Raw genomic sequence first — 49,773 nt, 5'->3', positions numbered from 1 at the left:
GCAAAGTTAACTACAACTTTTCATTCTTACAATACCAATGCCAAAAATTATTCCCGTGCAGGTTCAAGTATCAAGCGCAAATTTTAAGGTAACAGACTGAAGAAAACTTGAGCCGGGGACTTAAATTCAGTTTTTTTTCTTGGTCCGGCGTTAATCAACGTACAGAATTTATCGATTTGTTTCTAAGAGATGAGATCAAAATTTGCAGTTTTCGGGATATATTGCCTGAGCAATTTGCTTGCGTGTTCTATCGCTCCTTTTTGCCAAGAAGAATAAGGATCGGTGAAGAAAACAGGCGGACCAAGGCGTCCCGTGATCTGTCGATATCCTGAAAACTCGCTTCCATTATAGGTCACAATGATCTTGATTACAGCCTTATAGGGGACGAACAATGCCCACAGTTTTCAATTCTCCTCTTGAGCGGATTTGTCCTTGAGCCTTATCTTCTCTTACCCAACGGTATATGCTTTCATGAGAGACCTTCTCTACTTGAAGTGAGAGATAACCGGAAATTTGTTTTGGAGACCATTGCTTTTCTTCCAAGAGTTTCAGGGATTTCCTTTTGACACTCTCGGATATGCGCCTGTTTCTACGCACCCGTTTTTTGCGAATGTCCGCATATTTCTGAGCGGTCTCGGGATTATAACTCTTTCGCTTTTCTGTGCTGTTACGGGCAATATCTCGAGAAATAGGACTCGGAGAGCCTTCAAGTTGGCAAACGATTTCTGATCGTCTCAGACCTGCTCGAAGAAATGCTGAGATTTCGTACCTTTTCCGGCAGTTCAGTTATTTGTTCTTCATGATTCAAAGATAATCGAACTATTGGAGAGGCACTTCCGGGCCTCTCCTTTTATTTTATCTTGAACCTGCAAATACAGGGGGAAACGTCCCCCTGTAACCCCTCGGTGGTTTAGGCGGCACCACATTCCAATTCAGCTATTTTGCACTTCCAATGTGAACTTAGGCAGAACAATGCAAGAAAAATCCTACAACAAACAAAATATTCACCAAGCTAATACAGTCCGTCCCAAAAGAATGATCCAAAGAAAAATTTTGGAGAAGGTGCGATTAACAGACCTTAAATTTCACCTCTAGAGGAGGCGCTAAGTTTTAATTCCTTCAAGGTGCGATTAATAGATTCAGACCTTGTCTCGCTACAAGATAGCAACGTAGTTTTAATTCCTTCAAGGTACATTTTCAGTGTCAATTAGATGAAAATTATTTATAAGCGTGGATTTATACATGACCTCAAGCTGCCGATTGGCAGAGTGTAATTCATTGACTTTTGTGAGAAAAGATTTGTGTCGGGTATGACCTGACACATTACAGTTACTTTTAAATTATTATTATCATGAGCTGCAAAAAATTATTGAAGAAAATCCTTTTGCTCTAGAAACTGAAGCTGCTACAAAAGGTGTCAATTTGGGTGGAACAAGCGGCACTTATTTTGGGTTTGGTTGGGCTTGAGTCGTGAGGGGGATCAAGGGTGGAGATTGAGGCGAAGCATGATTCCATAAGCATGAGACTCATAAGGATAGGTGCGCACAGAGACCAGAGGTGTACGCTTGTCCATGTCATAAAACCCTCTTACTGCAATGTTTTTGGTGATGGCATAGTCTATGGCTATTCTGCTCGTCAGGGTGTGCATCCCTTGTGTGGATTGGGAGATGTCCCTTGCGAGATCTCGGGATAGGACATAGTTGTGCCCCAGAGTCACTGAGTATTGGAGGGTGAGCAAAGACTTATCCACCTTCTCTTTTTTGAAAACTTGGAGCAGCGATGGTATGGATGTGCGGTAGCGCAGGGTAGATAGTATTTCGTTGCGGTAGTTTTCGAGGAGTCGAGCCGACTGGAGGAGCAGTGAGAGCTCGCGTATTTTGTTGTATCTCAAATCTATGCTCAGCCCATGCTTGAGCCCGATCTCAAAGCCGAATAGGGGGGAGAGTTCGTCCCTCTGCGTGATCGAAAGGGCCTCAAACAATCCCCCGGGGCGGAGGGTGGAATTTCCCTCTTGACTATACCCGAGATGATCATCAGCGGACAGACTGTGCCAGCCGGAGCGCACCTGATAACTATTGATCTCCATGCGACCTCGATAATGGTGCCGGAGAGAGAGCTTTGGTAGTTTCTTCTTGATACCGGGGAAGAGGGCTGTGAGATCAAGGCGGATGTCCCAATTGGGCATCAAAGAAGCGAACGAAGGCAGTATCCCCTTACCTCGATGGCTGAGGGATGATGTATAGGTGTCGATAAATGCTCCGGCAAGGATATCCGTATGGGTGGGGGTGATGAGTCCGGAGAGTGTGGGTGCATGTGGCGAAGGGGCTGCAGAGTATTCGCCCTGCAATCTCTTTTGGTGATCAAGGATAGCTTCTTGGTACTTTCTGAAGATGACAGAGTAGTACCCTTTCTCTCTCAGAGGCTTACCAGAGAAGCCCTTCAACCCTATCGTGCTGTAAGATATAAGTCCCGTCTGTCGAGGTCTGTCATCGGGTTGAGAGGGTAGGAGTTCCGAGCGTTGGTGGTGGGTACGTGCCAAGAGGATTGAGAGGCGCAGGCCGGAAAGTGGTTCGACAGTGATTTCGCTCTCAAAATCTGCATTGTGGTACCATGATAGGGGGCGTTGGCGATTTTGATCGGAGATGACCCATGAGGCATCTATGATGTGCCTGATGTGTCTTTCGTCATTGCCCATCCCAAACATATAGCCTATCCCCGGAGCTACCTTTCCCCGTGATACGGAGATACCGAAGAAGTCTCCTGCTTCGGGCCGGAAGCCGGGCAGATGACTGCCCCACGTGTCTCTCAACCGCATGGTGAGCTGACTCAACCACGGCATGAAATGATAGGAGACGAAGGCATCACGAGTCGTTGTCTGACGGACATTGTGCCCCGTCGTGTTGTTCCGTAGAGAGAGAGGTCCTCGATCCCAGCGGTAGATACTGTGAAGTGTCAGAGAACCGGACAACCCTTTCAGCCCTTTGCGTTCAAAGGTTGGTAGGTGTAGAGATACGCTGCCACGTCCGTTATAACTATTGGTTGTGCCGAGGTGGAGGAGTGAGTGCACGATGGTATCGGAGAGTATTCTGAACGATACATCGTTGTGTCTCGCGAGATCGTCATCGAAAGGCTCATCAATGAGGGCACTTGTGGTACTGTCCCACGAGAGTTGGAGTACCTCAAACATACGCCAGCCTATGCGCAGATTGCGTTCCCAGTCAAATCTGTGATAGAGATAGTGTGATACGGCTTCGGAGTCCTCCATGATGGCTTTGTCCCTCTGCTTCCGGTGATCAAAGGAGCGTCTCCATCGGGATGAGAGATACCACTCTTGAGGATAAGGAAAGAGATGAAGGTTGTCAAGGAGGGTAATGCCTTTAGGTCGTGCCGTAAATCCGTAGGTGAGATGGGCATATGCTTCTCTGCGGTAACTGCCCAAGAGTTGGGGCGAAGAGCCCGAGGACTTTTCTTGACGATAAGCCAGACGGAGGTGTGAGGGATTCCAAAACTTGGGTACGGAGTCTTTGATGTCAAAGTGTATGTCCTCCACACTCAGGAGACTGTGTCTCTCTATCTGTGAAACCTTGAGTTCGTATGCTCGCCTATCTGCCGAGGGGAGCGCAGATGCCTTTTCGTCAAAGAGTATATCATCTGCTATGGGATCGTATTTGGGGGAAAGACGACGGTACGAATGGGCGTACTTGACAGGGATAGAGGCTTTCCATGAGGTTGGGAAGAACTTATCGAGCTTGAGCTCCGCACTGACATCAAAGGTGCGCCTGTCATCCATGTTGAGATGACGGATGTTGCTATCTATCGCTCCGAAGCCTAAACCGTGTCGGGTACCGCTCACTTCGATGCGTGCCAAGTCTGAAAGCCTCAGGTCTGCGAGTGCAGTGAGGGCATATCCCCCTTTGTCCTGAGCTCCGGAAACACGTAGTTCGTTGATCCACACTTCGCCTCTCAGGGTGTGATCTACCACAGAACGCACCCCTATCATCACGGCAGTGACATCGCCAAGTGAGGGATGTCCCTTGACAGATATTGTGGCGGCGGTATGTTGGGAAGAGTGTGACTCAAACGGGATAGAGATGTCATGCCCGATGGCGACGTCTCTTTGCTTTTTCAGATCACTAAGCTCTTTGAGGGAAATGTCTATGTTGTTTTCGCTCGGCCATATATCATAGATGCTGAGGTGAATGCCTCCGTCTTTGCCAAAGTGCGTGACTTTCAGCGGCTGTCGGTACTCATAGTAGTTTTCGGTGTAGTCCCTGCCAAGGCGGATAAATAGTTCGAGCGAATTGTCCTGAAGTAGTTTGGGATCATCGATGGGGGACTCTGCATGGGCAAACATCTTGAGCTTCTCGTAGTGTCGGAGATCATGTCCGAAGGGCTTGTAGATAGCCACGGACTGACGAGCCTCGAGGTTGTCGATCTTGAGACTTAGTGAGCGTTCGTCCCGGAGGACGGGACCGGTGGGTTGACGGTCGCGTCGGCGTTCGATCCCGGGAGGGAGTACATAGGGAATGGGTTGCCGACCGCTGTCCTCTTCGATACTGAGTACTCCCAAAGCCACCGAACTGTTAAGTTTGTCGTTGATATCCAGAGGAGTATCAAAGACAGTCCAGTCGCTACGCACAAGTCTGAGGGCAGCCCAGCGCAAGTGTACCGTCTCATCAAAACCCTTGACAAAGAGTCTCATCCCCCTTATGTCCCTGAGTGTGGGATTAGTCCCGATGCGTTCGGCGTACCGGGCGAGGGGTATGCGGATCTTGTACCATGTCACATCTTTTGTCGCACCATCGGTGGTTTGGGATTTGACGACTTGTTGGGAGACGATGTGATTGTGTCCTACCTTGAGTGCACCCTTGTTTATCAAGACTTTGTAACGGAAGAAGTCCTCCGTACGATCCATCTGCATATCTCCGTCCAAGTCTTCGGCATCGGGTGTCCATGTGCGTGCAGCCTGTTGCCCTTGTATCGTGATCGAAGTAGAGTTCCCTTCGACACCGTTGATGTACTTGTAGCGTGTGAGGATGTCAGCTTTGTCTTCGTCCCAAAATCGACCGAGATAGAATACATAATCGTCCCCTGCAGGGTCTCTTTTCGGGTGATAAGGGGCATATTCATTCGGTCTTTTCCAACGAGCGGACTCTGAATAACTGCTCATCTTGTCGAGAAAGTCAGCATAAGCCTGATGCTTTCTTTCTCTGTCCGAAGATATCCCATTGAACCCTACATCCTGGCGACTCTCTTCTCCCGAAGAGGAAGGCGCAAAAGCATATACCTGTCCCTGACCGGTAGGGGCAATGCCAAGAGGGATGTCGTAGACCTTGTTCTCCGGGTGTAGGGATGATGGCAGACCACTTTCGTACACATTGGCTCCGTCGCTCAGGATGTCCTCCGAGATACGCCCGAGGTCTATGAAGAGTTCGCCACTCTGTGCCGGACTCCCATCTGCAAAAGGATCCATGAACCAACCCTCGATGTACTCGATTCGTGCAGCTTCAAAATCCCGGACAGGCAACGCCCGCATCATTCCTCCCCACATCTTGGACGGATGAGTGAAATACGCCTCGGCATCGAGTCCCTCCGTGGATAGGTTGTAGGGGCCTCTTTCTTTCGGATAGAAAGAGAGGTTGACGGTATTCAGATAACTATCGGACAGTGGGGAGTGATCCCCTGTGGGAAAGAGTTCATGGTGCTGGATCTCTCTCACAAAAGGATTGTTTCGCATCGCTTTATCCTGCCGTATATGTTCGGGCATGATGTTGCCGAGACCTTCTCTCACCAACCGAGGGTCTATGCTGTACCATGACAGTAATGCCCGATTGTCGGCATCGAGAGGTGATATCGTCCCTGTCGGAGGAGAAGCCAAACTCCATGCCAAAGGGTCAAGGAGATCATAGGCAGTTGTATTTTGCTCAAAGTCTTCGATGACCACATCCTGATTCTCGTTGTCCACGGTCTCAAACTTGGCATAAGCCGCTCGCAGGCAGAGGGATGAGGGTTCGTTGAGTTCCAAAAGAGGCAGGGTGTTGAGCCACTCTGTCCAACGCGCGGAGGTCTTCCGATAGTCCAAATGTACACCCCACATTCTGTTGTGCACGGGCTCTTCGCCCCATCGGATGCGTTCATGCAATCCTCGCTCTCTGTAGTCGAGAGCCGTAGCTCCTACAGAGAGATTGGGCGAAAATGCATAGTTGGCTTCGACACCCAGGAGGGTCTTGTCTTTTCGAGAGGATCTGTCTCTTTCTTCGATGATCACTTCGATATCCTCCGAGGATAGAGTGCCCGAAGTCAGAAGGGTCAGTTCGCCGGAGGCATAATTGATGGAAAAGTCGCTTCCCTCCTGCAGTTGTCTTCCCTGAGTCGTCAGAGATACACTTCCCGGAGCTATATCTCCACTGCCGAGGTATATTGTCGTCTGTGTCTCTGACGAGTATTCTCCTCTGATGCTGAAGATATCAAGGTCAGTAAGTCTCTGAGCTACTGCCTGTGTAGCGTCGTATAGCCGAGAGTATACGGGATAGTACGAGTCCGTGCCATTGACTGTCTTGGGGACACTCTCCAATGGGCGACGAGAAGGTAGGAACAAGACCCCGAGTTCACTATCCACCGTCGCTCCCTCCAAGAAGTCAAACTGTCCGTCAGGTGTGCCTCCGCCTTGGCTGTCACTTTTGTCCCAACCAAAGACCTCTGACCAGGAGCGACCTGCAGAGGTTCCTTCTGTGATGTTTCTTCGCTCGGTGTTGCTTGCAAAGTCCTTATAGACTATCTCTGCCTTGAGGTCTTCACGTCTGAGTCTCCGACCGCCTCCCGGTATGGCATAGGCATTTTTCATCATGAGGTTCCACACGAGAGATGATGGCTCTTTGGACTTCGTCGATATGAGTGCTGCAACGATGAGATCCGACCCCGAGTCATTTTCTGCAAAGTCTCCCACACGATAGCGCCGTCCTCCATAAGTGTACTCATAACTCACTGCAAGGGCTTCGTTGTCGGCAAGGGGGATATTCAGAGATATGTAGCCGAGTTGTCTGTTGATCTTGTAAGCCTCTTCGGGCAGTCGCTTTGCGCCCTCCATCATCTCTATCTCACGCGACGAAGACATCCTGCTCCTCCATGCCGAGAGGTCTTGTTGTGCCAAGGTCAGGTAGAGTCCGTCCTCTTCGTTGTTGGGCGGGCTGTCCGACGAAGTACTCAGTGATGCCAATGCGCCGACCTGCTCGATCACACGAGGTATACGCTCGTGAGCTCTTGCTGTCACCCAGACCTGTACTCGTTCTATATATAATTCCGAGTGCATCACAGGGAGGTCTCTCAGCGCCTCATCGTATCTGCGGGCAAAGAATTCGGATAAAAAGAAGTGTCTCGAATGCTCGTATGAGGAGCCTCTCAGTACAAATGGACGCACCTGTCTGCCTCCACGTACCGTCATGCGTCGCGATGCCCCCTCTCGCTTGGCTACAAATGTCTTGATGTTGAGCCCCCCGAGATTTACCTCTCCTTTGATCCCGAATAGCGGAGAGAGTCCTTTTATCAAAGGGTTGGCAGAGACGAAGGATATGTCTCCCACTTCGAGGCTTTTGATCGCTTCATGCGGCGCACCATTGTAGGACAGGTTGAGGCGTCGGGCTTCCCCCCAAAGAGTCGTCTCTGTATTGTATCCTACATCCAGTTTGAGATGATCTCCGTAGGTCGCAGTGGCACGCACATTGATACTCTGTTTGAAGTCTACATGACTCCTCTTGCGGAGGGCTTCGGGCACAGAGGGATTGTCCTCCGATACTTCCTTTCCCCCGAGAGAGAGCATGATGTCTCCGATGAGGTCAAACTTCATCTTAGGTTTGCCTTTGTCGGCCAAAGTATCTTTCAGGAAAGTTGGCAGAGCGACACTGTCTACCTTGAGTCCCAAGGCATATCGCCTGTTCAGTTCCGTCTTCCGCCACTCTACATACTCTTTGGGGGTAAATACCTGCCTCAGGCGCATAGCCTCTCCCTCTGTCATCCTCACATATCGCAGATACAGACCTCCGCGAGGATTATAGACGACAGAGTCTTGGATCGCAACGTCCTGTGCCCATATCAATAAAGGACAAAGGGTCGATGCAAAGAAAAGTAGTAGTAGCCGTCGCATGCTGTCGGTGTAGCAGGGGCTCCAAAAGGAGGATCAAAACATCCTCAACCCCATGCGTATCATATCATTGATCGAAACGCCCGGATTGGCTTTGGCTATCTTCACTGCCACCTTGCGAGCAGCAGCGGCAGGGTATCCCAGTGCAACGAAAGCCTTGGTAGCCTCTTCGATAAGTTCCTTATCTGCCACGATGCCTTCGCCCAAAGCCTCTTGAGGGTCGGCATGGAGTTGTTCGAACATCTCTTTGGCCACCTTCTTTTTGAGATCGACGATGATGCGTTGGGCGGTCTTCACACCTATGCCCTTGACAGCCTTGAGCGACTCCTCATCACCGTTGGCAATCTTCTTGGCCAAGTCTGTCGGAGTAAAGGTCGAAAGCATCATCTGTGCCGTGCTTGCCCCCACACTGTTGACCGTGATGAGCATGCGGAAGAGTCGACGCTCGATCTCCTCTGCAAATCCGTAGAGATCGTGCGTGTCCTCACGTATGATCTCATGGATGAGGAGTTTGGTATCCTCCTGCCCTTCATTGAGATGATTGTACGTGTTGATGGTGATGAAGACTTCGTAGCCCACACCATGGACATCGATGATAGCTGTCGTCGGGGTACGCTGCACGCAGGTACCTCTGAGGTATTCGATCATAAAATGTTAGCTTAAATAGTTGCGTACCGCTAAGTTACGAAGATTTCTACCCATGACAATGCAAGATCTATTGCTATGATAGACTGTCAAAAAAATAAACTTGAGATATGTGCTGCAAAAGATGTACATCTCCCCAAATCAACATGCCTACCTTGATAAATCAATGTGTCTAACTTGATGTGTCAAGGTAGGCAACTTTTTTGAGCCCCTGTGATACAGGTGTAGAGGGGCTCAAGTTACTTTCATTCTTTGTTGTCCTTTTGGACTTTCTTTTCCGGAACGTACTTGCCACACTCGTTGCTGTCGCTCTTGCGGTTGCGCTTATCTGCTTACTCTCGGATCAGATCGGGATGATGTCTTCCTGATGACCGGAGGTGCTCATTCGGAAATTGCTTCGACAGTCTTCATGATGAGATAGATAAGTCCGTTCACGATGTTGAAACTGTACATGGGCTCCATCCTTTGTGTTACAGGATTGAACACCATGTCCATCCCTATACTCACAGGACCGTAGCCGGGGATATTGTATCCCAGTCCTCCTCCTATGCCTGATGTCCATACATTGGGATTGGGCGACCATGGGGACAGTATCGTATTGGTGCGACTTGCAAATCCCTGCCCATAGAAGAATATCCCTTGGTCTGTCGTGTAGTTGAGCCTTGTGCCTCCATATAGTGATCGGGAGTCGTAGCCTGTGGAAAAGGGGCCTTTGGCAAGTTGTATCCCTCCGTAGAGGTTGATCTGCAGGTTTTTGTTGAGATCATATCTGAGATATGCGTTGGGATTGATATAGTCTGTGTGGACAAACCGTCCTACCGCAAGGGCCGAACCTATGGTGAGTTTTTCACTCGCCTTGTAGTCGAGTCCTGCCTGCACGTTGTACTGCTTGTCAGCGTACAGTTGCATAGGCAGGCTTGTGTAGCCTATCATCCCCGAGGTATACGCTGAGAGCTTGTTGTTGATTTTGTAGTTGAGACGGATCTCGCGTTGGATGGAGTGCAACATTCTGTTTTGCCACTGAGGTTGTTGAGCCAAGCCTTCATACTTTGAGGCCGATAGGGAAAATCTGTCGTTCCACAAACTTTTGTCTTCGACCCATGTGAAAGCATTGTTGCTGCGACTCTGTATGGCAAAAGGATCATTGAACTCCTTGTCAAGTTTTCCTCTTCCCTTATTCAGAAGCGAAGGGATATCCAACGCCGAAGGTCGCTGTATCGGAGCTCGTTTTTTAGGGGGTAAGGTGGGTAGGCTGTCTCCTTTGATCTGAGGGATATGCTCCTGGGCCGAGAGGTATTGCCCACAGCAGAGGAGTGTCATTGCGATTGTAGTCGTGTATCTCAGTAGAGATCTCATTGTCATTTCATTGTGAGTATTTGTGCAAATATATAAAAAGTTGTGGAATAGGCCTTTTTCTTTTTATGCGCTCCTGCTGATAGGGATATTAGTGACACGGATGTTTCTCTGATTGTTTGGTAAGAAAAAGGAGCGATCAATCTCATGAGAGACTGATCGCTCTTTTTTGTGTTTCATAGGATGCTTTACTCGTCCAAGCCTGCCTCTTTGAGGCGCTTAGCGAGGAGTTCTTCGGCAAGGTCTACGGCAGAGTTGCAAGGGAACTTCTTTTCGCCTTTCAGTTCTCTACACGTGCTACCTCCTGCTATCTTCGTAAACTCTTCTTTGATAGATGGGAGTCCTTTCTCCTCAAGGATTTTCTCTGCAGAGTACAGAGCCCCACACAATCCGCCTTCGGCACGACCGCCACCGGCAGGACGATAGGTGAGCTCTATCTCTTCGTCGCTCATCTTGGTGATGTTTTGGAAGCCTTTCTGTATGGACTGAGCACAGTTCCAGTTGTTCGATTTATTGTGGAAAAAATCTGTTGATTTAGCCATTGTATTAAAGTTTTCATGAGTGTTCTACCACAAAGGTAAGCCTTTTTTGTGTAGAAAAGAGCAAGTTTTCAGGTAGATATGTAGAATGTTCGGAGCTTGAGTGCATGGATATATCTCGACAGCGGTCGGTAGAGCAAGTAGTGGCAGAGGATGTAGTACGCAGGTATGAGTGCCAAATGGGGTGTGAATGTCGCTGTCGGAAGTGTTTGTCGTGCAAAAAACGAGCTTGTCTGCAACATAAGTTCGGCCAGTGTATCCGAGATCATCAGCAATGGTGTGATCCACACTCCCGGACTCAATAGGCTGAGGATAAGGGTTATAAGCCCGATAGGGATGATGACGACTGAGAGCAGTGTCATGGGTAACGTGCTCCAAAGAGGTATGAGGCTGCCACTACCCCAGTAATAAAGCAACCACGGCACAACGCCTATCTGTGCAGAGACCGTCAGGCAGAGAGCTTGATAGAGATATTTGGACACTTGATGTCGGGGTGAGAGGAGGCTCTCAAAAAGTGGGAAAAATACGAGGATGCCCCACACGGCCGATGCGCTGAGGATAAGCCCGGGACTCTGTATGCTCCATGGATTGATGAGCCATAGGATGACAAGGGTGAGTGAAAGTGTCTGTATGCCATCTGCCGGGCGATCGATAAGCCTTGCAATGAGGTATATGGCAGACATGAGGAGAGCTCTGAGGGTCGATGGTGCTGCTCCCGTAAAGAGAGTATAGGCTACGAGGGAGAGGAGCAGGATGATATACCTTAACTTTCGTCTGTTGTGCAGAGGAAAGAGGAGACGTAGCAACTTGGACAGCACAAGATAGATAACCCCGAGATGAAAGCCACTGAGCGCAAGGAGGTGAGAGACACCTGCTTCTGCAAAGAGGGCCTTGTCGCTGTTGTCGAGATGTGAGCGTTCTCCCAATATCAGTGCATAGAGCAGATGCAGTTCCCGCTCACCCATGTGGCCTTCTGCTATGTCCCCAAAATATCGGATCAGATGTGCTCTCCATTTCATCAGTCGGGAGGTGAGCGCAGGAGCCGGCGAAAGGTCAGACAACCGATGCAGGTAGGCTGTAGCTTCTATGCCTTGGCTACGGAGGTATGTGGCATAGCCGTGAGACTTCATCAGACTCAGCGGTTGTAGATCGAGAGTTGCCGTCCCTCTCGTTCCGTAGAGCAAGCTGTCCGTCAGGGCTTGTTCACTAGGTATGTGCAGTAAGGTGGAGATTGCCCCTTGTCCACGCTTGACTTCGGCCCGTACTCTTTGGGTCATCTCCCCCTTTTTATGCTGTGGATACGCGATGACTACTTCTGTATCATAGAGCGTCAAGGCTTTGGAGCGTGTTTCTATATCCGGAGTCCTCACCTCGCAGTATATCCCGAAGAGTAGAGCCCATGCTCCTATCCATACGATAGACTGCAAAGTCCCTCTCTCCGATCCGGACTTCAGAAAGGTGCGTATCAGATAAAAAGCACAAAGCAACGCCCAAACGATTGCTCCTCCGACAAGCCAACCCGACAGATATAGTGCAAAACCAACAAGACCGCCCCACATCAACTTGTATGCGGGTCGGTCTCCATATCTTATCGGACGAGGTGGGTGGCTCATCTGATATTTGGTCTATGTTTTATTTCAACAGTCCGGAGATAGCTGTTTCGGGATCAGGAGCTCCGAAGACATAACTTCCTGCGACGAGTACTTCCGCTCCGGCATCAAAGAGAAGAGGTGCAGTCTCTGCATTGACACCACCATCGACTTCGATGATGACCTCATGTCCTCCATCGTCGATCATCTGGCGGAGCTGACTCACTTTATGGAGTACTTGGGTGATAAACTTCTGTCCTCCAAAGCCCGGATTGACGGACATCAACAACACCATATCGAGATAAGGGAGTATATCCGAAAGGAGAGACACCGGTGTATGAGGATTGAGGACGACCCCGGCTTTCATGCCGGCTTCGCGGATTTCTTGCATCGCTCTGTGCAGATGTCGTACCGCCTCATAGTGAATGGTGAGCACATCCGCTCCTGCTTTCGCAAAGGCTTTGATGTATTGTTCGGGTTGTTCGATCATCAAGTGTACGTCGCATACTTTGTCCGTCACTGCCGATACAGCTTGCACTATGGGTAGTCCGAACGAGATGTTGGGCACAAAGCGTCCGTCCATGATGTCCATGTGTATCCACTGTGCCTCGCTCCTATTGAGCATCTCTATGTCTCTGCCGAGGTTGAGAAAATCTGCCGAAAGTATAGATGGCGCAATGATGCGCTCTCCTTTTTTTATCATTGTTTTAGAGTTGAATAAATGAGTGACAATACTTGCTGTTCGGAGTTTTTGAGAGAAAGAGCTTTACCTGCGCGTGATGTCACGGCGAAGGATCTTCAGCAGTTCGTTTTCGTCCCTCAGACGCTTGACGAGTGTGTCCATCTCTGTGAGGTTGGGAACACGGATGCTGATATGACCTATCGCTCTATCTTTTGAGCTTGTGAAGCTGATCCCTGTCAGCGGAATGCTCAAGCTCCGGAGTGTCGCAATTATATTGTACACGAAGCCCTCGAGGTTTGCCCCCTCGATGTCGAGCGTCACACCGAATGTCGAATTGATATGAGGGCCCCAAGCCACGGACACGATACTGTCGCCTTTGCTCGCCTTGAGTATCATGGCTTCGGGACAATACTTCTTGTGCACGACGACCTGACGCTCCTTGTTGAGGATGCCATGGACATCTTCACCAAAGATCGGTTTGCAACATGTTGCTCTGATGTAGTTGCGTTTGCCGTCCTTTGCGATAAGTGTGTAAGTCTCCTTCTTTTTCGATGGATCGAGAGCCGGAGCACCACTCTCGTCGGACTCCCAAGGCTGATGCTCCTCGGCTTCGCCATTGGCACGGAATAGCTCCATGACGCGTTCGAGGTCATTGATGAGGTCGTCGTTGAGGGGTTGTTCGCCCTTGTTGATGGCAAAGTAAAAGTCATCGCTGTCGGGGTAGGTGAGTACCGAGTGACCCTCACGGATGAGGTCACTGACGAGAAATCCCTTGGCTTCCACAAACTTGCGAAATGTATCCTTGCCCCTTTTTATCTTGGCGTACTTCTCCTGTGTGAGGTAAGTACGTATTTTGCGTTTTGCTTGAGGGGTCTTGGCATAGTACAGCCATTCTTCCTTGGGGGTTGTCTTTGCTGTTGTGAGGATCTCCACCTGGTCTCCACTGCTGAGGGTCTCATCGATATTGACCATCTCATGGTTGACCTTGGCACCTATACAGCGGTGTCCTATCTCGTCCCCCAGCAAGTAAGCAAAGTCGAGTACAGTGATACCTCCCGGACAACGTACCTGCGAACCGTCCTTTTTGAATATCAGCATCTCTTCCGTGCTGAACTTATACATCAGAGTCTCATAGTCTTCCGATGCATCCGGTCCGGGGTTGTTCAGCAGTGCACGCACGTTGTTGAGGATCTTTTCCTCGATGTTGTCCACCTCTTCGGTCTCCGCCTTGTATCTCCAGTGGGCCGCGAGTCCACGCTCTGCCATCTCGTGCATACGTCTCGAACGTATCTGCACCTCTACCCATTGACCTGAAGGCCCCATGACAGTACAATGGAGAGCCTGATACCCATTTTCTTTGGGACTGCTCAGCCAGTCTCTCAGACGGTCGCCCTTGACTCTGAAATGTCTTGATATGGCTTGGTAGATGCGGAAGCACTCACTGTACTCATTTTCAGGCGAAGAAGGCTCAAAGACTATGCGTATCGCAAAGATGTCATAGATCTCCTGAAATGGGAGATTTTTGGTCTTCATCTTGTTCCATATCGAGAAGACCGACTTGACTCTGTGTTGTATTTCGTACCTGACCGTGAGGTCATCGAGGTCGTCCTTGATGACGGCATAAAACTTATCAAACACCGAAGCTCTCTGACTATCAGACTGCTCTATCAGGCAACGTATATGGTCATACTCTTCAGGGTGATCGTACTTGAGGGACAAGTCCTCGAGTTCCATCTTGATATGGTACATACCGAGACGCTCTGCGAGGTGAGAGTAGAATAGTCGGGTCTCTGCCGCGATCTTGGCCTGCTTGGCCTCCGGCATGCTCGACAGCGTCCTCATATTGTGTAGTCTGTCCGCGATCTTGATGAGGATCACACGGATGTCACGGTTGGCAGTGAGAAGGAGACGACGGATGTTTTCCAACTGTGCCGACGTGTCCTGACTGCCCATGCTTGTCTTCGCAAGTATCTCTCCCGACAGTTTGGTCAGACCATCGACGATGACAGCTATCGAGTTGCCAAACATATCACGGATGTCTTGCACGGTGTAGTCCGTATCCTCGACCACATCATGCAGGAGCGCAGCGGCTATGGAGGTAGAGCCCAGCCCTATCTCGTTGCAACAGATAGACGCCACCGCAATAGGATGCAAGATGTAAGGCTCTCCACTCTTGCGCTTTGCCCCTGCGTGGGCGCTCTTGGCAAGGTTAAAAGCCTTGATGATCTTGTCTGTCCGCTTTCGGTGGTTAGATGCGAGATAATCCTGCAAGAGTTGATCAAACTCCTGTGCTATCCACTGTTCGTCCTGTTGAGTAATGTTTACGTGCATACCGTTTAGGTTTATCTAAGGTCGATGGGTCACCCCCCATGGTGTGGTGAAAGATCGTTTTAAGACAAATATACGAAAGTTTTCTTTTGCTTATAATTTCGTTATTGCAAAATACATGTTTAGTTGTTGTTCTATATTTTAAATGTCACGATGAGGATAGTTGTCGAAGTTCTCTCCCTTTGTAATATGATTGTTTTAGAGGATATTAGGGTATTCGATGTGTTTTTCACTTGTTTATGTACATCCAAGAGCATTTCCCTACATCGAACTCACGTCCTTTTAATAACTCCGTGTTGTGCTTGCTACCGGAAAATATGCAATAATAAGCGAGAAGAGGGAGAGCCGAAATAGAAAACTTTGGCTCTCCCTCTATGAGGTACTGCAAAAGGAATAAAAACTCAGGGTCTCAAATCATTCTATTGTCAGAGTTGCTGTATGCGTGGAGCCATCCTTGAAGGTCGCCTTGAATGTCAGTGTCTGAGGCTCCTTGAACTTGGGATGATCCGACGAAAGATATGCGTAGGGTCGTACTAATCGATAATCTATGGCGCTCCAGCCCCAGTAGCCGATTTTGGTAAAATCAATTTCTGACAAAGGGGCAACGATCAATTCGCCGGTCATACTCTTCTTCAGTCCTTGTACACCCTCATCTATCAGTTTTTTCATCGAAGGTTGCTGTATGGGATATTCGTCCGAAGCCGGTTTTTGCTCCACCTTTGTACAGGTCCGGACATACTTATCGAACACCATCACAACAGTAACCAATTGGGCATTGAGGGATGCTCCTGCCGGCAGCTCTTGCCCCCAATCAATGTCACTGGTAATCTCCAAACCCACAAGAGGAGTTGCCAAAAAAAATCGAATTGGCATATCACTCCCAAACTTATTTACAGTATAGATCTCACGGTGACAAGTGTCTCCATACTTTTCGGCTATGCTATGGTAAAGCTCATACTCTTTTCCGGAATGATCACCTTCGCCTACAAGATATTTAGTATCCCCATACGAAGGACTGATTTCAATGACAGTTTTGTCCTTATCCTCATATCTGTACGACAATTCTTTATTCAACACAAAAGTGGTTGCAAAGTGCCTTAACTCGATCTTCTCTTCTCTGTCATCACAACTTGAGGTAATCAGAGACAATAAAGAGACAATCATTGCCAAACATGAAATTCTTTTCATTTTTTTTTATCGTTTGTTAGGGTTATCAAATGTAATGACAGAAGTGTGCCAAGTAAAGTCGCAGTCTCCTTTTTTTAGCTCTTTGGGATCAACCTGCTTATCAACCTCTACAGGACCACTCTTTGTATTAAAAACACCAAAATAATAATATCCATCTGCAATTCCTCTCCACCCGAAGTTACAATGTACCAATGTTCGACTTTCTTTTTCAGTAGCTACGACCTCCGAGTTTGAGGGATTAATAGTTTTTATTTCACGCTGTTGTATCCTATATCCATCAATCACCCAAGCGTGCCCATTGACCCATCCCGAAATTGAGGAAATAAATACCGGGGCTCCCTTCTTCAGAGCTTCTATTGTATGCTCTTCCTTTCCACACCAAAATCTGTTTACGTTTTCAAAATCCCAATCCTTGAAGAACTGCTTTGCATTGGAAGGAAATGCAAATGTCGCATTGTAAAAATACCATGCATCAACAGAAAGTCCGATAAACCTCAAAACAGAGCCGGCAATATAGTCTATATAGTCTGTGCCCTCCTCCCATCGTTTTGTCGTTCTGAAATCCCCCAATTTGTCCCAATCTACCAAGATGCCATTGATCTTCCAATTGTGAGGATATTTCAAAGCTGTCAAAATCTGAGCTATGGCTATGGGAACACACCCTGCAGGTGCACGCCCTGATGGACCGCAGATAACATACTTCCGTCTGTTTGGGGAGAATTTATCAAAAGGATAGGACTGGTTCCACTTTGTCCTGACCAATGTGGGAACTTCTTCAAGAGTCTTCCAGGAGCCTACAACTCTCTCATAAACAGGAGTTGATCCACTGCCTCCTCCACAATCATAATCAATTATCCTGTCCAAATACTTCTGCCCACTGTGGTGTCTATCACTATCACTATTATTGAGTTCGTTGTCGCAAGGGAAATCTGCATAAGCCGCCGCATAAGAATAAATCATTTTATTGACGGCAAGATGGTCATCTTGTAGGGATGCGACATAACAGTCCTTTATGGAGTCATTATAAAATTTAAAATTAGGATACAGCTTCTGCATCTTTTCCTGTGTCAAAAGAGAGTCCGTCAGAATGAAATCATTAATATCAATTTCACCATCCTCCACAATTGCCAAAACTGTAGCCGGGATCCTCTTATCTGGACAGTACAGCATATCCTCCTTCATCAAAGTTCACCAGGTGTAAGAGGTTTTCGTTCCGCTCAATGGTGTCCCCTTCTGCGCGCAAGCTATTTCCTCCACCGGGTACAGTTTTAATTTTTGACAAATTGTAGTCTTCCAGATCTGCAAGCATCCGCTTATACGCAAACCCTTCGCCTTCACTTCGAAGTCCATCACGACTCCATGAACTTAACAGATCCCTCAATTCTTGAAGGGCTTCCTCTTTAGGGATTGTGGTTTCAGAAATTAACTTCAACGTCAATAACCTCTGAACTTGTCTCAGGCAGATATTCTGAGTCAAAAGAGCAAGAAAATAGCCCTGACAGAAAAACACAAAATAAAAATCTCTTCATAGTAAAAACGGATTAAAGATTAAAATAATAATAAGTTTCAGTCGACAGTAAAAGTAAAAGGATAGCTGAGGAGTCTGACTAATAATAGGAAGGTAAGTCATCTCACTCCTAAATCAATGGTTTCAAAAATATTAAATTACATTTAATGTTGCAAGCAAATCGAAAGAAAATGCACATCGGGCAAATGTTAATGTCTTTTCGACAACTTTTGCCTTTTTCTTTGAGGGTTGATCAGATGTCCGACGCTCGAAATCAAGGTGTCTAACTTGATGAATGAAGTTGTCTAACTTGACGCATCAAGTTAGACAACCTTTTTCGGGGGATTCCGAGAGCCTGATACCCGGCCGTTCAGAGACAAGGTATGGAAGAGCTGTCTTGAGTCCGACTCTTGCTTGGGCGGATGAGCGAAAAACTGAGCCGGGAGTGTGGGCAAAGTCATTTTTTGTTCGTAAATTCGCTTGATCTCTAATATATTAATTTAATGTGTGGAGATTGTTTGATGATGCTTTCGGGGTTATCCCGGTGGTATCATCTCGGGGGGAGTCGAGGTATGGGTCTATATACCTGCAAATGTCATATAGTGGATATGTACTATAGGTGGTTGAGATACATGATGGCACTGGTGGTGAGTATGATTGCCACCCCATTTGTCACAGTGGCTCAGAAGCGGGCAGACGTCAAAGGCCCTCATGTGACACATGTTGTCAGAGTCACAGATGCCGTCAGTGGCAGACCCGTCTATGGTGTCGATGTGATGGCCTCTGCACCATTGAGCCGGAAGTATATGACCGGCTTTTCCGGTGTGTGCAAGGTGAAGTATCCCAGGGCTTTCTACTCCTCCGGTCGTTCGATATCCCTTTCTTTTTCTCATGCCGCTTATCATCCCCTGTTGTACACTTATGTCCCGAGAGAGGTCGAAAATGATACGCTTCGCATCGAGATCATGCCTGTGGGTGGTATCGCAGAGGATGTCGTAGTGGAGCGTCCGCGAGGTGTCTACAATGCCAAAGACAATCCTGCCGTCATCCTCATGGACAGTCTCATAAATATCCGTCTGAGAGGGTATGACGAACATACGTACAGGGTCTACGACAAGCTGAACCTCTCCGTTGCCAACTTCGACCTCAACAACAGACTGCTCAACAGCCTTTTCCCATTTTTTCGCAATTATGTCACCACGTCCAAGCTCAACGGTAAGTGGGTGCTGCCACTATCGCTCCGAGAGTCGGTGTCCGATGTCGGCTACAATGGTTCTGATGGTGAGATCAGGGAGATCATACGCTACCGCAATCGTATCGGAGTGGATCAAAACATAGATGACGGGACGATGACTCAGAGTCTCGAAGAGATATTCCCGAGGGTAGACATCTTCAGAGATGATATCAAGTTGTTGGACAATAGGTTTGTGTCTCCTCTATCGACTGTGGCAAAGCGGTTTTACAAGTTTTATCTCACCGATACGATCGTCTCCAAGGGCAGAGTCGTCAGAGTGGTGGACTATTACCCTTACAACCCCAGGACATTTTGCTTCAGAGGTCAGATGTATGTCACAGTGGATAGCGGAGTGCCACGTGTGGTGCGGTGTGAGATGCAGGTGCCGAAGAGCATCAATCTCAACTTTGTGAGCGACCTCAAGATCACTCAGGAGTTCAAGGAGATCGAGGGTGGCCGTTGGGTAGTGGATGAGGAGGAGATGAATATCAACTTGTCTCTCTTCAGGAGGACTCTTGCTCTCTATGCCGAGCATACCCGCAAGTACGATCATTATGACTTTGTCACCCCTGATACCCTCCTCACTCGTAGTCGTGTCCCCGTGCGCAACCTCTCCAATGCTCCGGAAGCCCGACGATACAAGCTCGAACTTTCGTCTCAACCCCTCCTTGCTTCGGATGATGGAGCGAAGGGCTTCCTCGAGGAGGTGCGTCGCATCCCTTTCTACCGCTTTGTCATCGATGGGTCGGAGATGCTCTCAAGGGGATATGTGCGTACGGCATACTCTCCGTACAAGTTTTACGGAGGGAGTAAGTTTGACATAGGCCCTGTGTCTACCTTTTATGGCAAAAATGATATAGAGGGTGTGCGTCTACGCTTGGGAGGGCGTACGACAGCTTACTTGTCTCCGCGACTGTTCCTATCCGGTTATGCAGCCTATGGTTTCAGGGACAAGCAGTGGAAGTACAACGCTCAAGCGACTTACAGCTTCCGAAACAAGAGGTACTTCCTCGACGAGTTCCCCAAGCATGATATCTCCCTCACTCACGAGTATGATCTCTATGCCCCCGGACAGTTTTACAACGACAACGACAAGGACAATATCTTGCGCAACCTCGGGACTGCCTATCTCACAAGTCGTTCGTACCGCAAGACGTGGCTCATGAAGTACCGACACGATGGTCTGCAGGGGCTATCGTACGAACTATCGGGGAGGCACACCACCGACAGACCCACAGGGTCACTGTCCTATGTGTACATCAAAAAGGACTCTACTTTCCTAAACCTGCCTGAGATCAAGGATATGGCCTTTGGGCTGAAACTCAGGTATGCTCCGGGGGAGCGTGTCTACGAGGGCAATCTCAAGACCGGATCGAGACGACAGGAACAGAGAGACTTGCCGATATTTATGCTCAGTCACGAGGTGTCGGTCAAACTGTGGGGCGGGGATTTCTTTTTCAACAAGACCGAAGCGGGGATAGAGCAACGGTTGTGGTTCTCTTCGTATGGCAATCTCGACTACAAGTTCAAAGTGGGAAAGATATGGAACAGCGTCCCATTTCCCTTGCTGTACACACCGCCTGTCAACTCGGCAACGGCGTACAACGAAAATGCCTTCCAGCTCATGCAGCCGATGGAGTATATCGGGGACGAGTACGCCACATTCTTTGCCTCTTATCACATGAGAGGGTGGCTCATCAGTCGTATCCCTCTCCTCAACAGACTCAATCTCAGAGGAGTCTTTACCGTCAATGCCCTCTATGGCAACACGTCTCAACTCAACAACTCCAAGACGAGTAGGGAGCTCTTTGTCCTCCCGGTTTCTACATCGGAGATGGAAAACACGATGTATGTGGAGGTCGGTTTCGGGTTTGAAAATATCCTGCGCATCCTGCGTGTCGATGTCTTCAAGAGATTGACTCCGGCGGGCCCTCATTCCGGATCTGAGTACGGCATCAAGGGCGAACTCCGACTCAACTTCTGACAAAAGTCTGATTTAGTGTATCAAGTCATCGGGATCGATTGCCATGATTCTATGCACGGACTTCCATTGATGTTTGGAGGAGTGACCGTATGTGTGAGGGAGAGACTTTGTTATTTGCATCACGACAAATGCTTTGCTTGAAGTACAGACCTTTCTGATCCCTGCTTTTCAGCTAAAACCTTACTCCTCTCAAGGCAATTGAAAGAGATGACTTACATCTGAGGTGCCTCTAAATAACAAACCGTGGATCATCAGCTTTTGCTGACAATCCACGGTCGGATGATCAGATCTCTCTCAGGAGATCAATTGAAGTCGTATGTGAAGAAAATGCCTGCAGGGAAGTTGGTATAGTCTCGGTATTCCTTGTGCAACTTTGGCGCAGTGCCACTGAAGTCAAGGAGGGCAATGCTGTTTTTCAAGAAATCCAAGCCGAATCCCTTGAGCGTATTGATATACACATGACCGGTCTTAGGATTGACTGCAATGTTGTTGTACACAATATTTGCATCCTGCACGAGCGTTGAGGCATCAACCATCAATTTTGTGTCTCCTGTCTCAAAATTGTGACGATAGATAGAAGTCGTTGTGCCGGAGAAATAGATGGTATTCCCTATCGCAGTTATACCCGGGGTTGCTCCCCAGCCGGCATTTACAGAACCTTCGGAGATCTCGTTCTCCTTGATTATTGTACCGTCTGCTGCTTTGATCTTGATGATACGATCCTTTTTATCTGAGGTTTTGAGTACAGATACCCATACATTGTTGTCTGCGGACTTGATCACGCCTGAGATTGTCGCGTTGAGTTCTATGGTTTGTGTGACTTCTGTCTTTCCTGCTTCGAGGACAAGGATTTGCTTTTTGCCGGGAACAAAAACCTTGTTGCCAACGACTGCCATTCTGTTTTTCAGAGCACCTTCCGATCCTTTCACAAACGTTAGTTTCTTTGTGGCAGGGTCAAAAGCATACACACCTTTGTTGTCTCGAATAAAGAGATTGTTGTCATTGACCACGGCAATATGAGTAGGCCAACTCAACGTTTTCTTTAACTCTTCATCGTAGGTTGCCAAGTGCTTGAGTGTCTCAGCGTTGGCAACAACAAGCATACCCTCGCTTTCCATATTGGGGGTGTTTTTCTTGCCATTTTGGGAGATGATGTACATCTTGCCATTCTTGATGAAGAGGTCCTGAGTGACATTGCCGAGAGTCTTGTTGTTGGTCTTGATGTAAACGCTGTCCGTGATCTGCCCCTTGGGACTGATAAAGATGAGAGTCCCATTTTCGGAGGTCATATTGCCCTCGTTGAGGATAAATGTGCCGTGTCTGTACTTGCCATAGACGGAGATTTGGGCTGTTGCTTCTTTCTCTCCACCTTCGTTTATGCACTTCAAGGATACCACATGCTCTCCAATCCGGTCAGTGGTGAATACAAAGACAGAGTCTGTCGTCGCTTGCGCAACACCACCCACGTACCATTTGAATGTGCTTTTGGATGAGCTCTTGATCACGGCCTTGAGGCGGATCTCGTCAGACTGAGGCATTTCGTATTCTCCTGAGAGGTTGTTGATGCTTACTTCGGGAGCATCAAATGTCGGTTGGTCATTGGAACATGAAGATATACCCATCATCATGCTTATCACCAAGGGAACATAAAGTAATCTTTTCATTGTTGTGTTCAATTAGTTAGTGAAACTTGTTTAACTGCAATTATTTATTTGCCAAGGATATGGAGGTCTTCAATGCCCATGATTTCGGTAGAGCATTCGCCGAGCCATCCGTTTTCTTGATTGACTCCCGTATAGACCTTGATGAAGTCTACTCCGGGAAGGTGGACCTTTTGCCCTCTTTCGTTGACTGCCCAGCTTATGTCGATAGCAGAGTCGTCTTTTGTATTGAGCTCATTATCTGCATAACCGTAGCGGAACTTATACAGAACAAAGTAAGGCGTAGATCCCTCTGATTCGTTGATCCCATTTTGTGGAAGACATGTCCCTTTGAGCACGAGCTTGTCGCCTTTGACCCAAAGAGGAAAGTAGGGCTGATTGTGGTATGGATTCTTGACTTTGAATCCGGAGTTGCCTTTGTTGTCTTCCCAACGCACATACTTCTCCTTTTCTTCGCTTGTTTCCGGCTCTTGTTTCGGTTTGTGGTACGTGATCTCACAGTCGCGGTAGAGATGGACGTTGTTTCCTGCCTTTTTGGCTTTTTCATACCAAGGCTCCTTGGTCACGTCAGCGTGCGCACTACCTTCGATCTCGTACCATTCGTTGTCATCGGGAAGTCCATTTTTGTTGACATCGTAAGCCACCATGATGACTCCCGGTTCGCAACTGCCCCCCTCGGGAGCATCGGGATCGGGATTGCCGGTTGCATAGAAAGCATTGCCGAGGACACGGAAGTCCCTCTTGCCTTCGATATTTTGGATGGTGTGGTCAAAGCCGACAACGACATAACCTCCAAACCCTCCAAGAGTAATCAGCCCCCGGGCGTTGTTGCCGATAGATGCGAGTACTTTTTCATTCATTTTTTCTTGGGTGTCTCCCGGATCATATTTGGGTAGTTTGTTGACAAACTGTCCTACGCCGGGCATATAGTCAAGTACCTTTGTGATGTAGGCTGTCGCTTCTGGTTTGGGAGTAGGGGAAACTCCTCCTATGATAACTTTGACAGTGATGGGATACTCAAAAATCTTCTTCCCTTGAGTCACCTTGAGTGTCAATTTGTATTCTCCGGCAGATTCAAAGAAATGTTCGAGATCTTTCGTCCGAGAGATTGATTCTCCATCTATAAACCATTCGTAGGCGAGACCTTCGTCCGATATACCGGATACTTTGATCTTCAGAAGTTGATCTACCTGAATGACAAATCCTCCGTCCGGTACTTCTATTTTGATGTCATCTTTCTTGAGCTGGTAGGGGTTGTCGTTATCACACGAAGTCATGAGTCCTGCAAAGAGCAGGCAACTCAGGATGATTGAAAATATAGATAAGTTCTTTTTCATGACGTGCTTAGTTTTTAGTTTTTAATTTTTTCCTCGTAAATACCATGTGTGCAGGGATGTCTCCGGTTGTTACCGACCACTTTTTGATGCCCGATTTATTGAAGCAGTAGAGTACTCCCGGAGAGACATAGTCCTTTGCATCGGTGATGAAGATATCGCCGGTGCTTGGATGTACAGCAATGCCATAGGGAGTCTTTATCTTCTTGTCTGTGCCGTCTTTGATGAAGTTTCGGCTTTTGATCTTTTGGGTGGGAGTATCCACGATGGCGTATGACACAGTCCACTCTTTGGTGTTGTAGTTGAACTCTGTGCTGTATATATACAGGTCGTCTCCGACTCGTGTCATGTTGCTATTGGGTAGGTTGGGTATCTCCTTGACCTCCTCCGTCTTTGTGTTTATGACATAAGTCTTGGAAGGTGTGTTGTAGTAGTCCCCACGGGAAGATACATAGATGTAGCCATATCTGTCGATCTCCATACGATGAAGGTTGATCCCCACGTCGATTTTCTTTATTTCCGTAAACGTGTTGAGATCTATCACCGATACGGTACGATCATAGTTGGGTGCGCGGTATCCTCCCGAGTTGGCAACATAAAGCTTATTGTCAAAGATGACCATCTCCTCCGGCTGGTATCCTACCGTACATTCTGCCACGACTTGCAGGGTTGCAGTATCTACCTTTGCCACATAGCCTATGCGTGCATTGGGATCGATCTTCACGGGTCCGGCATAAGAGCTCACATAAGCATAGTCGTCCTTGAAGGTGACATATCTACAGTTGGGGATGGCTATCTTCGTGATGTGTTTGACTGTTGCCACGTCCATTACCTCAAGATAGTTGGAGACATTGATGACGGCGTACAGCTTGTTTCCGTAGATCTGTATGTCATTACCTACATCTCCGAGGTCTTTGATCTCTCCGGGGTTGCGCTCTCCGAATATATTTCGGTGATATATCCCTGTCGTATAGTCATAGAAGTCAAGTGACGCTTTGTTGCTACCCATATTCCCTTCGTTGAGCAAGAAGAAGCCTTGGATGTCCTCTGTAGGTTTTTCGTCAGGATTTATGACAATGGGCTTTGATGGTACGACAGGATCATCGCTGCGACATGAGGTTATCAGCACAAAACTGAGCGTCAAGATCGCAAGAAGTGTTGATTTCAAAGTCTTTTTCATACTGTCGATATTGTTAAGTTGATTTTGAAGTTGGTCCCCGGCATTGGATACCACTTGACCACTTCGTACTGTTGGTTGAATATGTTATTTATTTCCGCAGCGAGTTTGAAGCGTAATCTGCCGAGCTCAAAAGCCCTTGTCACAGACATATCGCTGGTATACCACGGTTGGATATAGTTTTCGGGGATATTGCCTCCGAGCATATGACGCTCACCGGTATAGATAAAACTGTAGTTGAAATCCCACGGCCCATATGAAGCTCCCATGACAAGGGAGCCACTGTGTATTGGTACATATGGAATTTGGTGACCGAAGAAGTTCTCGGTGTGGTCTGAATCATCACCTCCTCCGTAATCCTTTTCAGGGGTCTTGTCTTGGGCTATCTGGTAGGTATAGTTCAGACGAGAGTTGAGGGAGACTTTTCCCAGTCTCAGCGTAGGTGTGATCCCGAGGTCAAGCCCCTTGATCTCCACATAGTCGAGATTGAGCATCGTCCATACAAGTTGGTTGGATGTGGGGGTGGCTATGATTTTGTCCGTCACTTCGTTGTAGTAGGCATCTGCGCTGACGCCTATTGACCTGAACCAACTTGTTGTAGTCGCATTCCACTTGTAGGTCAACCCTATATTGTACTGTGTCGCGTACTCCGGGCGGAGGAGCCGGTTGCCGATCTGTACGTAGTAAAGGTCGTTGAATGTCGGCATCCTGAATATCTTTTTGTAGAAAGCTCTCAAGTCAAGATCTGTGCCCTGAAGCGGCCGGAATGAAGCTATCAAGGTCGGAGACAGTATGCTCTTGTCCGCAGCTACAGGTCTTCCGAGGGCACTTTTGTCCTTGACAAACGTATGAAGGAGACTCCCTTGTATGTGAGCACCTTTCCACCTTATTGATGTCGCTACTGCACTGAGGATGGAGAATCTGCGGGGACGGACAAAGTTGGCATTGAAGACTTCCGTACCATTCGCATCGAGATGGTTGTATTGGAGGTCACAAGCAACGTTGGTACTCCACCACGGAGCGATGCTGAAGAGATTGGCGATCGACAGATAGGCTTCTTGCTGGTAGTAGTGATTGTCCATCGGTTGCAGAGTACTCTTCGGAGGCATCCGATAGTTCATATAGTCGTTGGCATATTTAGCCTGTACTTTTACGCTGTATAGAGATGAGACACTTTTGCGGAAGAGTGATTGTACGAAGAAGTTACGATCCGTCTGACGATCCTCGTTGAGCAAGGATATTTCATAGTCTTTTTTCACTGCGGCTCCGGGATAACCCCTCTCCGAGCCGTAGAAGTAGGCTTTTGTCATCCATTCCCCGCCATTCAGTTTGCCAAAGAGAGCTGCTTCGGCTCTCAGTGCTGTGACATCGCCATTGCGCCTTATCTCTGTGGTGTCATATCCCTCAAACTTTTGGTATCTGAACTTGTATCGCCCCGAAGTGTACATAAACTCCGTGTTGGCAGACAGACTGATCTTGTCTGACAATCGTCGTTCCCATAGCATCGAAGCGTTGACAAGGTTGAAAGATCCGGTTTTTGCTTTGAACGTGTAGTTGTCTTTCTGCCAACGCTTAAATACAGGCTTGCGAGTCACCATATACACCGCACTCGCAGAAGCATAATCTTTGGCCGACTGGAATAGGTCGCTCCGTTGCCCGTTATATAGGGAGATGGCTTCCATGTTGTCGAGTGAAAATTTTCCCAAGTCCACGGTGCCGTTTTGAGCGTTGGTAATCTGTATGCCATCGAAAAACACTCCGACATGCTGACTTCCCATACTACGTACGTTGATGGTCTTGAGTCCTCCTATCCCTCCGTAGTCCTTGATCTGTACCCCTGAGAAGTAGCGTAACGCGTCTGCGACAGAGACGACATTGAGTCGTTCTATCTCTTTGCCTGATAAGGTCTGTGCCGGTACTACTTCCGGCTTTTGTCCATAGGTGACGATACCCTTGAGGAGATAGATCTTGAGAGAGTCTGAGGGCTGCTCCAAGGCTGTGCTCGTTGCTACTCCTTGGGCTAAGGTTGTGGGAGAAAGTATCGCGAAGAGAACTGTCAATAGCAACCCCCAAGCTATCCGGTTGACAGAGTCTCTGCCGAGGCTCATATACAAAAAAAGACTATTTGTTCATGGAGGAGACACACAACGTATCATCCTCTCAAATTCACACAAATAGCTCCTTGGAAATTAAGCGAAGTCCTGCGGCCTCATGCTTGTCCGCCAATAGTTCAAAGCTCTTATTCCTCGAAAGCTCTAAAAACACCACACATCGGCAGGTATCCTGACTTGTCCCCGTCTCAGAAGCCTTCCCACACATTGGTTTGTCGTGCAGTGGCATCCTCTTTCTCTGTCTCTGAGACGTTGTATAGGACTTACAGTAGCGGGCCTGTCCGGGATTCTCACCTGGTTCCCTCTTAGTCGGCGGGAGACATTTGTATCGCCGAACCGATGCTTTTGTAAAGGTACAAAAAAAGGACAACATACCCATAATGCCCCTTTGCCCTTGGCATCGGGCTTATCTCATGTGTTCCTTCATGTAAAGACCGCCACCGGAGACGTTTCTCCGATGACGGTCTTGGGGTAAATCAGATGGTTGCTTGTTAGTTTTATTACTTCTTGAGCGATGCTACGTGTTTCCAAGTCCCACCATTGAGGACGTTGGTGAAGCCGTTGCGTTGGAGGATGGTTTGAGCCTGAGAACTCCTGCCTCCACTGAGACAAAAGACGATGATGCTCTTTTTATCCTTAAACTTATTGATACGTGCTTCGATCTGATCCACAGGGATATTGATAGCTCCCGGTACACTGCCGGAAGCAAACTCGCCGGCACTGCGGACATCGACCAAAAATGCGCCATCTTGGATGGCTTCGATGAGGGTCTGATCATCGGGACGGGAAAATAGGTTTTTGAGTAGGTTGAACATAATAATTTATGATGTTTTATAGATGAGACAAAAGTGTGTTATTGCTTCGAAATCTTGCTTTGGCAGACAAAGTCTGTCTTGGGGATACTTGTCTGAGCTATTGCACCAAAACCTCCTGCAATGTCTGTGAAGTTGCGGTATCCTCTCGCAAGTAGGATGCTCGATGCGATCATGCTGCGGTAACCACCTGCACAGTGGAGGTAGAAGTGACGATCACGAGGGAGATCCTGTATCCAGTCGTTGATGTAAGCAAGCGGACGGCTGTATGCATCTTCGACATGCTCGGCTGCATACTCACTCTCCTTGCGCACATCGATCACGATGCTGTCGGAGAGAGGGAAGCGTTGGGCAAGATCTTCGGCAGAGATACGCTCGACATGGTCTACCTCTTTGCCGGCAGCCTTCCACGTGTCGAAGCCACCATCGAGATAGCCCAATACGTTGTCAAATCCCACACGGCTCAGCCTTGTGATCACTTCCTCCTCACGTCCCGGTTCGGTCACGAGGAGTAAGGGTTGCTTGACATCCACGATCATGGCACCTGCCCATGGAGCGAAGTCGCCATCTATACCGATATTGATCGAACGAGGGATGAAGCCCTGAGCAAAGACCTGGGGTGCTCTTGTGTCGAGTACCAAGGCTTCGGACTGCTCTGCCAATGCCTCGAAGTCGGTCGCAGAGAGAGCAGACTGTCCGCGCTCCAATACCTGTTCGAAGTTGTCGTAGCCCAGCTTATTCATCGCGACATTGCCACCGAAATAAGCCGGAGGAGGGAGCAGACCCTCTATCACAGAGGCGATGAAAGCATCCTTGCTCGGTTGCTTGAGGGCGTAGTTGACACGCTTTTGGTTGCCGAGGCTGTCGACAGTCTCCTGCATCATGTTCTTTCCGCAAGCAGATCCCGCACCATGTCCCGGATATACAGTAATATCATCGGAGAGAGGGAGTATCTTGTTGTACAGACTGTCGTAGAGGAGTCCGGCCAATTCTTCCTGAGTCAGGTTGGCAGCCTTTTGAGCCAGGTCGGGACGACCCACATCTCCCAAGAAGAGGGTGTCTCCGCTGAAGAGTGCAGTCTCACGCCCCTCTTCGTCGATGAGGAGGAAGCAAGAGCTCTCCATGGTGTGTCCGGGAGTGTGGATGACTTTGATTTTGGCTTTGCCAAGCTCGAATATCTGACCATCTTCAGCCACTATGGCATCAAATCCCGGCTTCGCTGTCGGCCCGTACACGATAGGTGCACCTGTGGCACGGCTCAGGTCAAGGTGACCGCTTACGAAGTCAGCGTGGAAGTGGGTTTCCAATATATATTTGAGTTGTACGCCATCGCGCTTGAGGCGTTCGACATATGGTGAGATCTCACGAAGTGGATCGATGATAGCTGCTTCACCCATTGAGGTGATGTAGTATGCGCCTTGGGCGAGACAGCCCGTATAAACTTGTTCTATTTTCATAAGTGTGAGAAGTTTTATGTGTTGGCTTGATATTGCAAAGATGAACCAATTTTTCTGCCCGTACAGCTACTTTAGTCACATAAGGCTATTTTGAAGACCGGCAAGACTCTTTTTTATGCTAATACTGTTTCTTTCAGTATGATATACAGTCCCATGACAAAGACAAACCACCCAAAAGCAGGCTTGAGTTTAGCCCCATCAATGCGCTCGGAGAGCTTCATCCCCAAAAATATACCGAAGATGGCGAATGCCGTCACAGAAAACAACAGCCCCCAGTCAAGACTTGCGAGACCACTCTCTCCCAAGAAGCCCAATAGGGACTTTGCCGAGATGATGACGAGGGACGTCCCGATGGCTTGCTTCATGGGCAAGCCTCCGAGGATGACCAAGGCAGGGATGATCAGGAATCCTCCTCCTGCTCCGACAAGGCCTGTGAGTGCGCCTACCACAGTGCCCTCAAGTAGGATCAAGGCATAGGGGTAGGAGTGGCGTTTTTCGCTTTTTTGTGGAGCCTTCTGTTGTTTATTGGTTGGCTTTATCATGCTGACGGAGGCCACAAGCATGAGGATAGCGAATATGAGCATCAGCAACATACTGCGGTCGACGATAAATCCGCCTACGCTGAATACTTCCTGCGGAATCGCAGGCACGAGATAGGCACGGGTCAGATAGACGGCCACGATCGATGGCAGGCCGAATATCACAGCCGTACGTATGTCTACAAGGGAACGGCGGAAGTAAGAGACACTCCCGATGACACTCGTAATGCCTACAATGAAGAGCGAATAAGCCGTGCCCAATACCGGATCTATGCCGAAGAGGTACACGAGTACAGGGACGGTGAGGATGCTCCCTCCGCCTCCTATGAGTCCGAGTGACAGACCTATTAAGATGGATGCCAAATAGCCTACGATGTACATAATGGTTTCAGTTGGATGACGACACAAAGGTCGCCATATCCGAAACCCTGTACAGCTACTTTAGTCACATAAGGGTGATTTTGTTGCGTCCCAAGCGTACGATGCCGGACTCTTCGAGTTGTTTGAGCAGTCTCGATACCACAGCTCGGGCAGTGCCGAGTTCGGTCGCGAGTTGTTCGTGTGTGATCTGTATGGTATTGCCCTCGACGAGTTCGGCTTTTTTGCGGATGAGATCCAGCAGGCGCTCATCCATCTTCTTGAACGCTATGGCATTGATGGTCTCCAAGAGCTCTTCAAAACGCTTGTGATAAGAGCGGAAGATGTAGTTGAGCCATTCGGGATGCTCTTTCATGAAGAGGGATACCTTGTTGATAGGCAAGAAGAGTATCTCGGCATCGTCCTCGATCTCGACCTTGACCTTGCTCGTTTCGTTGTGCAATCCCCCGAGGAAAGACATGATACAGCTCTCTCCTGCCTTGATGTAGTAGAGCAAGATCTCTCGCCCGTCATCCTCGGTACGGATCACCTTCATGACCCCCTTGATGACGATAGGTATCGAGCGGATGTGGGCATTCTCATTGAGGATTACGCTCCCTGCCTTGTAGACCTTGAGGATACCATGCGTGTAGAGCTTTTCGACGAGTTCTGGCGAACTCCGAAATTCGGTTATGTCTTCCAACTGCTTCATAGAGGCAAACATAGTAAAAAATATCCGCTTGACAATTCTATGTGCCGATGTAGGGTAGAGAGGCAGACTATCTTTCGGGATAAGGTAAAGTAATGTGGTTGTGTAGTATTCAGGTTAATCAGGTGATTTGATGTCTTTATTTTTTGCGCTCGATCCGTGCCATGATGAGGATGATGACAGAGATGAGCAAGAGGAGAAAGGCTATCCCCATCTTGATGGCGTAGGCCGGTGATTTGAGTTCGTCACTTGCTGCCAGTGCCACAAGGAAGATCGCTACGGCACAGAGGTAAGATATATAGGGTACAAACTTTCTCATAGTACAATGATCAGGTAAGTGAATAATCCTTTGTCCTTTGATTGCGAATATACTGAAAAAATGTACAAGTCAAAAAGTCAGTGAATTTAAGACTCTTCGGACAGCTCTATGAGACGACGGATGATCTTGTCGTCCTTGGATAGGCGGGGCACCTTGTGTTGTCCTCCGAGTTTGCCATGCTCTTTCATCCACGCAAAGAATGTCCCCTCACGGACGACTGTCACCATGGGAGGTTGGAGGGCTATGTTGTTGTAGCGTTTGGCTTCGTAGTCGGAGTTGAGGGCTTGGAGCTTCTCGTCCAAGAGTGTGGAAAACTTCTCTATATCTTGGGGGGCTTCCTCAAACTCCACAACCCAGTGGTGGCACCCTTTGCCCTCTTCCGTCATGAATACAGGCCCTGCCGAATACTCTTTGAGTCTTGCCCCACACTCTTGGGCAGCATAGTTGAGGGCATGATCTGCATTTCCGACCATGAGCTCTTCTCCAAAAGCGTTGATGAAGCTTTTGGTACGTCCGGTGATGACAAACTTGTACGGTGCTGTGGAAGTGAACTTTATCGTATCTCCGATGACATAGCGGTACAAGCCCCCGAGGGTAGAGATGATCATGGCGTAGTTGACACCTGTGTCTACCTTGTGCAGAGGGATCGCGCCTCCAAGGTTGTGCTCATCGAACTCGTCCATCGGTATAAATTCGTAGTACACCCCATAGTCGAGCATGAGGAGCATCGAACTGTCCTCAGGGTCATCCTGTATACCAAAGAATCCCTCCGAAGCATTGTAGGTCTCCATGTACCTGACACCCTCCCCAAGGACTCTCTTGTACTCCTCTCTGTACGGGTCAAAGGCTATCCCTCCGTGAAAAAACACTTCGAGGTTTTGCCACATTTCTTTGGCGGTCTTTACTCCCGCTTTGCGCATCGCTTCTTTGACGATGACAAGCATCCATGAGGGTACTCCGGACAGCGTGGAGATGTCCGACTTCATGAGGGCTTCGGAAGTCCGATCGAGCTTCTCTATCCACTCCTCGAGCAGGGAAACCTCCATGCTCGGCACACGCAGTCCTCGAGCCCATGCGGGGAACTGCTTGATGAGTGCTGCGGAGAGGTCTCCGACTTTGACAAAGGGGGCAAACTCCCCCTGAGACATACTGCCGGAGAGGGCGAAGCTCTTGTGTGAGAGGATTTTGGTGTCGGGATTGTTGCGGATGTAGAGTGTCAGGACATCTTTGCCCCCCTGGTAGTGACAGCGTCGGAGGTGGGTCGGTGGGATGGGGATGTATTTGCTCTTGGCATTGGTCGTTCCACTGCTTTTTGCAAACCACTCGGTGCGCTCTCCACAGAGTATCCTGCGTTCTCCTGCCAGCATCCTTTCTATATATGGAGCTATGTCTTCATAGGTGACGATCGGCAGTTGGGCTGCATAAGCACTGTAGCCGGCTCTGCCTGTGATCCCATGCTCCCGACCGTACTCGGTACGGGCGAGCATCCGGGTGATATCTCTTAGCTGGCGTGCCTGTATCTCCATGGCACGAGCGGCATAAGCGTCGATCTCTCGGGGGCGTCTGCGGTAGAGTAGGGTATAGAGGGAAGTGAGAGTGTCCATAACGTCAGAATAGGGGGGGTGATATATGTCCGAATATAGTAAGATAGTGAAGGGGCAAAAAAAGGTTGTCTAACTTGACAAATTAAGGTGCCTACCTTGCGACATCAAGGTAGGCATCTTGATTTTGACCTTTCCTCAGATGTTTTGGAGGCGTCCCCAAGGGAGCGTGGTCAGCAAATCGCAAAGCCTGCCGAGGTATAGAGCATCCGTGTCATCGAAAGTGCCTACATACTCACTGTCTATATCGAGGACTGCCACGACCGCTCCCTCATCGTTGTGCACGGGGAGGACGATCTCGCTCCGTGAGCGGGATGAGCAGGCTATGTGTCCCGGGAAGAGTTCGACATCGGGGACTACGAGGGTCTTGTCCTGAGCCCACGACTGACCGCATACCCCTTTGCCATGCTTGATGCGTGTGCAGGCAAGCGGGCCTTGAAAGGGAAACAGCTGTAGTTCCCCATCTATGACGACATAAAAGCCCGTCCAAAGAGGGTTGAATGTATCGTGTATGGCTGCTACGATGTTGGACAACTTGCTGATCGGGTGATCATCACTATCTACAAAACCCTCAACGACAGACAGGAGGATGCCGTATTTCTTCTCTTTGGTCTCTGCAGCGTTGATATTGTCCTGAAGGTGCTCAAAACTCATAAGTCTTTATTTTTTATCTCTGCACAATAAATGTCAGATCTGTTGATATCATATGTCGTACAAATATAACAATACTACGGCAACTACCTTTTCTCCGCCTCTTGGATCAGAGTAATCGCATTTGAATGTTTAGTGCTGTGCTCTATCTCTTTCTTCTATAATTTGGATCTTCATTTTGGATCTCCATTAATGTTAGTTTACATTCTTCTTGATTATTGAGTATAGCAATCATTAGGTTTATGTGTTTAACGTGAATTCGATCTAAGAAAATACATTAGGGTTACATAAGAGTTTTATATGTCAATCCATTTGTATCACGTTATTAGAAAAAGATCGAGTTGAAGACTCAATTTTTATTCCATTGTACGTCAGAGCATAGCAAAAAAAACTGAAGCTAATATAAGCACATTAAAATCTCATGTTAAAAATGAAAGTTATTAATAAACAGAATATTATGTATGTCTCCTTAAATTGATCCAGTATTGTTTAAGTGTCGTTGCCCTGACTATAGGAGTTTTTTTTATGTGTTTGTTTGGGAATTACAATTATTTTTTTACATTCGTTGCAAATGTTAAATGAAGCCTATTGTAATTAACCATATATATTAATAACAGTTAAAAAGAAAAATATATGAACTTTCAAATACTTCTGAGATCGGCATTTGTCATCATGGCAATCTTCATAGCTGCCTGCAATTCATCGGAGACTCCTATCGATCCTAATTCCACTATCGAAACAGGTAAGGTTACGGTAACATTGGCCGAAACGGTGTGGGAGGGTCACCTAATATTCAGTGAGCAGGAGCGATACCCTATAAAACTCTTCTTTATAGATGGTAAGAGAGGAGATTATTTGCTTACCACAGACCTAAACTCAAGTAGATTTGAGAATGCCAATACGCACAGTTTCTTTAAGTACACCCATACTCAGAAGATAATAACTTTCAGCAGTCCTCTAAAGTTTTATCTTGATAACCATTGGCTGATCAAGAGTTACGATGGCAATTCAATGAACTTATTACTAAATCCGACATCAGAGCCTGGTGTAGAAATGCATCTTAAGAGAACAATTTAAGACTCAATACCCCGTCAGCAATATTAGATGTTGAGACGGACACTTGAGATAAATCTTGAAAGAAGCATAGGATAAGAGAATATCACCATCCTGAGATCAAGGCAGGATGGTGATATTTTTATTTTACACCTTTTAAACGTAGAGTTTCCGGAAGTCTGAGATATTTGTTTTACCTTTAAATGATAGATTTAACTGAGTGTTTGTTATGGCAACTACTTCTTCTCCTCATTATTTCATCACCATAGGGCGTTCCTATGGCAGTGGTGGCTTGCGCCTTGCCGAAGAGTTACAGAAAGCTCTCGGTGTCCCTATGTATGACAAAAATCTCCTCGACCTCACGGCAAAGGAAACCAATATACAGACGGATATCTTGCAGAGGGTGGATGAGCGCAATACCCGCACCTTCCCATACATCTATGACTCCGGCTACCCGATGACAAATGCGTTCTATACGTACACTTCGGGCTTCCTCAGTGATGAGAGCTTGTTCGGTCGGCAATGTGCGACCATAGAGCATATAGCGGCCGAGGGTTCGGCGATTTTTGTCGGCCGTTGTAGCGACTATGTACTCAGGGAACAGCCTTGCCTGCTTTCGATCTTTGTCACCGATGACATCGATCGTCGTGCGACTCGCGTCATGGAGCGTCTTCAAATGACGAGAGATGAAGCAATAGCGCAGATCGATAAGATAGACAAACAACGCCGTGAATACTACTCTTACTACACGACACGAGAGTGGGGTGTGGCCGAAAACTATGACTTGTGTGTCAAGTTGTCACGGTTTGGCACGGATTATGTAGTAAGATTGGTGAAAGATATGGTGGCTTTCATGGTAGACAAGCCGTGACAGCCCTTTAGTACACAAGACAACAAATATGATCGATAAGGATATATACGATAATGATATGAGTACAGCCAATCCGTTCAAGGAGGACAACACCGAGGAGGGATGGGGCGAACTGCTCAACAAAGATGCGGCTGCAAAGTCGGAGGATAAGGGTAAGAAAGAGAAGGCAAAAAAAGACACCCCCATGCTCGATGCTTATGGGGTGTCCATGAATGACGCTGCTCGTAGTGGCAAGCTCGATCCTGTCTATGGACGAGAGGATGAGATGATGCGTATCGCTCAGATACTTTGCCGTAAAAAGAAAAACAATCCTATACTCCTCGGTGATCCGGGTGTCGGAAAGACCGCCATCGTGGAAGCTCTTGCTCAGCGCATAGAGGAGAAAAAAGTGCCTGTGGCGCTGATGGACAAGAAAATCGTCGCTCTCGACCTTGCCAGTATCGTGGCGGGATCGATGTATCGTGGACAGTTTGAGGAGAGGTTGAAAAACCTGATCGCCGAGCTCCGCGAACATCCCGAGATCGTCCTTTACATAGATGAGATACATACTATAATGGGTAGCGGTAATCCCGAGGGTGGTCTCGATGCTGCCAATATACTCAAGCCTGCGTTGGCTCGTGGTGAGGTGCGTTGTATCGGAGCTACGACAATGGAGGAGTACCGCAAGTCGATAGAGAAAGATGGAGCGATGGATCGTCGTTTCCAAAAAGTCATCGTGGCGGCAACGGATGAGGAAGAGACCCTCAAAATCCTCAAGCGTCTGCGTGCAACATACGAGAGCTTTCATAAGGTCAAGTACACCGATGAGGCTCTCGAGGCTTGTGTCAAGCTGACAGCTCGTTATGTGACGGAGCGCCACTTCCCCGACAAAGCTCTCGATGCCCTTGATGAAGCAGGTGCACACACATTCATCATGCATCAGGCAGAGCCTACCCGCATCTCAGATCTCGAAGAGCGTCTGAAGTCTGTCCATGAGGCAAAACTCCTTGCAGTCAAAAATCTTGACTACGAATTGGCTACAAAATACAGGGATGAGGAAAAGGTCGCTCGTGAAGAACTGGATAAGTATATCGAGGATCTGAAGAACGGTGTGGAGTCTGCTACTCCTCTCATCGTCGATGTGGATACGGTGGAGCGTGTGGTGTCTCTCTCGACAGGACTTCCGATAGAGTCCCTTACTCGTGATGATCTCAAGAGCCTTGCAGGCTTGTCGGAGCGTCTGTCCGCGCGTGTCATCGGTCAGGATCATGTGGTCTCGGAGGTGTCGAGCGCCATACAGCGCAACAAGGTGGGGCTACGCAACCCTTCTCGCCCGATAGGTACGTTCCTTTTCCTTGGTTCTTCAGGGGTGGGTAAGACTCATCTGTCCAAGCAGATAGCAAGAGAACTCTTTGGAAGCGAGGATGCTCTGATCCGTGTGGATATGAGCGAATTTATGGAACGCCATGCCGTCTCTCGTCTCATCGGTGCGCCTCCGGGATATGTGGGATACAATGAGGGGGGCGAACTGACAGAGAAAGTCCTCCGTAAGCCTTATTCCGTAGTACTCTTTGATGAGATAGAGAAGGCCAATCCTGAGGTGCATAACCTCCTTCTCCAGCTCCTTGATGATGGTATCCTCACGGATAGCACGGGTAGAAGGGTGAACTTCAAGAATACGATCATCATCATGACTTCCAACGTAGGTACTCGTCAGTTGAAAGACTTTGGCGATGGTATCGGTTTCCGGGATATGGATACCTATGATGCTTCGGGGGCTTCGTCATCTGTGATACAGAAGGCTTTGAAACGTAGCTTCTCTCCTGAGTTTCTCAACCGTATTGACCGCATAGTGACGTTCAATGCTCTTGGTTCTGAGGATATCCGTAAGATCGTGGAACTCGAACTGAGAGATCTCGACAAACGTCTCGAACAGCTCAACATCTCAGTATCTTACTCGGATACCACAAAGGCATTCCTTGCCGACAAGGGGTATGATCCTCAGTACGGTGCACGCCCTCTTCGTCGTGCTATTGCTAAGTATGTCGAGGATCTTATCACTCAGGAAATCCTTGACGGCAATGTCCAACATGGCGGTAAGTATATCATCGATGTCGATAAGTCGGGTAAGGAGGTTACCCTCAAAATATCGGTGCCCGAACTGTCGCTTTCGTGAGTGTTTTGTGATAAATACAATACAACTATTTGCCCATTCAAAAAATAATATTACCTTTGCAGGGCAAATGGCGAGATAGCTCAGATGGTTAGAGCGCATGATTCATAATCATGAGGTCCCGAGTTCAATTCTCGGTCTCGCTACTTAAAGGGACTGATTCCGGCTTATGGGTTCAGTCCTTTTTTATTTTGTATTATTGAGAGGGGTTCTCTTCCTGTTGAAGAGGTGTTCGAGTAGGATAACGAAAAGGATACCCACAACAAAGCCATTTGCGAGGATCGGGCGGAGTATCTGAGGGATCGCGGTGACAACTTCTTCGGGTAAGAATACCGTAAATAAAGCCATCATGATGGGCACTGCAATGATGATAGCATGATCGAAGGTTTGTATAAGACTTTGAACGCTGATCATCTGTAGAGCAGACCCGAGTTGGGTTGCCATGAGATACAGTAAGATGATGCCCATGACAGCCTCAGGAATCGTCGTAAGGAATAATATAGCCTGCGGAAAGATGGCACAGAGTATCAGACCTATACCGGCAGGGATGAGGGTGTAGCGAGAGGCGCATCTTGTGTTCATGATGATGCCGGGACTCATGGAAAAGTCCACGGGGCCGATGACACCAAACAGCCCATTGATGGCATTGAAAATCCCTACGAATCTCAAACCTTTTATTGTACGTTGAGTCTCTCCTCCCGAATTAATGGCTTGACTGACGGCTTGCACCGAACCAAGTTCATTGATCAGGAGAGCGACGTAACAGAAGAGAAAAGCAAGAAGGACTCCTGCATCAAACTCGATAGCCGGGATAAAGAATGAGGGGGATGCAGCCTCATTGCTTGGGAGAGTTGGCAAGCTCCAATCAGAACTCAACAGTCTGTGGGTAAGTGTTCCTATGATGATGCCCCAAAGGAGGATGGTAGACTTCCAAATCCCCTTCAGCAGGTAGTTACCTATGATCAGAGCCACAGAAAGGGAGAGGAAAAAGATGTACTTGATATCAGGAGAAAGTCCTCCGGAGAAGGATAGTTCAATGATCGTCGGCATCAGAGTGATGGCTATCAGTGCAAGGATGACGACTACGATCCGAGGTGTGAATATATCTTTCAGATGCCTCAACCTCGGCGTAAAAGACAGTAGAAACAGGAGTGCTCCACCCGTGATGATCGCAGTGTATATGCTCGGTATGCTTTGACTCTGGGAGGCGATGATACCGACAACGAGAACTGTTGCGGGACCGATGACAATAGGGAGTTTGTGCCCCCACAGGAGCTGGACAATAAGGGCAATGCCGACAAGGGCAAAGAGCTTCTGAGTGTAGAAAGTCTTTTCGACAACCGTGTCAAACTGCATCTCACCGACAAGGGAGCCTATGATGATGAGTACAGGAACGGTAACCAAAAACCACTGTACTCCATACAGCATGAGTGGCAACCATCCCGGCTTCTCATCGAGTTCGTATCTGAACTTCCTATTGCTCCCTTTGTCTGCCATGAGAATTTAGAAATTGGCTCTGAAGCGATCTTCAACAGAGCGAAGGACACGGAGGACATTTTCTCCCCACATCTTCCGGATATCTGTGTCCGAAAATCCTCTTCGGAGGAGTTCGACAGTCAGTCTGATGACATGAGATGCATCACGGCATCCGATGACTTCTCCATCACCATCAAAGTCCGTTCCGATACCGACGTGCTCGACCCCTACAAGAGAGCAGGCATGGCTGATATGATCGACAAAATCGAGTAAAGAGGCCTTGTCGGAGTCTTTCAGCACAAATCCTTTGTACATACATATCTGTGTCAGCCCGCCGGTTGCTGCTACCGCACGTATCTCTTCGTCTGTCAGGTTACGAGGATGATCGCAAAGAGCACGGCACGAAGAATGCGAGGCTATCACGGGTGCATCCGAAATGCTCAAGACATCCCTGATCGTGTCGCTTCCTGCATGAGAAATATCTATAAGGATTCCCAAACGATTCATCTCTCTAACGACTTCACGTCCGAAGTCACTCAATCCCCCATAAGTGTTTTGTGTCTTGGATGCAGAGTCGCAGATGTCGTTGTCCCCATTGTGGCACAACGTTATATAGCGGACTCCCTTCTTTGCGTAATGCTCCAGTAAAGACAGATCTTTACCCATGGGGTAAGCGTTCTCTATTCCCTTTACAATGCTCTTTTTCCCGGCGCTTTTATTGCTTATGAGTTCGTCCGAAAGGCGTGCAACGACAGCCTTGCCCTCTGTTTTGGACATTACTGTATCTATGGCATCCAGCGTTCTTTCTGTGTAGTCATAGGCTTTTTTGTACCCTTCTTCAGAAAGCGGATCTTGAGGGATATAAGCCACCATGAAAGACACATCAAGTCCTCCATCTGTCATGCGAGGCAGATCGACAAGAGCCTTTTCTGCTCGTTGCGTAAAGTCATAATCATCTTTTCCCGAAAATATCATCGGTGTGTCGCAGTGGGTATCCGCTGTCAGCATAGACGCATGGAGCTTGCGTGCCAGACGGTAGAGACGTCCCTCTCCGACGATGAAGTCGAAGAGCTTCCCATGTGGCTCCATGCCATGACATGCCAAAGCCTCGGGATGCCATTGGACAGCCAGGATATTGTGCTCGGGATAATAGTCCACTCCCTCTATGATGCCGTCAGGAGCTACTGCCGTAACAGTGGTGCATGGCGGGAGTGTAGATGCTGCCTGGTGATGGAACGAATTGACCATCAGCTCTTCGCAGCCGAGGATGTCCTTCAGACGCCCTTCACGGTGTACACTGACACTGTGCCAAACTTCATATCGGGAAGCCGACTGGTTGTGCCCGATTGCACCGGGACATTGGCTTGGTATGTCTTGATACAACTTGCCTCCCAATACCACATTGGCAAGCTGCATCCCACGACATATTGCCAATACAGGGATCGAGAAGCGGAGGGCTGCATGGATGATCGAAAGATCAAAAAAGTCCTTGTGTGTATTTGCTTTTCCCATATTGGGCGAAGGCGCTTCTCCGAACCATGCCGGCATCAGATCTCCACCTCCCGACATGATGATGGCATCGCACCGGGAGACACACTCTGTGATCAGTTTGGGATCGGTGCTGAATGGGATGATCATAGGGATACCTCCTGCCCGTCTCACACTCTCTGCATAAGTGTCTGTCAGTGTCGTCTCATCTTCATTGTGATTGCCCGATATCCCCACCAGAGGAGTTTCTTTCCGGTCTATTTCTTGAGCAAGGATGTTGTTCCGTATTTCTTCCAACGAAAAACGGATCTCGGAGATCGGGGTGGTATTGCTTATTATCATCGGTGTACGTTGTGTTTTAGGAAAAAAGAAAAAAGGGATGAAGAGCCTCTTCCGCTGTTTTTGAGAACTATCGCTCTGCAATTACACTTGGAGGGTACTCTTCATCCCTTTATGTATTTAGATTCGCTCTGTACTTATCCTTTAAGCATCGATGCGAGCGTAGTTGGCATTGTCGGTGATGAAGTCTCTGCGAGGAGCCACATCTTCACCCATCAACATGGAGAATATCCTATCTGCTTCTGCGGCGTTGTCGATAGTTACCTGCTTGAGATATCTTTGTTCAGGGTCCATTGTTGTTTCCCAGAGCTGATCATCATCCATCTCACCGAGACCCTTATAACGTTGGGTCACGACCTGTCCCTCGTTACCGGCAGCATACTTTTCGATGAAAACCTGACGGTCGGCATCTGTCCAACAGTATTCCTTGATATCACCCTTTTTGCACTGGTAGAGAGGTGGCGTAGCCAGATAGATATAACCATGCTCTATGAGCACACGCATATGGCGGAAGAAGAAGGTCAGGATGAGTGTCGCGATGTGAGCACCGTCGACGTCGGCATCCGTCATGATGATGACCTTGTGGTATCTCAGTTTGGCGATGTTGAGCGCCTTGGGATCTTCCTCTGTTCCGATGGTTACCCCGAGAGCCGTGTACATGGCGCGGATCTCTTCGTTTTCCAAGACTTTGTGGTGCATAGCCTTTTCGACGTTGAGGATCTTACCACGTAGAGGCAGGATCGCTTGGAACATCGAGTCACGGCCCTTCTTTGCCGTACCACCCGCAGAGTCTCCCTCGACGAGGAATATCTCACACTTCTGAGGATCACGACTGCGACAGTCCGAGAGCTTGCCCGGAAGTCCACCGCCAAACATGGGCCCCTTGCGTTGTACCATATCACGAGCCTTGCGAGCCGCGATACGAGCCTTCGCCGCAAGGACAACCTTGTCTACTATGAAGCGAGCTTCTTTGGGATGCTCTTCGAGGTAAGCAGCGAGGACTTCGCCCACGGCTGTATCCACCGCACCGGCTACTTCCGAGTTACCGAGTTTGGTCTTGGTCTGACCTTCAAACTGAGGCTCTGCCACCTTGATAGATACCACGGCAGTGAGACCCTCACGGAAGTCATCTCCGGAGACCTCTATCTTTTCTTTCTCAAGTATCTTTGAGTCCTCTGCATATTTCTTCAGCGTACGAGTGAGTGCTCTGCGGAATCCCGCAAGGTGCGTACCCCCTTCGATGGTGTTGATGTTATTGACATACGAGTACACATTCTCGTTGTAAGAAGTGTTGTAAGTCATCGCCACCTCCACAGGTATGCCCTGACGCTCTGTTACGATGTGGATCACATCATCGATGAGAGGCTCTTTGCTGGCATCGAGATAAGTCACAAACTCTCTCAATCCCTCTTCGGAATAAAACTCCTGAGTCTTAGGATTGCCCTCTTCGTCCCTCACACGATAGTCGGTGATGCGGAGGCGTATCCCTGCGTTGAGGAATGCCAACTCGTGCATTCTGTCTGCGAGGGTCTTGTACTGGTACTCGGTGACTGTGAAGATAGAACTGTCGGGTTTGAACGTTATCGAAGTTCCCGTCCTGTCTGTCTCTCCTATCACCTTTACCTCTGACTGAGGTATACCCTTGGAGTACTCCTGCATGTATATCTTGCCATCACGGTACACCTCTGCACGCAGGTGAGTGGATAGAGCATTGACACAAGAAACCCCCACACCGTGGAGACCTCCGGAGACCTTGTATGATCCCTTGTCAAACTTACCCCCTGCGTGGAGCACCGTGAGGACGACCTCGAGAGCCGACTTACCCTGCTTCTCGTGGATGTCCACAGGGATACCGCGGCCGTTGTCATGTACCGATATCGAGTTGTCTTCGTTGATTTCCACTTCGATGTTGGTACAATAGCCCGCCATAGCCTCATCGATAGAGTTGTCTATGACCTCATACACGAGGTGATGCAGACCCTTTTCGCTGATGTCCCCGATGTACATCGCAGGACGCATACGCACGGCTTCGAGACCTTCAAGTACCGTAATATTGGATGAGTCATATTGAGCATTTTGCTCCAAAATTTCTTCGCTCATAATATGTGATTGATAAGTGAATTTACCGGTTGCACGACTGCATGGATGAGGGTGCTTCCGTTCTTGCACAATGATGAACAAAGATACAGTTTTTTTCTGACTTTTTTGCTTGCTGTTTTGAGGGCTTTTTGTCGTTTTTGGAACCACTCGAAGGGGGAGATTTTTGTATCATGTTTTTTTGTGTCATTGCAGCGCAACAGCCTCAAAAATAACATTATGGATCAAGCAGGACAAACAGAGATCACCAAAAGACAATGGAATAAGAAACTATTGGCTTTATAGTCTTTCCCCACTCCTGCTGTTTTGTGGACCTTGTAACGAAGAGGCAGAGAGTTCTCATCGGCTATGTGGTAAAATAATCTATGTTTATTCAGGGCACTTTCCCCAAGGAACGGTTATTGATACTCAACGTTTTCATCATCAATGGGATGCAAGGCGATAACCATCCGGCTCCGCTGGTAGTTCAAGTCTGCAGTGGTACGGATATTTGTTTTCTTCAGATCGCCGCCGGCATACCAAGCAAGTCCATCAGTGACAAAAGAATGCCCTACTCCTCCACATATATCAGAAGCGGAAGAGGCACGAGAGGAGAAATTCTCTCGGGCGGAGGATGACTTCGTAGGAGTAGTAGTCGATGTCATTGATCTCCGAGGATGAGTAGCGGTTGTGGTTGAAGAGGTTGGTGACCTTCAGGCTGAGATCTACACGGCGGGTGGGAGTATAGGTGAGGTAGGCATCACAGAAGTGGTGGTGCTCATGATTGTCACCAAGCCCTTTGGATATGGTGTGTTGCCATTTGGCACCGCCATGCCACTTTTCTCCGATGCCGAAAGAGGTGTAGAAGACTTGGCGCAACTGCATGTTGAACCCCTTGGGGCTGTACGGGCTGAACTCGCGAAAGATGGGCGACATGAGGGTATAACTGAATATCGAGTTTTCCCACTTGCGGAACGTAACTTCCATACCGGGTATCAGCATGTGAGCAGACATATTGAAGCGTTTGGAAGCACGGGAGACGGGCATCTTATTAAAGTTGTAGTCGAGCGAGCCTCTGACTCCGAGACCTATGTCGGTGAATGTCTTGTCGATCGACATGAGCACAAAAACACTGTGGGAGAGGTGTGAATTGCGGATGGCTTTCGTCGTGGACTGCTCCTGCTCGTGGTGAACATCGTTGTAAGCCTCCTTGTGTCGTGCCGTGTAGGTGAGCAGGAAGTGTCCGAATAACATTTCGGCAAGATCCTTGTAACGTAAGGTCGAAGAGATAGAGGTCGAACTATTCACTCGTAACAAAGGTAAGGGTCGGTGGAGGCTACGGTAGTCGCGGTACAGAGCTCCGGGTGCGTAGAAAGACTCGTAGCTACCCGATCGGCGGAATGAAGCCCTTGCCGAAGCTTGCCACAGACTTCCGATGCGGTGGTGATAGTCTACTTCAGGCATCATAAACCAATATTCTCGCTTCTCCTTCTCCTCTCCCATATCCAATCGCGTGGAGATGTAGCCCAATGGTACGGAAAACGACAGGGCCGAATTGGCATACTTCCATCTGTAAGAAGGAGACACTCCGGCCTCGATCTCTCCGAAAGATGTATTACCCTTCGGCTCAGCACTGACAACACTCTCGAAGTCACGACTGACAAGGTTGAAGAAGGCTTCCACACCCACCCTATGTCTCCCCCAAAGAGGGACGGAAGTGTTGAGGAAGTTACGACTAACCCACGAGTGCCGTTTGAGCTCTTGTCTCGTAGCGTTTGGCGACTTGTCGGTGATGAAGTCAAGGTGCTCGTAATCATGATGATAGCGGGTGCGAGACTTGATGACGAAGACCTGATCTCCAAGGGTGAATGTCGCATTGAAAGTGTTTTGGACATGACGGGGAGCGAAGTCCGAGGCTTGGCGGATCTCCGATGTAGCGTGCGAAAGGACTTCACGCTCCTGCCTGTCGGAGGATAGCACCCCGGAGAGTTCATTGGATAGGAAAGTCTTATCAGAGTTGAGTTCGTAAAAGATTGCGCCGTTGTAGGACTCTGTCTTGTTCAGCAAGCGATTGCGTTCATCGACCTCGACCGGCATCGGACCACCGTACTTGTTGATACTACGGTCCTCACGGTAGATCCTGTCGGCATAGCCCGAGAGGTTCAGTCGGATGTGAGAGGTCTCTCCTGTGCGCCGGAGACCGTTGATGCTCCAGACCTTGGCGTTGTTAAAGAGAAAGCGCTCTTCGAAGTCTGGTAGTGCGTTTATCGACTTTTGCGAAACGAAAGTTTCGGGTGCCGGTATATGAAGATCGCTGTTGAGGAGGTCGAAGTGTTCGATATTATCGCTCGAGAGGTCAGTACCGCTATTGTTCATCTTTCCTGTGATCATCATCTGGTTTGTCCGACCTATGATGGCGGTGAAGAGCCTGTTGCTCCAGATCTCGGGAGCAACTCCACCACCGATGGCCACTTCGCCGAAAGGGCGTACCTTGTATGAGTCCTTGAGCTTGATATTGAGGGCTGCTTTGTCCGTGAAGACCTTCCCTTTGAGGGCACGCACATTCTGATGATTTTCGAGCACCTGCACCTGCGCCACTGCTTCGACAGACATATTGCGTGTAGCTTGGTTGTAACGATGCCCGAGGAGGTCTTGCCCCTCGATGTAGAACTTACTGATAGGCTCGCCTTGGTAGGATATGTGTCCCGTTTTCGAGATCGTGATGCCGGGGAGCTTGCGCAACAAGTCCTCAAGGTACTTATCTCCTTTACTGACGAATGAGCCGGCATTGTACTTGAGCGTGTCCCCTTCGAGTTTTATAGGGGGTGCATTTACCTGCACTTCGCGGAGTTGTTCGGGTTTCGAGATCAGTTCGATCCGCCCGCCGAGTCGTCTCAGTTCGCCGATGGGCAACTTCAAACGGGTATAATCAATGAGTGAGAAAGACACCTCCACACCTCCATCCAAAGAAAGTTCCACCATCCCCTCTTCATTGGTCAAGGCATAATTCACCATCTGCCCTTCGGCAGACAAGACCCGACATACGACATCAGCCACAGGGCGTTTGTCACCGGCGTCAAGGACAGTGACTTTGAGGGATCCTTCCGTTGCAGTCTGCGCCCAAAAGGTCGTATTACTCCCCAATAGGAGGAGCATAAGGAGGATGACTTTCAACCTCATCACAAGAGTTACTCAAGCTCTATGGGGTTGTAAGGCGTTTTTTTTGCGTTGAGGCTTGCTCTATCCTCTTTGGAGACTTGTATACGACCACTCTCGGTAATCGTTTTACTGAGATTTTCGATTGCATTTCTGAGAATCTTTCGGTGAGTCTCTCTGTCTCTTATGACAAGGTTGGATGAATTTATATAGATCGGCTCATACTTCTTTACTTGCTCCATCCCCCTAAACGTAAACACATGATGACCAAGAGTATCCTCGACCTTCATGACTAATCCGGGCAGCCCATAAAATTTATATGGGCCGTACGGCATATTAATCTCTTCGGTGTACCAGGCGATGTAGTCTCGCCCTCTATATTTAGCAACTGCTTTGTGGCACTTATACTCGGCGATCAGAGTATCACCTTTCACAGTTGTCCATGCCATTGGAATAGAGGCCTCACTATACCTGCTCCTCATCTCAGAAGGTACAGATTGTTGCTCAGTCCATCCCTTTGTGCGACGATCATACGCCACAACATGGGCAAACTGAGACTTATGATTTTCTTTGAGAAGCTCATTGATATACTCAGACGGAAGCCTTTTTGCTTTGGCATTGACATCGAGCATAGAGTCTGTACGGAAGCTGTGATAATCCCGAAATACAGTCGCCCGTTGTCCTATTTGTAGCAATGCAATAGTGTTACGTATAGAGTAAGGATCATTAGCTTTTTTTTTGATTGTATAGTCGTAGTAAATTCGCCATTGAGTGTAGTCTAATACTTCTTTTTTGACAGTGTCATTTGGTATGGAGTTCACAGTAGAGGGATCCTCTATACGGGGATACTGGGCCAAGGCTCCTCTGAAACATAGAATGTGAATAATGATGACCAAGGGGAATAAATAAAACCTCTTCACGATATATTATATGCAGATATAAAAATAAATACTATATGCCTCCACCACAATAAGCTTCATCGACTTCCTTGAGAACTTGGAGATATTCTTTCATGTCTTTATACATCCCGGAATAAGTATAACAACTTTTCCACAAGATGTAACAATTTGGGAAGGCTTGGAAGCCGCAATCCCGACAATTGCAACCAAGGCAATCGCTAAAGTAATGATTGTCTTTTTCATAGAAAATAAAATTAACATTAGTTATAGATTAATGTTTTGCAAACATACTAATAAAACATATGCTTGTAAGCAAGGAAATGTTATATAATGTTTAAATCTTGGATATGGGCATCCAACCTTAACACAATACCAATTCGATCTACATTAAAGAATCAGGTCACTTTTTATCATGCGGTTAGTTACTCATGTTCTACCGGATTGTAAGGGTCTTTTGGGGCGCTCATCTTTGTCCGGTCTTCTTTGAACACTGGTACGCGCCCACTCTCTATGATCACTTTACCCGGGTTTTCGATTGCATTTTATTCGCAATCCCATTTGCAGTGGTGTAATCGTATTGGGTTTCCTATACTCCTATTTTTACCAACAACTTGAGTTTAGTGTTTTCAAAACAGTATCAGGGTATGCGACACTGTCCCTATATGCTACAGATCAGAAGTTTTATCGGCTTCAAATGAAGACTGCCGATTTATGGTAGTGATACTCTTGTTTGCCTGTATCTTTGACGATTATACAGTGAGATTGATAGGGGTTATTGCCGGTTGGTCCCGATAAATTTGGAGACAAGACGTAGCCGATGTTGTCATAATGGAGATACGTACCCCGATATTATCATCCCTTTTAGAGAGCCTTTGCGAATGAGATTGGAGACTATCACCGCTTCAATATAGCCGGGACACTATGCCATATCCTTATGCACGAGTTGGTGCAGACCTTTTTTGCTGATGCTTCCGAGGTGCATCGCAGGATGTATGCGCACAGCTTCGAGACCTTCAAGTGTCGTAATTTACCTTTTTGTCGGTTTCAGCACCAACCGATGACATCTGTTTTCTTCAAAAAACAAGGACTGCATTCCCCTTACAGAGAAGCAGTCCTTTTGATGTTGTGCTGAGTATTTGGTTGACTCTTAGAGGATTTCCTCTGCAGTCTCGTGTCTTTTCTTGAAGGCGATGATTTCAAGGAGGGTTAATGCCCCCATTGACACAAGGCTTCCGGCGGCACTCTTTGCTCCCGACATATCCCCTATGGAATACCAATATAAGCCCAGTCCTATGGATGCTGCACAAACAAGAGACATGACGATACTAAAGCTCCTCAAAGTGCATTTATCTCCTCGCAAGAGCATTGTCTGGATTGCATATATTATGAGCATTATCCATATCGTTTGGGATGTGTACGAAGCTTCAAAGTATACGATATTCGTGAAGATCAATAGAGCCAAAAAGACTATGCTTACTTTGGACAAAAGTTGATGGTGCTTAGAAAACATAATATGTCGATTTTATTTCGGTTAATGCTCCGCGAATATAGGCATATTTTTTTGTACGCAAAGCCTTTTGTTAAATTATATGCAGACTTTGAAAAGTCCACTCAGACGCGTTTTTTAGTAGGGCAAAAGCATTCCCTTTCCTAAAGATGTGCAACCACTTCGATATCGGCAGGGAGCCATGTCAGGGTATGCAGCTCGGAGGCCTTTAGTTTTCGCATGGCTTTGTGATCCGACAGCTTGGGCTCTCCCTCCGACAATGCGCAGAGGTAGCAGTGCATCGTGAGGTGAAACGTCGGATAGTCGTACTCCACGGTGCAGAGCCTGTCGCCGATATTGATGAGGACATCAAGTTCTTCGCGGATCTCCCGCAGGAGGGCCTCTTGATGCGTCTCTCCGGCTTCGATCTTTCCGCCAGGGAACTCCCAATACCCATCCCACTCTCCACCCTTTCGCTGTGTGGCGAGATACATATCTCCGTCTCTGATGATGGCCGCAACGACTTCTATTCGCTTCATCTCTGTGTGATTTTTGCACGAAGATTGGAAAAATAATCCATCCCATCAATCACCGACTTGCAAAAACTTTGCCCCGAATGATAGAAAACAGAGTCTTCATCCGTCTTTGATATAGACAGTGAAAGATAAAAACGGACTTGCAATGATAGAACCCCCGAGTGCTGTGCTTTTAAGCATGCTCTCGGGGGTTCTTTTTTCCTCCCAAAAAAGGTTGTCTAACTTGAGACGTCAAGTTAGACAACTTAATTCATCAAGTTAGACAACAACTATTCGAGAAAAGGGCATTGGAGAGCAGATGGAGGGCAAGTGATTGAGAGTGAGAGG

General features: G+C 48.1%; 32 protein-coding genes, 1 tRNA gene and 1 riboswitch. Of the genes, 5 read left to right on the top strand and 28 right to left on the bottom strand.

From position 1 onward, the window contains the following. Window positions 1-1,480: 1,480 nt before the first annotated feature. The 10 genes from sprA to Q4A14_RS03515 form a co-directional block, all read right to left on the bottom strand. Window positions 1,481-8,140 (bottom strand): cell surface protein SprA, encoded by a 6,660-nt coding sequence (gene sprA, locus Q4A14_RS03560; protein ID WP_303169988.1) that lies wholly within the window; start codon window positions 8,138-8,140, stop codon window positions 1,481-1,483. Between the two features lie 33 nt (window positions 8,141-8,173). After that, window positions 8,174-8,785: a Holliday junction branch migration protein RuvA gene (gene ruvA / locus Q4A14_RS03555; protein ID WP_303169987.1), complete on the bottom strand. Its 612-nt coding sequence runs from the start codon at window positions 8,783-8,785 to the stop codon at window positions 8,174-8,176. Window positions 8,786-9,163: 378 nt separating this feature from the next. Further along, entirely contained in the window at window positions 9,164-10,138 is a 975-nt protein-coding gene (locus tag Q4A14_RS03550; protein WP_303169986.1) for a hypothetical protein, read from the bottom strand. A 185-nt stretch (window positions 10,139-10,323) separates the two neighbouring features. Then, entirely contained in the window at window positions 10,324-10,677 is a 354-nt protein-coding gene (locus tag Q4A14_RS03545) for a redox-active protein (protein ID WP_303169985.1), read from the bottom strand. A gap of 68 nt (window positions 10,678-10,745) precedes the next feature. Next, a complete protein-coding gene (locus tag Q4A14_RS03540) occupies window positions 10,746-12,287 on the bottom strand; it encodes a ComEC/Rec2 family competence protein (protein ID WP_303169984.1) in 1,542 nt (513 codons plus the stop codon). Window positions 12,288-12,306: 19 nt separating this feature from the next. Then, on the bottom strand, window positions 12,307-12,966 hold the full coding sequence (gene rpe, locus Q4A14_RS03535) for a ribulose-phosphate 3-epimerase (RefSeq protein ID WP_303169982.1): 660 nt from the start codon (window positions 12,964-12,966) through the stop codon (window positions 12,307-12,309). Window positions 12,967-13,029: 63 nt separating this feature from the next. Continuing rightward, complete coding sequence (locus Q4A14_RS03530) at window positions 13,030-15,276, bottom strand: bifunctional (p)ppGpp synthetase/guanosine-3',5'-bis(diphosphate) 3'-pyrophosphohydrolase (protein ID WP_303169980.1); 2,247 nt, start codon at window positions 15,274-15,276, stop codon at window positions 13,030-13,032. A gap of 411 nt (window positions 15,277-15,687) precedes the next feature. Next, window positions 15,688-16,461, bottom strand: coding sequence for a hypothetical protein (locus Q4A14_RS03525; RefSeq protein ID WP_303169979.1), 774 nt, complete (start codon window positions 16,459-16,461; stop codon window positions 15,688-15,690). Between the two features lie 6 nt (window positions 16,462-16,467). Then, entirely contained in the window at window positions 16,468-17,631 is a 1,164-nt protein-coding gene (locus tag Q4A14_RS03520; protein WP_303169978.1) for a C10 family peptidase, read from the bottom strand. Beyond that, on the bottom strand, window positions 17,612-17,893 hold the full coding sequence (locus Q4A14_RS03515; protein ID WP_303169977.1) for a hypothetical protein: 282 nt from the start codon (window positions 17,891-17,893) through the stop codon (window positions 17,612-17,614). Before Q4A14_RS03515 ends, Q4A14_RS03520 begins: the two co-directional genes overlap by 20 nt. 683 nt (window positions 17,894-18,576) lie before the next feature. Here Q4A14_RS03515 and Q4A14_RS03510 point away from each other — a divergent pair. Beyond that, on the top strand, window positions 18,577-21,186 hold the full coding sequence (locus Q4A14_RS03510) for a DUF5686 family protein (protein ID WP_303169975.1): 2,610 nt from the start codon (window positions 18,577-18,579) through the stop codon (window positions 21,184-21,186). 302 nt (window positions 21,187-21,488) lie between these two features. On the opposite strand, the gene Q4A14_RS03505 is transcribed toward Q4A14_RS03510, so the two are convergent. The 11 genes from Q4A14_RS03505 to Q4A14_RS03455 form a co-directional block, all read right to left on the bottom strand. Next, window positions 21,489-22,850 (bottom strand): DUF5074 domain-containing protein, encoded by a 1,362-nt coding sequence (locus Q4A14_RS03505; RefSeq protein ID WP_303169973.1) that lies wholly within the window; start codon window positions 22,848-22,850, stop codon window positions 21,489-21,491. Window positions 22,851-22,894: 44 nt separating this feature from the next. Continuing rightward, window positions 22,895-24,184 carry a PKD-like domain-containing protein gene (locus Q4A14_RS03500; RefSeq protein ID WP_303169971.1) on the bottom strand — a complete coding sequence of 430 codons (1,290 nt, stop codon included), beginning with the start codon at window positions 24,182-24,184 and terminating at the stop codon, window positions 22,895-22,897. 7 nt (window positions 24,185-24,191) lie between these two features. Continuing rightward, window positions 24,192-25,361, bottom strand: a complete 1,170-nt coding sequence (locus Q4A14_RS03495) for a YncE family protein (protein ID WP_303169970.1) — start codon at window positions 25,359-25,361, stop codon at window positions 24,192-24,194. After that, window positions 25,358-27,466, bottom strand: coding sequence for a TonB-dependent receptor (locus Q4A14_RS03490; RefSeq protein ID WP_303169969.1), 2,109 nt, complete (start codon window positions 27,464-27,466; stop codon window positions 25,358-25,360). Before Q4A14_RS03490 ends, Q4A14_RS03495 begins: the two co-directional genes overlap by 4 nt. Before the next feature lie 147 nt (window positions 27,467-27,613). After that, window positions 27,614-27,825, bottom strand: a riboswitch (cobalamin riboswitch). 144 nt (window positions 27,826-27,969) lie between these two features. Beyond that, complete coding sequence (locus tag Q4A14_RS03485) at window positions 27,970-28,284, bottom strand: rhodanese-like domain-containing protein (protein WP_303169968.1); 315 nt, start codon at window positions 28,282-28,284, stop codon at window positions 27,970-27,972. Window positions 28,285-28,322: 38 nt separating this feature from the next. Beyond that, window positions 28,323-29,738: a rhodanese-like domain-containing protein gene (locus Q4A14_RS03480; RefSeq protein WP_303169967.1), complete on the bottom strand. Its 1,416-nt coding sequence runs from the start codon at window positions 29,736-29,738 to the stop codon at window positions 28,323-28,325. A gap of 113 nt (window positions 29,739-29,851) precedes the next feature. After that, window positions 29,852-30,658 (bottom strand): sulfite exporter TauE/SafE family protein, encoded by an 807-nt coding sequence (locus Q4A14_RS03475; protein ID WP_303169966.1) that lies wholly within the window; start codon window positions 30,656-30,658, stop codon window positions 29,852-29,854. Window positions 30,659-30,722: 64 nt separating this feature from the next. Continuing rightward, window positions 30,723-31,346 (bottom strand): Crp/Fnr family transcriptional regulator, encoded by a 624-nt coding sequence (locus Q4A14_RS03470; protein ID WP_303169964.1) that lies wholly within the window; start codon window positions 31,344-31,346, stop codon window positions 30,723-30,725. Window positions 31,347-31,482: 136 nt separating this feature from the next. After that, window positions 31,483-31,662 carry a hypothetical protein gene (locus Q4A14_RS03465; protein WP_303169962.1) on the bottom strand — a complete coding sequence of 60 codons (180 nt, stop codon included), beginning with the start codon at window positions 31,660-31,662 and terminating at the stop codon, window positions 31,483-31,485. Window positions 31,663-31,748: 86 nt separating this feature from the next. Then, on the bottom strand, window positions 31,749-33,266 hold the full coding sequence (locus tag Q4A14_RS03460; protein ID WP_303169960.1) for a GH3 auxin-responsive promoter family protein: 1,518 nt from the start codon (window positions 33,264-33,266) through the stop codon (window positions 31,749-31,751). A gap of 135 nt (window positions 33,267-33,401) precedes the next feature. Beyond that, window positions 33,402-33,917, bottom strand: coding sequence for a GAF domain-containing protein (locus Q4A14_RS03455; protein WP_303169959.1), 516 nt, complete (start codon window positions 33,915-33,917; stop codon window positions 33,402-33,404). A 630-nt stretch (window positions 33,918-34,547) separates the two neighbouring features. Here Q4A14_RS03455 and Q4A14_RS03450 point away from each other — a divergent pair. The 4 genes from Q4A14_RS03450 (at window position 34,548) to Q4A14_RS03435 (ending at window position 38,136) form a co-directional block, all read left to right on the top strand. Continuing rightward, window positions 34,548-34,991 (top strand): hypothetical protein, encoded by a 444-nt coding sequence (locus tag Q4A14_RS03450; protein WP_303169958.1) that lies wholly within the window; start codon window positions 34,548-34,550, stop codon window positions 34,989-34,991. A 205-nt stretch (window positions 34,992-35,196) separates the two neighbouring features. Further along, window positions 35,197-35,838 carry an AAA family ATPase gene (locus Q4A14_RS03445; protein WP_303169957.1) on the top strand — a complete coding sequence of 214 codons (642 nt, stop codon included), beginning with the start codon at window positions 35,197-35,199 and terminating at the stop codon, window positions 35,836-35,838. 28 nt (window positions 35,839-35,866) lie between these two features. Next, window positions 35,867-37,993, top strand: coding sequence for an ATP-dependent Clp protease ATP-binding subunit (locus Q4A14_RS03440; RefSeq protein WP_303169956.1), 2,127 nt, complete (start codon window positions 35,867-35,869; stop codon window positions 37,991-37,993). Between the two features lie 69 nt (window positions 37,994-38,062). Beyond that, a tRNA-Met gene (locus Q4A14_RS03435) sits at window positions 38,063-38,136 on the top strand. Window positions 38,137-38,176: 40 nt separating this feature from the next. Here the strand turns inward: Q4A14_RS03435 and Q4A14_RS03430 are convergent. The 7 genes from Q4A14_RS03430 to Q4A14_RS03400 form a co-directional block, all read right to left on the bottom strand. Continuing rightward, the gene (locus Q4A14_RS03430; protein ID WP_303169953.1) at window positions 38,177-39,487 is read right to left on the bottom strand and encodes a uracil-xanthine permease family protein; all 1,311 of its coding nucleotides are present in this window, start codon (window positions 39,485-39,487) and stop codon (window positions 38,177-38,179) included. Window positions 39,488-39,493: 6 nt separating this feature from the next. After that, the gene (locus Q4A14_RS03425; RefSeq protein WP_303169952.1) at window positions 39,494-41,296 is read right to left on the bottom strand and encodes a membrane dipeptidase; all 1,803 of its coding nucleotides are present in this window, start codon (window positions 41,294-41,296) and stop codon (window positions 39,494-39,496) included. 141 nt (window positions 41,297-41,437) lie between these two features. Continuing rightward, complete coding sequence (gene gyrB, locus Q4A14_RS03420) at window positions 41,438-43,393, bottom strand: DNA topoisomerase (ATP-hydrolyzing) subunit B (RefSeq protein ID WP_303169951.1); 1,956 nt, start codon at window positions 43,391-43,393, stop codon at window positions 41,438-41,440. A gap of 564 nt (window positions 43,394-43,957) precedes the next feature. Further along, a complete protein-coding gene (locus tag Q4A14_RS03415) occupies window positions 43,958-46,552 on the bottom strand; it encodes a hypothetical protein (RefSeq protein ID WP_303169949.1) in 2,595 nt (864 codons plus the stop codon). 5 nt (window positions 46,553-46,557) lie between these two features. After that, the gene (locus Q4A14_RS03410; RefSeq protein WP_303169947.1) at window positions 46,558-47,382 is read right to left on the bottom strand and encodes a GLPGLI family protein; all 825 of its coding nucleotides are present in this window, start codon (window positions 47,380-47,382) and stop codon (window positions 46,558-46,560) included. Window positions 47,383-48,571: 1,189 nt separating this feature from the next. Continuing rightward, window positions 48,572-48,934, bottom strand: coding sequence for a hypothetical protein (locus Q4A14_RS03405; protein ID WP_303169946.1), 363 nt, complete (start codon window positions 48,932-48,934; stop codon window positions 48,572-48,574). Window positions 48,935-49,074: 140 nt separating this feature from the next. Continuing rightward, window positions 49,075-49,449 (bottom strand): (deoxy)nucleoside triphosphate pyrophosphohydrolase, encoded by a 375-nt coding sequence (locus Q4A14_RS03400; RefSeq protein ID WP_303169945.1) that lies wholly within the window; start codon window positions 49,447-49,449, stop codon window positions 49,075-49,077. Window positions 49,450-49,773: the final 324 nt, after the last annotated feature.

Origin of the sequence: Porphyromonas sp. (assembly GCF_030529325.1) — a bacterium.
GTDB lineage: Bacteria > Bacteroidota > Bacteroidia > Bacteroidales > Porphyromonadaceae > Porphyromonas_A.
The sequence above is the reverse complement of the archived record's forward strand: the minus strand, read 5'-3'. Positions and strand labels throughout refer to the sequence as shown.

Excerpts from the sequence above, each read along its gene's own strand:
- Q4A14_RS03400 (WP_303169945.1), bottom strand. The coding sequence starts at position 49,449 with ATGAAGCGAATAGAAGTCGTTGCGGCCATCATCAGAGACGGAGATATG.
- Q4A14_RS03505 (WP_303169973.1), bottom strand. The coding sequence starts at position 22,850 with ATGAAAAGATTACTTTATGTTCCCTTGGTGATAAGCATGATGATGGGT.
- Q4A14_RS03550 (WP_303169986.1), bottom strand. The coding sequence starts at position 10,138 with ATGAGATCTCTACTGAGATACACGACTACAATCGCAATGACACTCCTC.
- Q4A14_RS03525 (WP_303169979.1), bottom strand. The coding sequence starts at position 16,461 with ATGAAAAGAATTTCATGTTTGGCAATGATTGTCTCTTTATTGTCTCTG.
- Q4A14_RS03495 (WP_303169970.1), bottom strand. The coding sequence starts at position 25,361 with ATGAAAAAGACTTTGAAATCAACACTTCTTGCGATCTTGACGCTCAGT.
- ruvA (WP_303169987.1), bottom strand. The coding sequence starts at position 8,785 with ATGATCGAATACCTCAGAGGTACCTGCGTGCAGCGTACCCCGACGACA.
- gyrB (WP_303169951.1), bottom strand. The coding sequence starts at position 43,393 with ATGAGCGAAGAAATTTTGGAGCAAAATGCTCAATATGACTCATCCAAT.
- Q4A14_RS03450 (WP_303169958.1), top strand. The coding sequence starts at position 34,548 with ATGAACTTTCAAATACTTCTGAGATCGGCATTTGTCATCATGGCAATC.
- Q4A14_RS03540 (WP_303169984.1), bottom strand. The coding sequence starts at position 12,287 with ATGAGCCACCCACCTCGTCCGATAAGATATGGAGACCGACCCGCATAC.
- Q4A14_RS03460 (WP_303169960.1), bottom strand. The coding sequence starts at position 33,266 with ATGGACACTCTCACTTCCCTCTATACCCTACTCTACCGCAGACGCCCC.
- Q4A14_RS03510 (WP_303169975.1), top strand. The coding sequence starts at position 18,577 with ATGTACTATAGGTGGTTGAGATACATGATGGCACTGGTGGTGAGTATG.
- sprA (WP_303169988.1), bottom strand. The coding sequence starts at position 8,140 with ATGCGACGGCTACTACTACTTTTCTTTGCATCGACCCTTTGTCCTTTA.
- Q4A14_RS03485 (WP_303169968.1), bottom strand. The coding sequence starts at position 28,284 with ATGTTCAACCTACTCAAAAACCTATTTTCCCGTCCCGATGATCAGACC.
- Q4A14_RS03530 (WP_303169980.1), bottom strand. The coding sequence starts at position 15,276 with ATGCACGTAAACATTACTCAACAGGACGAACAGTGGATAGCACAGGAG.
- Q4A14_RS03465 (WP_303169962.1), bottom strand. The coding sequence starts at position 31,662 with ATGAGAAAGTTTGTACCCTATATATCTTACCTCTGTGCCGTAGCGATC.
- Q4A14_RS03430 (WP_303169953.1), bottom strand. The coding sequence starts at position 39,487 with ATGGCAGACAAAGGGAGCAATAGGAAGTTCAGATACGAACTCGATGAG.
- Q4A14_RS03405 (WP_303169946.1), bottom strand. The coding sequence starts at position 48,934 with ATGTTTTCTAAGCACCATCAACTTTTGTCCAAAGTAAGCATAGTCTTT.
- Q4A14_RS03470 (WP_303169964.1), bottom strand. The coding sequence starts at position 31,346 with ATGAAGCAGTTGGAAGACATAACCGAATTTCGGAGTTCGCCAGAACTC.
- Q4A14_RS03500 (WP_303169971.1), bottom strand. The coding sequence starts at position 24,184 with ATGAAAAAGAACTTATCTATATTTTCAATCATCCTGAGTTGCCTGCTC.
- Q4A14_RS03455 (WP_303169959.1), bottom strand. The coding sequence starts at position 33,917 with ATGAGTTTTGAGCACCTTCAGGACAATATCAACGCTGCAGAGACCAAA.
- Q4A14_RS03545 (WP_303169985.1), bottom strand. The coding sequence starts at position 10,677 with ATGGCTAAATCAACAGATTTTTTCCACAATAAATCGAACAACTGGAAC.
- Q4A14_RS03425 (WP_303169952.1), bottom strand. The coding sequence starts at position 41,296 with ATGATAATAAGCAATACCACCCCGATCTCCGAGATCCGTTTTTCGTTG.
- Q4A14_RS03490 (WP_303169969.1), bottom strand. The coding sequence starts at position 27,466 with ATGAGCCTCGGCAGAGACTCTGTCAACCGGATAGCTTGGGGGTTGCTA.
- Q4A14_RS03520 (WP_303169978.1), bottom strand. The coding sequence starts at position 17,631 with ATGCTGTACTGTCCAGATAAGAGGATCCCGGCTACAGTTTTGGCAATT.
- rpe (WP_303169982.1), bottom strand. The coding sequence starts at position 12,966 with ATGATAAAAAAAGGAGAGCGCATCATTGCGCCATCTATACTTTCGGCA.
- Q4A14_RS03440 (WP_303169956.1), top strand. The coding sequence starts at position 35,867 with ATGATCGATAAGGATATATACGATAATGATATGAGTACAGCCAATCCG.
- Q4A14_RS03445 (WP_303169957.1), top strand. The coding sequence starts at position 35,197 with ATGGCAACTACTTCTTCTCCTCATTATTTCATCACCATAGGGCGTTCC.
- Q4A14_RS03480 (WP_303169967.1), bottom strand. The coding sequence starts at position 29,738 with ATGAAAATAGAACAAGTTTATACGGGCTGTCTCGCCCAAGGCGCATAC.
- Q4A14_RS03475 (WP_303169966.1), bottom strand. The coding sequence starts at position 30,658 with ATGTACATCGTAGGCTATTTGGCATCCATCTTAATAGGTCTGTCACTC.